51 protein-coding genes and 3 pseudogenes (1 of these 54 running past the window's edge) are annotated in these 57,671 nt (G+C 52.3%); 48 read left to right on the top strand and 6 right to left on the bottom strand.

Annotated features, from left to right (window positions below):
* The 4 genes and pseudogenes from DEP07_RS02720 to DEP07_RS02705 form a co-directional block, all read left to right on the top strand.
* Positions 1-272, top strand: the 3' portion of a protein-coding gene (locus tag DEP07_RS02720) for a hypothetical protein (RefSeq protein WP_280649233.1). 358 nt of this gene lie to the left of the window's left edge; the window shows 272 of its 630 coding nt (coding positions 359-630); its start codon lies off the left edge, out of view; the stop codon is at positions 270-272.
* Positions 273-339: 67 nt separating this feature from the next.
* The gene (locus DEP07_RS02715) at positions 340-945 is read left to right on the top strand and encodes a stalk domain-containing protein (protein WP_063227873.1); all 606 of its coding nucleotides are present in this window, start codon (positions 340-342) and stop codon (positions 943-945) included.
* 29 nt (positions 946-974) lie between these two features.
* Positions 975-1,088 (top strand): annotated as a pseudogene (locus DEP07_RS02710) (YvbH-like oligomerization domain-containing protein); the annotation flags it as partial.
* Between the two features lie 258 nt (positions 1,089-1,346).
* Positions 1,347-1,592: pseudogene (locus DEP07_RS02705) on the top strand (alpha/beta hydrolase fold domain-containing protein); the annotation flags it as partial.
* Between the two features lie 103 nt (positions 1,593-1,695).
* On the opposite strand, the gene DEP07_RS02700 reads toward DEP07_RS02705, so the two are convergent.
* Positions 1,696-3,390, bottom strand: a complete 1,695-nt coding sequence (locus tag DEP07_RS02700) for a PucR family transcriptional regulator (protein WP_287102070.1) — start codon at positions 3,388-3,390, stop codon at positions 1,696-1,698.
* Positions 3,391-3,582: 192 nt separating this feature from the next.
* Here DEP07_RS02700 and DEP07_RS02695 point away from each other — a divergent pair, with 192 nt between their 5' ends.
* The 8 genes and pseudogenes from DEP07_RS02695 to DEP07_RS02665 all read left to right on the top strand — a co-directional run bounded on the left by DEP07_RS02695 (position 3,583) and on the right by DEP07_RS02665 (position 9,703).
* Complete coding sequence (locus tag DEP07_RS02695) at positions 3,583-4,191, top strand: ankyrin repeat domain-containing protein (RefSeq protein WP_122965952.1); 609 nt, start codon at positions 3,583-3,585, stop codon at positions 4,189-4,191.
* Between the two features lie 8 nt (positions 4,192-4,199).
* Complete coding sequence (locus DEP07_RS02690) at positions 4,200-5,102, top strand: DUF2877 domain-containing protein (protein WP_287102069.1); 903 nt, start codon at positions 4,200-4,202, stop codon at positions 5,100-5,102.
* Complete coding sequence (fdrA, locus tag DEP07_RS02685; RefSeq protein ID WP_173599577.1) at positions 5,084-6,631, top strand: acyl-CoA synthetase FdrA; 1,548 nt, start codon at positions 5,084-5,086, stop codon at positions 6,629-6,631. The genes DEP07_RS02690 and fdrA overlap by 19 nt, the downstream gene beginning before the upstream one ends.
* 2 nt (positions 6,632-6,633) lie before the next feature.
* On the top strand, positions 6,634-8,058 hold the full coding sequence (locus DEP07_RS02680; RefSeq protein ID WP_122965949.1) for a DUF1116 domain-containing protein: 1,425 nt from the start codon (positions 6,634-6,636) through the stop codon (positions 8,056-8,058).
* 112 nt (positions 8,059-8,170) lie between these two features.
* Positions 8,171-8,392, top strand: coding sequence for a hypothetical protein (locus tag DEP07_RS02675; protein WP_063227880.1), 222 nt, complete (start codon positions 8,171-8,173; stop codon positions 8,390-8,392).
* A gap of 65 nt (positions 8,393-8,457) precedes the next feature.
* Complete coding sequence (gene arcC / locus DEP07_RS02670) at positions 8,458-9,411, top strand: carbamate kinase (protein ID WP_063227881.1); 954 nt, start codon at positions 8,458-8,460, stop codon at positions 9,409-9,411.
* A gap of 24 nt (positions 9,412-9,435) precedes the next feature.
* Positions 9,436-9,528: pseudogene (locus tag DEP07_RS27720) on the top strand (nucleoside deaminase); the annotation flags it as partial.
* Positions 9,491-9,703, top strand: coding sequence for a hypothetical protein (locus DEP07_RS02665; protein ID WP_063227882.1), 213 nt, complete (start codon positions 9,491-9,493; stop codon positions 9,701-9,703). The pseudogene DEP07_RS27720 and the gene DEP07_RS02665, both read left to right, overlap by 38 nt.
* A 625-nt stretch (positions 9,704-10,328) precedes the next feature.
* On the opposite strand, the gene DEP07_RS02660 is transcribed toward DEP07_RS02665, so the two are convergent.
* Both DEP07_RS02660 and DEP07_RS02655 read right to left on the bottom strand, forming a co-directional pair.
* On the bottom strand, positions 10,329-10,544 hold the full coding sequence (locus tag DEP07_RS02660; RefSeq protein ID WP_287102067.1) for a helix-turn-helix domain-containing protein: 216 nt from the start codon (positions 10,542-10,544) through the stop codon (positions 10,329-10,331).
* Positions 10,545-10,601: 57 nt separating this feature from the next.
* Complete coding sequence (locus tag DEP07_RS02655) at positions 10,602-10,931, bottom strand: sigma factor-like helix-turn-helix DNA-binding protein (protein WP_287102066.1); 330 nt, start codon at positions 10,929-10,931, stop codon at positions 10,602-10,604.
* Positions 10,932-11,823: 892 nt separating this feature from the next.
* Between DEP07_RS02655 and DEP07_RS02650 the strand changes: the two genes are divergently transcribed.
* Complete coding sequence (locus DEP07_RS02650; RefSeq protein ID WP_198159923.1) at positions 11,824-12,327, top strand: hypothetical protein; 504 nt, start codon at positions 11,824-11,826, stop codon at positions 12,325-12,327.
* Positions 12,328-12,363: 36 nt separating this feature from the next.
* On the opposite strand, the gene DEP07_RS02645 is transcribed toward DEP07_RS02650, so the two are convergent.
* Positions 12,364-12,672 (bottom strand): hypothetical protein, encoded by a 309-nt coding sequence (locus tag DEP07_RS02645; RefSeq protein WP_063227887.1) that lies wholly within the window; start codon positions 12,670-12,672, stop codon positions 12,364-12,366.
* A gap of 584 nt (positions 12,673-13,256) precedes the next feature.
* Between DEP07_RS02645 and DEP07_RS02640 the strand changes: the two genes are divergently transcribed.
* The 16 genes from DEP07_RS02640 (at position 13,257) to nagA (ending at position 32,455) form a co-directional block, all read left to right on the top strand.
* Complete coding sequence (locus DEP07_RS02640) at positions 13,257-13,961, top strand: aspartate/glutamate racemase family protein (RefSeq protein WP_173598209.1); 705 nt, start codon at positions 13,257-13,259, stop codon at positions 13,959-13,961.
* Between the two features lie 2 nt (positions 13,962-13,963).
* Complete coding sequence (locus DEP07_RS02635) at positions 13,964-14,287, top strand: antibiotic biosynthesis monooxygenase family protein (protein WP_173598208.1); 324 nt, start codon at positions 13,964-13,966, stop codon at positions 14,285-14,287.
* A gap of 401 nt (positions 14,288-14,688) precedes the next feature.
* The gene (locus DEP07_RS02630) at positions 14,689-15,777 is read left to right on the top strand and encodes a putative 2-aminoethylphosphonate ABC transporter substrate-binding protein (protein WP_122965942.1); all 1,089 of its coding nucleotides are present in this window, start codon (positions 14,689-14,691) and stop codon (positions 15,775-15,777) included.
* A gap of 17 nt (positions 15,778-15,794) precedes the next feature.
* On the top strand, positions 15,795-16,844 hold the full coding sequence (locus DEP07_RS02625; RefSeq protein ID WP_280649237.1) for an ABC transporter ATP-binding protein: 1,050 nt from the start codon (positions 15,795-15,797) through the stop codon (positions 16,842-16,844).
* Positions 16,845-16,849: 5 nt separating this feature from the next.
* Positions 16,850-18,559 (top strand): putative 2-aminoethylphosphonate ABC transporter permease subunit, encoded by a 1,710-nt coding sequence (locus tag DEP07_RS02620; protein WP_287102065.1) that lies wholly within the window; start codon positions 16,850-16,852, stop codon positions 18,557-18,559.
* The gene (gene phnX, locus DEP07_RS02615) at positions 18,560-19,354 is read left to right on the top strand and encodes a phosphonoacetaldehyde hydrolase (protein WP_287102063.1); all 795 of its coding nucleotides are present in this window, start codon (positions 18,560-18,562) and stop codon (positions 19,352-19,354) included.
* A 46-nt stretch (positions 19,355-19,400) separates the two neighbouring features.
* Positions 19,401-20,516 carry a 2-aminoethylphosphonate--pyruvate transaminase gene (phnW, locus tag DEP07_RS02610; protein ID WP_173599570.1) on the top strand — a complete coding sequence of 372 codons (1,116 nt, stop codon included), beginning with the start codon at positions 19,401-19,403 and terminating at the stop codon, positions 20,514-20,516.
* A gap of 238 nt (positions 20,517-20,754) precedes the next feature.
* Positions 20,755-21,546, top strand: coding sequence for a DeoR/GlpR family DNA-binding transcription regulator (locus DEP07_RS02605; protein WP_122965937.1), 792 nt, complete (start codon positions 20,755-20,757; stop codon positions 21,544-21,546).
* Positions 21,547-21,818: 272 nt separating this feature from the next.
* Complete coding sequence (locus tag DEP07_RS02600; protein ID WP_229049736.1) at positions 21,819-22,796, top strand: ABC transporter substrate-binding protein; 978 nt, start codon at positions 21,819-21,821, stop codon at positions 22,794-22,796.
* A gap of 312 nt (positions 22,797-23,108) precedes the next feature.
* The gene (locus DEP07_RS02595; RefSeq protein WP_229049735.1) at positions 23,109-24,575 is read left to right on the top strand and encodes an AraC family transcriptional regulator; all 1,467 of its coding nucleotides are present in this window, start codon (positions 23,109-23,111) and stop codon (positions 24,573-24,575) included.
* A 179-nt stretch (positions 24,576-24,754) separates the two neighbouring features.
* A complete protein-coding gene (locus tag DEP07_RS02590) occupies positions 24,755-25,810 on the top strand; it encodes a FecCD family ABC transporter permease (RefSeq protein ID WP_122965934.1) in 1,056 nt (351 codons plus the stop codon).
* A 3-nt stretch (positions 25,811-25,813) separates the two neighbouring features.
* Positions 25,814-26,845, top strand: a complete 1,032-nt coding sequence (locus DEP07_RS02585) for a FecCD family ABC transporter permease (RefSeq protein ID WP_122965933.1) — start codon at positions 25,814-25,816, stop codon at positions 26,843-26,845.
* A 48-nt stretch (positions 26,846-26,893) separates the two neighbouring features.
* Positions 26,894-28,609 carry an ABC transporter ATP-binding protein gene (locus DEP07_RS02580; protein ID WP_122965932.1) on the top strand — a complete coding sequence of 572 codons (1,716 nt, stop codon included), beginning with the start codon at positions 26,894-26,896 and terminating at the stop codon, positions 28,607-28,609.
* A 319-nt stretch (positions 28,610-28,928) separates the two neighbouring features.
* A complete protein-coding gene (locus DEP07_RS02575) occupies positions 28,929-30,092 on the top strand; it encodes an NUDIX domain-containing protein (RefSeq protein ID WP_229049734.1) in 1,164 nt (387 codons plus the stop codon).
* A gap of 53 nt (positions 30,093-30,145) precedes the next feature.
* Positions 30,146-31,222, top strand: a complete 1,077-nt coding sequence (locus tag DEP07_RS02570; RefSeq protein ID WP_173599569.1) for an NAD(P)H-dependent flavin oxidoreductase — start codon at positions 30,146-30,148, stop codon at positions 31,220-31,222.
* 63 nt (positions 31,223-31,285) lie between these two features.
* The gene (gene nagA / locus DEP07_RS02565) at positions 31,286-32,455 is read left to right on the top strand and encodes an N-acetylglucosamine-6-phosphate deacetylase (RefSeq protein WP_274874200.1); all 1,170 of its coding nucleotides are present in this window, start codon (positions 31,286-31,288) and stop codon (positions 32,453-32,455) included.
* Positions 32,456-32,580: 125 nt separating this feature from the next.
* Here nagA and DEP07_RS02560 read toward each other — a convergent pair whose 3' ends face one another.
* Positions 32,581-34,437: an SgrR family transcriptional regulator gene (locus DEP07_RS02560; protein WP_281869440.1), complete on the bottom strand. Its 1,857-nt coding sequence runs from the start codon at positions 34,435-34,437 to the stop codon at positions 32,581-32,583.
* Between the two features lie 130 nt (positions 34,438-34,567).
* Between DEP07_RS02560 and DEP07_RS02555 the strand changes: the two genes are divergently transcribed.
* The 3 genes from DEP07_RS02555 to DEP07_RS02545 all read left to right on the top strand — a co-directional run bounded on the left by DEP07_RS02555 (position 34,568) and on the right by DEP07_RS02545 (position 37,606).
* Positions 34,568-35,806 carry an MDR family MFS transporter gene (locus DEP07_RS02555; RefSeq protein WP_122965927.1) on the top strand — a complete coding sequence of 413 codons (1,239 nt, stop codon included), beginning with the start codon at positions 34,568-34,570 and terminating at the stop codon, positions 35,804-35,806.
* Between the two features lie 14 nt (positions 35,807-35,820).
* Positions 35,821-36,603: an isocitrate lyase/PEP mutase family protein gene (locus DEP07_RS02550; RefSeq protein ID WP_217022375.1), complete on the top strand. Its 783-nt coding sequence runs from the start codon at positions 35,821-35,823 to the stop codon at positions 36,601-36,603.
* Positions 36,604-36,691: 88 nt separating this feature from the next.
* Positions 36,692-37,606: a serine/threonine protein kinase gene (locus DEP07_RS02545; protein WP_173599565.1), complete on the top strand. Its 915-nt coding sequence runs from the start codon at positions 36,692-36,694 to the stop codon at positions 37,604-37,606.
* A 4-nt stretch (positions 37,607-37,610) separates the two neighbouring features.
* Here DEP07_RS02545 and DEP07_RS02540 read toward each other — a convergent pair whose 3' ends face one another.
* On the bottom strand, positions 37,611-39,671 hold the full coding sequence (locus DEP07_RS02540; RefSeq protein ID WP_122965924.1) for a VWA domain-containing protein: 2,061 nt from the start codon (positions 39,669-39,671) through the stop codon (positions 37,611-37,613).
* A 550-nt stretch (positions 39,672-40,221) separates the two neighbouring features.
* On the opposite strand from DEP07_RS02540, the gene DEP07_RS02535 reads away from it, so the two are divergent.
* The 16 genes from DEP07_RS02535 to DEP07_RS02460 all read left to right on the top strand — a co-directional run bounded on the left by DEP07_RS02535 (position 40,222) and on the right by DEP07_RS02460 (position 57,612).
* Positions 40,222-42,390 carry a transcriptional regulator gene (locus DEP07_RS02535; protein ID WP_122965923.1) on the top strand — a complete coding sequence of 723 codons (2,169 nt, stop codon included), beginning with the start codon at positions 40,222-40,224 and terminating at the stop codon, positions 42,388-42,390.
* A 154-nt stretch (positions 42,391-42,544) separates the two neighbouring features.
* On the top strand, positions 42,545-42,970 hold the full coding sequence (locus DEP07_RS02530; RefSeq protein WP_122965922.1) for a membrane-associated protease 1: 426 nt from the start codon (positions 42,545-42,547) through the stop codon (positions 42,968-42,970).
* A 153-nt stretch (positions 42,971-43,123) separates the two neighbouring features.
* Positions 43,124-43,588 (top strand): DnaJ domain-containing protein, encoded by a 465-nt coding sequence (locus DEP07_RS02525; RefSeq protein ID WP_122965921.1) that lies wholly within the window; start codon positions 43,124-43,126, stop codon positions 43,586-43,588.
* Between the two features lie 228 nt (positions 43,589-43,816).
* Positions 43,817-44,374, top strand: coding sequence for an FHA domain-containing protein (locus DEP07_RS02520; RefSeq protein ID WP_122965920.1), 558 nt, complete (start codon positions 43,817-43,819; stop codon positions 44,372-44,374).
* 39 nt (positions 44,375-44,413) lie between these two features.
* Positions 44,414-44,950: an FHA domain-containing protein gene (locus DEP07_RS02515; RefSeq protein ID WP_287102061.1), complete on the top strand. Its 537-nt coding sequence runs from the start codon at positions 44,414-44,416 to the stop codon at positions 44,948-44,950.
* A gap of 2 nt (positions 44,951-44,952) precedes the next feature.
* On the top strand, positions 44,953-45,792 hold the full coding sequence (locus DEP07_RS02510) for a PP2C family protein-serine/threonine phosphatase (protein ID WP_217022400.1): 840 nt from the start codon (positions 44,953-44,955) through the stop codon (positions 45,790-45,792).
* A gap of 49 nt (positions 45,793-45,841) precedes the next feature.
* On the top strand, positions 45,842-47,911 hold the full coding sequence (locus DEP07_RS02505; protein WP_242774750.1) for a serine/threonine protein phosphatase: 2,070 nt from the start codon (positions 45,842-45,844) through the stop codon (positions 47,909-47,911).
* Positions 47,911-49,188 (top strand): normocyte-binding protein, encoded by a 1,278-nt coding sequence (locus DEP07_RS02500; RefSeq protein ID WP_280649248.1) that lies wholly within the window; start codon positions 47,911-47,913, stop codon positions 49,186-49,188. Before DEP07_RS02505 ends, DEP07_RS02500 begins: the two co-directional genes overlap by 1 nt.
* Positions 49,179-49,874: an iron-dependent peroxidase gene (locus DEP07_RS02495; protein WP_280649242.1), complete on the top strand. Its 696-nt coding sequence runs from the start codon at positions 49,179-49,181 to the stop codon at positions 49,872-49,874. The genes DEP07_RS02500 and DEP07_RS02495 overlap by 10 nt, the downstream gene beginning before the upstream one ends.
* A 51-nt stretch (positions 49,875-49,925) precedes the next feature.
* Positions 49,926-52,580: a molecular chaperone gene (locus DEP07_RS02490; RefSeq protein ID WP_274874198.1), complete on the top strand. Its 2,655-nt coding sequence runs from the start codon at positions 49,926-49,928 to the stop codon at positions 52,578-52,580.
* A 42-nt stretch (positions 52,581-52,622) separates the two neighbouring features.
* A complete protein-coding gene (locus tag DEP07_RS02485; protein WP_122965914.1) occupies positions 52,623-53,399 on the top strand; it encodes a DNA and RNA helicase in 777 nt (258 codons plus the stop codon).
* 49 nt (positions 53,400-53,448) lie between these two features.
* A complete protein-coding gene (locus DEP07_RS02480) occupies positions 53,449-54,930 on the top strand; it encodes a contractile injection system protein, VgrG/Pvc8 family (protein WP_173598228.1) in 1,482 nt (493 codons plus the stop codon).
* Between the two features lie 15 nt (positions 54,931-54,945).
* Positions 54,946-56,046 carry a pentapeptide repeat-containing protein gene (locus tag DEP07_RS02475; protein WP_242774753.1) on the top strand — a complete coding sequence of 367 codons (1,101 nt, stop codon included), beginning with the start codon at positions 54,946-54,948 and terminating at the stop codon, positions 56,044-56,046.
* Positions 56,047-56,060: 14 nt separating this feature from the next.
* Positions 56,061-56,576: a hypothetical protein gene (locus DEP07_RS02470; protein ID WP_281869444.1), complete on the top strand. Its 516-nt coding sequence runs from the start codon at positions 56,061-56,063 to the stop codon at positions 56,574-56,576.
* Positions 56,573-57,205 carry a hypothetical protein gene (locus DEP07_RS02465; RefSeq protein ID WP_287102060.1) on the top strand — a complete coding sequence of 211 codons (633 nt, stop codon included), beginning with the start codon at positions 56,573-56,575 and terminating at the stop codon, positions 57,203-57,205. The genes DEP07_RS02470 and DEP07_RS02465 overlap by 4 nt, the downstream gene beginning before the upstream one ends.
* A 35-nt stretch (positions 57,206-57,240) precedes the next feature.
* The gene (locus DEP07_RS02460; RefSeq protein ID WP_122965909.1) at positions 57,241-57,612 is read left to right on the top strand and encodes a DUF4280 domain-containing protein; all 372 of its coding nucleotides are present in this window, start codon (positions 57,241-57,243) and stop codon (positions 57,610-57,612) included.
* Positions 57,613-57,671 lie beyond the last annotated feature (59 nt).

Genomic DNA, 57,671 nt, shown 5'->3' with positions numbered 1-57,671 from the left:
TTACGGTTGAAGGGTATAATTTAATGAGTGAAGAAGGAGAGTACACGTTGTTCTTACGAGATACTCCAAAAGAAAACTCCTACCAAATTGTCGGAATGTACCAAGGAAAGTACGATCACTCAATTAACGATAATGTTAAAAATCGTACGTTTATAACAGATTTTGAAGATGCAATATATGATGATGTAGCAAATGAAGAAATTATTGGGGATAATTTGAATCATTTTCAAAAATTAAAAGATAAAGTAGTTCAGAAGTATAATTGGGAATAAATAAAAAATAATCCGTTGGCTATGTACTCCAACGGATTTTGATTATCGTGAAGAGGTGAAATATTACATGAAAAAATTTTTATCAGGCTTTATTGTCGGAGGTGTGCTATTTACTTCCATAAGTGTTTTTGCTGAACCTCTGCATCAAATTGCTGTTAGTTTTAATATTAAGGATGTAATAGTTGACGGTCAAAAGCTTCCTCTTGCAAAGCAAGCATTAAATTATAATGGGACAACTTATGTTCCATTGAGGCCACTCGCTGAAAGTTTAGGCTACACAACGAAATGGAATCCCGAAAAGCAAAATGTAGAAGTAATGAAAGCAAAGATTACAAAATTGCTCAGTTCAGAGGAAATTAAACAGGCACTTAAAGACAACGGGTTACCGTTAAATCCTGCAAAACTATCGTACTTTCCATTGAATAAAAAAACACCGGAAAGTTATCAAATTGGTGAGATGGAGCATCTTCATATATACGTTTATGAATCTTATGAAGAGCGAGTAAGAGGGCGGTTGGAATTTGAAGTAATAAGAGAGAGAACAGATATGATCGTTCCGTTTATTTATGAGGTTGATAATGCCTTGATTTTTTATGTGCCTTTTAACACAGAATTAAATTTGCATAAAAAAGTAGACGCAGCAATAGCAAAGCTAAAAGATAAGAAAAGTTAACTACTTCGTTATATGAAACAACTGCGTCCCAGCTCAGGCCGCTCAATCATTACGCTTTCGACTGGCTGGTGGGTGCCAGGGAAAAGTACGTCGTCAAAGACTTCGAGAAAGTGCTTGAAACATATATTCAAAACTGGAAATGACAGAGGGAGTGTCCCGTGCAGAGCTTTCAAGAGCGGCGTTTTGCCAACGCAACGCTCACCCTGCATGGATGGCGCTCTTTTTTCCTTTCGTTAACCAAGTGTTTGAAGAATGACTTGTATCGTATTTTCCGCGAAAGAGCGTTGTGGACGAGCGTTCAAAAGGACGGTCAACCCGATCAACGAGACGATCAGCGATTGGGACACAGCGTTGGCGTCTATTGGCGGGGCGATTTCGCCTGATTTGATTCCGCGCTCGATCTGCCAGCGCGTGCGGAAAGCTTGGCCGGGCTGCCGCCTGCCTATACATGCGTCGGTCAGCTCGACGTATTCCGTGATGAGACGATTGACTACGTGACGCGTCTCGCGCAAGCGGGCGTAGACGTCGAATTTCAGTTGTATCCCGGCTGCTTCCACGTTTTTGAAGGGTTCGTCCCGCAGGCAGAAGTAAGCCAGCGCGCTGTTGAAAACTATGTGAATGCGATGGCAAGGGCGCTTAATCCGTAAGCGATAATCGACAGGATAGGGCTATCTGCTCCAGGTAATCTGACTTGGGGAGATGGCCTTTTCCCGTTGCTTTTCCGGCTACTACGTCCGAACAGCGCCTTTTTCAGTCTTTATGCAGCAGCTTCCCGATTTTCAAAGCAAGCTGAATTTGCAACAGCTCCTCCGAATTTTTTAAATCCATGTTCAGCAGTTCCTTAATCTTTTCAATCCGGTAAATAAACGTGTTGCGATGGATAAACATCGCTTTTGCCGCTTCGCTGACATTTTGGTTATGCAAAAAGTATTGGTCCAGCGTCACCATGAAGCTCGTGCCGAACTGTTGATCGTGCTCGTACAACTTGCCGAGCCGCTTGAGGAAAAAGTCTTCCAGCTCGCTGTCCTTGATGTTGGAATCGAGAAAATGATAGACCGAGTAGTCTTCAAAATGCGAGACATCGCCTTTGCTGTTGAAGCGCTGCATGAGCCGGATCGCTTCGTGCGCTTCGGAAAAGCTTTTGTGCAGCGAAGCAATCGTCTTGTAGGATCGGCCGATGCCGATGAAAAACAAAGTCTTCTTGATTTTCTCCGCAAGAGCGCTGTACAGCTCGCCAGCAAACTGCTTGGCTTCGCTGACGGAAATCAGCGGGCGATGCTCATGCTGCCCGAGCAAAATGATGATCCGGTTGTTGCGGTAAAAGCAAGTGACCTCTCCAGGCGCTTTGCCTGAGTAGTCGTAGACCAGATCTACGCATTTTTTGGCGATCCGGTCCAGCTCGTATTTGCGATCGACCATATCGGCCATCTCTTCCAGCTCGACAGGCTCGATGTTGATGACCATGCAGAAGTACGTGTAAGCCGAATTGAGTCCGTGCAGATCGCACAATGTCTGGATCGATTCAGCCGAGGTGATTTTGCCCGTCAAAAGATCGTCGAAAAAGTCCTGCCTAATCTTCAGCTTCACTTCCTCGATTTCCCGCGCCTTGATCCGCTCCAGCGCTACGATGGTAGAAGCTTGCTCCAGCACGATGTAGTCAAATTCGTTCAGCTCGCGAACCGTTTGCCAGACAACGATGTAGCCATAAATGTAGTTGGCGACGGCGACAGGCAAGATTCGGCATTTGACGTCCTGGTTTTTCGCGTGGTAAATCCGCTTGATCGATTTTTTGATCTGGCTGATATTTTTCGGGACAGAATCGGTAAACTCGCGGGTAAAAACAGGCCTGTTCTTGTTCAGCGTCAGGCAGGAGGCGAGCGGTATCGGATTCTCGGCGACTTCTGTCGCTTGCAGCAGATGCCAGTCCCGATCCAGGAACAGAACCGGATTGTTGATCGTCTCGGACAGCTCGGAGGAGATGCGGTCCAGGCCGCCGCCTTCCAGCGCGATCCGAAACAGCGCGTTGTGCATGTCCAGCGTCTTGCGGTTCAGCAAATCGTAACGTCCCGATGCTTTCTCGTTGATGATGGCGATTACTTTGGACAGCGTGTATTCAAAAGGCAGCGCCAAAAGCGGCAGGCCGTATTGGTTGGCGAGGTCGATCATGTTTTGCGGGATTTGATCAAAGTAACGCTGCATTTTGATGCACAGCCCCGAGCAGTTGATTTCTGCCAGTTCCTTGATGATTTTGTTTTGCAGTTCGGGATTGTCCTTGAAAATGTACCCGGTAGACAGCAAAAGCTCGTTGGAAGACAGCCAGTCGAAGGCATCCGGGTTCTCTATGATGTTGACGATGGATATGACATTGTCGATGCCTTGTTCTCCGGCAATGATCTTGATGCCTTCGATGGATTTGATCTGGAGCAAATCTTTTATGGTCAACATCCGGGATCACTCCTTCGTGTCGGGACAGAAGCTATTTATGCAATGTGCACAATGACCTTCGCGTTTTTTTAGTTTCGATACACAATGACGTTTTCATGCCCCCTGTCTAAAATAATGCTGTAAGACAGAAGGCTTGTCCAATTTTTTTGCGAGAAAAAACGGTGAACACCACGAGAAAATGGGAGGGCGACCATGACAGACCAAAGCGTAGTGCAGGCTTTTCTCGAAGCTGCCGCAGAGGGAAATATCGAGGCGCTGAAACAGCACCTGGAGCAAGGCGTCGACATCAATGCGCGAAACAGACAGAAGCGTACCGCTATTTTGACGGCTGCGATGCACGATCATTTGGATGCGGTTTCATTTTTGATCGAAGCTGGTGCGGATATCGATTTGCAGGATGAAACATGCTTCAACCCGTTTTTGTACGCTTGCATTCACAACAAACTGGAGCTTGTGCAAATGATGGTAAAAGCGGGCACAAACCTGGAACTTTTGACGCGTTTTGGCGGTGTCGGCCTGACGCCAGCTTGCGAAAAAGGCCATGTAGACATCGTGCGCGAGCTGCTTACCACGACAGATATCAATGTAAACCATACGAACTTCGTCGGCTGGACACCGCTTATCGAAGCGATCATTTTGGGCGATGGCGGCGAAAAACAGCAGACGATCATCAAGCTCTTGATCGAGCATGGCGTCAACGTGCAAATGGTGGATAAATACGGGGTCACACCGCTTGAGCTTGCCAGAAGAAAAGGCTACACCGAAATCGAACAAATTTTGCTCGCAGCAGGAGCGAAGTAACACAAGCTATGCGCATTCAGGCATTGTCTGGCGATGCGGATTTTTGCAAGAAGCTGGCAAGCTCCTCGTTTCACGGGTTCGTGCACAGTGTTTTTGAGCGAACGATCAATCTGAAATGTCTCGACGACAATGAGCTGTACACGATTGCCTGCAACAAGCTGGACAATGGTCCTAACACACTGGTGATCGATCTGCCTTCCCTCTCTGGCATGGAGGTGGCGGAAGGCGATCCTGTTTACGGGAAAGGCGACGAGCTGATTGTCGGATCGGGCGTCTTCATCTGCATACGGCAAGCAACAAGGTGGGAAGCGCACTTGCCTTCCTATCCTTGTGACATAGACGTTTTGCGCGAAAATGTAGCGTTCATGAAGCAGTATGTGGACGCGAAGGGAAAAACGGGAGGCATGAAAATGTCTTCCCGCCCTGCCAGTTTGTTCGAAAGGGAGACGTCCCGCATGCTGAATGAGCGTGCCGAGGCGCTGTCAATCGAGCTGGCGAAGGGCAACAGCGAGTCAGCCAGCGAGCAGGCTGTCCGGCTTGTCGGACTGGGGCCGGGGCTGACGCCATCGGGAGACGATTTTTTGGTGGGATTGTGCATTGTATACAAGATGCAGAACATTCCCTGCTGTTTGTCATGCCGTTTTTTTGAAAAAGTGGTCGAGTCGTCCAGAGAGCTGACGAATGAAATCAGTTCCATCACGCTAAAAAAGGCAGCGAGCGGAAAAGTGAGGGAGTCGCTGGTCGACTTGCTTCGCTGCTTGACGCAAGGTTCGCGCGAAGAGCTGCTGCCAGCCCTAGAAAAAGTCGTGGGCATCGGTTCTTCTTCAGGCACCGATATGGCCCTGGGACTGATTTGCGGTTTGGAACGAAATCTAGAAGCCGGAGGGAATGTATGTCTACCAAAGTTGTAATCAAGCAAAGCACGTATTTTGATTCCGTGTCGCTGATGTCTTTGTCCACCAAAGCGAATCAGATTGAGGGCGTGGAACAGGCAGTGATTGCCATGGGTACGGAGATGAACAAGGAAGTGCTGAAAAACGTCGGCTTACTCACGCCGGAGCTGGAAGCGGCGAAAAGCAGCGACCTGATGATCGTCGTCAAGGCGGCGACAGAAGAGCTGGCCGAGAGCGCGTATGTGCAAATCGAAGAGCTGTTCACCAAGAAAAAAGGCGGCAGCAAAGGCGCGAGCGAGATCAAGTACCCGACTATCGATTCTGCTGCGGCGAGCATCCCCGAAGCGAATCTCGCCATCATTTCCGTCAATGGCGCTTTCGCGGCGAGAGAAGCGAGAAAAGCGTTGGAAAACGATCTGCACGTCATGCTGTTCAGCGACAACGTGAGCATCGAGGACGAGATTGCCCTGAAGCAATACGCGCATGAAAAAGGCTTGCTGATGATGGGGCCAGACTGCGGTACGGCGATCATCAACGGAGTTGCCCTGTGCTTTGGAAACGCGGTGCGCAAAGGCAGCATCGGCATCGTGGGCGCGTCGGGAACAGGCAGCCAGGAAGTGAGCGTGCGCATCCACGACTTCGGCGGCGGGATCACACAGCTGATCGGCACGGGCGGCCGCGATCTGAGCGAGCAAGTCGGCGGCATCATGATGATCGACGGCATCAAGGCGCTGGAAGCGGACGCGGCGACGAAAGTGATTGTGCTCATCTCCAAGCCGCCAGCCGCATCGGTTCAGGAAAAAGTGCTGGCGCAGGTGAAAAACTGCACGAAGCCAGTAGTCGTCTACTTCATCGGCGGAGACGAAGAAGCCGTGGTGGCGGCAGGCGGCCATTTTGCCAAAACAACCAAAGAAGCGGCGCTCAAAGCAGTCGTGCTCGCAGGGGCCAATGAAGACGAGATCAACAAACGCGCCCTCAACTGGCCGCTGATCGAAGAAGTGCGCGCGAAGCTTGCGCCTGAGCAAAAATACGTTCGCGGCCTGTTCTGCGGCGGCACTCTTTGCGATGAAGCGATGTATCTCGCCATGGAAACGTTCGCGGACGTCTACAGCAACATCCAGAAAAATCCCGACTACAAGCTGAAAAACATTCATGAAAGCAAAGCGCACACGTACCTCGACATGGGCGATGACGACTTCACAAACGGCAAGCCGCACCCGATGATCGACCCGTCCTTGCGCATCGCCAGATTTTTGCAGGAAGCGAAAGATCCGTCTGTCGGCGTCATCCTGATGGACTTCATTCTCGGCTTCGGCTCGCACGAAGACCCTGTCGGCGTAATGCTGCCAGCGATTGTGGAGGCAAAAACGCAAGCGGCAAAAGCAGGCAGACATCTGGAGATTCTCGGCTACGTAATGGGAACCGACCTGGATACGCCGAACTTCGACGAGCAAGTGAAAAAGCTGATGGACGCAGGCGTGACGATTGCCAGCAGCAGCACAAACGCTGGACTTCTGGCCAGAGAATTTGTAGTGAAAGGGGCATAAACATGAGCAAAATCAACGAGCTGTTCGCCGGGAACATCCATGCGATCAACGTAGGGATCGAATTTTTCAAAGACGATATCATCAAGCAAAATGCGAATGCCACGCACCTGGAGTGGAAACCGCCAGGCGGCGGCAAGCCTGAACTGATCCGTGCGCTCGACAGACTGGAGAACGCGGCGCTGGCAGACAAAATCGCGGCGGCCAACAAGCTGGCAGTGGAGCGCATTATCAACTCGCAGCCGATGCTCGTCGGGTTTGACCAGGCCATCAACGTCGTGCCGGGCATGACCAAAACGACGATTTTGCACGCAGGACCTCCGATCACTTGGGACAAAATGTGCGGTGCGATGAAAGGTGCCGTAACCGGGGCGATCGTTTTCGAAGGTTTGGCAAAAGACATCGAGGAAGCAGAGCAAGTAGCCGCTTCCGGCGCAATTACTTTCTCTCCTTGCCACGAGCACAATTGCGTAGGCTCCATGGCTGGTGTCACTTCTGCTTCGATGTTCATGCACGTAGTGAAAAACAAAACGTACGGCAATGTCGCTTACACAAACATGAGCGAGCAAATGGCAAAAATTTTGCGCATGGGTGCCAATGACGAGAGCGTCATCACGCGCCTGAACTGGATGCGCGACGTACTCGGGCCGATGCTGCGCGACGCGATGAAGATCGCAGGCGAAATCGATTTGCGCCTCATGCTGGCACAGGCTCTCCATATGGGCGACGAGTGCCACAACCGCAACAACGCCGGGACAAGCCTGCTGATTCAAGCGCTGACCCCGCATATTTTGCAGACTGACTTCACGACCGAGCAAAAACGCGAAGTATTTGAATTTGTGGCAAGCAGCGACTATTTCTCCGGCCCGACGTGGATGGCTTTGTGCAAATGCGCGCTGGATGCGGCGCACGGAATCGAAAACAGCACGATTGTCACGACAATGGCGCGCAATGGTGTCGAGTTTGGCATTCGCGTGAGCGGCATGGCAGGCAACACCTGGTTTACTGGTCCTGCCCAAAAAGTGATCGGTCCGATGTTCGCAGGCTACAAGCCGGAAGACTCCGGTCTCGATATTGGAGACAGCGCGATTACGGAGACATACGGAATCGGCGGCTTCGCCATGGCTGCTGCTCCCGCAATCGTAGCGCTCGTAGGGGGAACGGTTGAGGAAGCGATCGGTTTTTCTACCACGATGAAAGAAATCACGACAGCGGAAAATCCGAATGTGACGATCCCGCTCCTGGACTTCCAAGGGGTAGCTACCGGAATCGACATTCGCCAAGTCATCCAAACAGGCATCCTGCCAGTCATCAATACGGCGATTGCCCACAAAGACGCCGGCATCGGCATGATCGGCGCGGGTATCACGTATCCGCCGATGGAAGCTTTTGAAAAAGCTCTCCTGGCTTTGACGGAGAGCATCAGTTAAGAATGTTTTTGGCCACTGGGCGCAGGAAAGCGGTTTGCGTTCGCGGCGCGGCAGCAAGGGAGTTAGCGCCGTGAACGGCTTTCCCGCGTGAAGCTTCCTCTCGACTGGCTATGTGCTGAACGGTCATTCGGCCGCGAAGTACGGCGTGCCTTTTGCCAAGCTGCTCCGCGACTCATTTGGTGTAGACGCAATAGGCAAAATGGACAATCCGTTTGCTGTCATTGTGCTGATCTTGGCTTTGCATGTCGGGGCGATCGGCTTTGTTGTTTTTGGAAATTTGTTGCCGGCAGGCCTGCAAATGACAGCGCTTTTCCCTAAATGGTTTACCGTCTAAGGAAAGCTGACGACCTTGGCAATCGAACATCATGACGTTTTGCAAAAAGAAAAGGAGGTTTACCAATGGGAGAACTTGTTATTGTTGCTATCGGTGGCAACTCATTGGTGAGAGATAACGGTCGCGATTCGATCGCGGATCAATACGAAGCGGTGTGCGAAACCGCGATCAACATTGCCGACATGGTCCAGCAAGGCTTTCAGGTTGTCGTTACACACGGGAACGGCCCGCAGGTCGGCTTTGCGATGCGACGCTGCGAGATTGCCCATGAAGTGTCGGGAATGCCGACGATTCCGCTCGTCAACTGCGTGGCAGACACGCAAGGCGGCATCGGCTATCAAATCCAGCAGGCGCTCACCAACGAGTTCGCCAAACGCGGGATTGCCAAAAAAGTGGCGAGTATCATCACGCAGGTAGAAGTCAGCAAAGAAGACCCGAACTTCCGAAATCCGACGAAGCCAGTCGGCTCCTTTTTTACGCTGGAGCAGGCGGAAGCGATGAAAGCGGAGCATCCGGACTGGGTGTTCATCGAGGATTCCGGTCGCGGCTACAGAAGAGTGGTTCCATCGCCGAAGCCCATCGATATCTTGGAAAAAGCAGCGATCCGCTCGCTGATCGAAGCCGGATACGTGGTAATCGCGGCAGGCGGTGGCGGCATTCCGGTCATCAAGACGGGGGAAAATACGTACGACGGCATCGACGCCGTGATCGACAAAGATTTTGCCACAAGCCTGTTGGCTGAACAAATCGACGCGCAAACGCTGATTATTACGACGGGCGTTCCGCAAGTGTGCATCCATTTTGGCAAGCCGGAGCAAAAGGCGCTTGAGCAAATCACGATAGAAGAAACGAAGCAGTATGTGCAGGAAGAGCATTTTGCCAAAGGCAGCATGCTGCCGAAAATCGAGGCGAGCCTGAGCTTTTTGGGGCATCGCGGGTCGAGGGTCATCATCACCAGCCCGGAGAGCTTAAAAGACGCGATCGTCGGCAAAGCAGGCACGCACATCGTCAAACAATAGCCCGATGAAGAAGGACGCATGACCGTGGATTACATGAAACTGGCCGTAGAGAAAACCATCGAAGGGATGGAAAACAAAAGTGGCGGGCCGTTCGGAGCGGCTGTCGTGCGCGGCGACGGCCGTTCTGTCCTTGTTTGGCATCATCCACTCGCCAACGGTCAGCTTCGCCCTTGATTCGTCCATGCAGTTCGTCTACTCGTACTTGATGGTTGCAGCGATTTTTGTCGGCAAATACATGATGGACAAAAACGCGCCGCTGGCTAAGCTGCAAGAAAAAGACGCGAAGGCATAAGCTGGTTGCGTTGCGAAAAAGAAAAGCTGTGATCCGAAACGGGGTCACAGCTTTTTGTTGTTTGCCTGCAAGCGACTGATTTCTTGTTTCCGGCAACCATGTTTCTATCGGGGCAAGGGCGAGAGCGTGGCTTTTGGGGGAGAAGATGACTTGTCCTCTTGGCATGGAAATTTTGTAGAAATCGGAGAAGTAATTAATCACTGAAAACGGCGAAAAACGCACGAAAATGAAAATTCGGACGTTAGTCACATAATGTTTATATCGAGGCGATTTTCGACTGCACGTTGGTGACACTCTTTATGCGAACAATGCTGCTGCTTACAAGACTATCAAGCTAGTCGAAACTTCCTTGAAGTAATTTGGCCAGAAGCTGTTTATTTGTGGGCCTTATTTCAATCATCGCTTCTCTTCTGTTATTTTTGTTATAATTAACGAGAGAGAAGCTAACCTCTTCTCTCTCAAGCTGTTTTATACTTTTTCGCGATGGGAATCCGACTATATATCGGGTTCTTCTTTTTGTTTCTCATCGTCGTTGTTTGCAAGGCTACATTTACAAAGTCTCTGATTTTGATACTTGGCACAAGCAGTGTCACTATAAGAGATATCGCCCTATTCAACATGGACATTACTGAAATATGTTCCCTTGAATCATTTGCAAAAGTCCAAGACGCATGCATTGCTTGCTATCTTCTTGAGGCATGCGGATGAACCAAGAAAGCTTTTCTATTGTTGGCTCAAACAGTTTCAACAAGGTTACAATGGCTTGATCGTTTCCTTTTTGCGCCTCGTGCACTAATGCGCAAAATTCTTGTTCGGATATTTCTGCTAGAGGTGTTAGCATGAACTCTCTCCTTTTTCTATAAATTTCCTTTTGCCATACCCTAGGACAAGATTCACTTTAGGCAGATATTTTTTGACGGAGTGCTTGTAGATACTTTGTTTTACACACGTTTACTCGTTTCTGTGAAATCTGCAGATGTTTCGCAACTTCTTTTTCCGGAATTCCTTCGATCACCACTTTTTGAATGATGTACCGTCCACGCTCGGGAAGTGATTGAAGCAATTCTTCCACAAATAAATTGGAGTCGACGGTGTTCATTTCGTCCTTTGACCATACATCTTCCAGGGCACTTTCACGACGATAAACCTTTTTTGCTTGGTACTGCAACCGCCATGCAATGCGTTGCAATTGTTTTGAAAAAGTTTCCTTTAACGACAGATTTTCCATTAAATCCCAACCTTTCAAATTTTATTGATTTTTGAATAGGAACGTATGTTTCTATTTTACCAAATATATACCTTCTTGGATCAGTTTTTTACAAAATAACCATAAAATTGTTTGTAGATTTTATTGCTTTATATAAAGTAATAATTTTAGGCTGTTACCATTTGAAGATAATATGGCAGAACACCTCTTCCGAAGCAAAGGCTGTCACAAGCCCGGAGAGTTGTGTGAGTTGGAAACGGAGAATGGCAAACGGAAGAGATTGCTTGGGGAAAAAGATTTGTGATCGCAATTCTTTGTGAGTTTGTAAAAAAAGTATAACGGACACTTCTTTCTCCTCGTGAATCTCATTGACGCCTGTGATCGAGTAATCGTGGACTAACCATATTAGTCTGACGCGCGAAGGAGAATATGCTACTCTGATTCTTCAATGCGCTTTGTGGAAATGGCAGCAATACGCCCATGGGGATCGCCTTTGTTACGGTCCAAGGTTTATTAGCCATGCCTTCGAAGAACTCTGTCTGCGCTTTCGAACACCAAAGCACACAAAGCCTTTCTTCAACTTAGTGGTCAGGTAGAGCGGGAAAAGTCTACGTTCAAGAATGCTCCTTGACGATAGACTTTTCCCGCTCTACACTCACAAGTTGTTGAAGAAAAAAGGAATCAAACGATAATGCGAAAATAAGGGAGAACGATTTTAACTTTAATGGGTCGGACCACTTTCTAATAATTATTAAATTTCCCGATATGGTACCTGCAGTTGCCATCAGGACGAAAATCACAACATTCAGCGTGTTATACACAATTATTTCTCCTTTATTTGCAACTTTTTCACGCTTGAAAACGTAATATATTTGTATATAAAGAAAAAAAAGGAAATGCGAGGTGCTTTTACTTGAGAAACTTATTCATGGTTAGTTTAATGACGATTTTACTGCTTATGGGATGTAGTTCAAATCCTGTGCCAACGAAAGATCAAGTTTTAGAAATCATATCCGCATATAATAAAGCAAAATATGAATTGAATGACAAAGATCTATCTATTCAAGACAAGCAAGAATTATACCCGGTAATCAACGATAGAGCCAAACCATATTTAACAGAAGATAATTACAAAACCTTCACTGCTAATAGAGAGGGATGGGTTACAGTTGAAGAAGCTAAGCTTAATCAGATAGTAAAAGTCAAAGATATTACAATTGATAAGATCGTAGAAACAGATGATAAAAAAGCAATTAACGTAGATTACAAATTAACAATTTCGATATCTGCAAAGGAAGATACAACTCAAACAAAAGACCATTCGTTTGCAGCACAAGTGACTATAACAAAGGAAAACGATTCATTGAAAATAAGTCGACACTGGGAGTCGCTTAATGCGGGAGACTTAGGATTATAAAACTAGGGAGGGGTTTCCCCCTCCCTAGTTTTCATTTTAGGATTTATAGAATCTGTATCCTTCCAGAGTTGAGGCATTTGTTGTTCGGATACGTTTTGGATTGATATAAAAGACAGCAAAAGTATCATCTACACCAATGCCGTTGATATACTCACTTGGAATGTATTCCCCGATTCGTCCACCAATTTCTGGACGTCCTACACAAGTAAAGTAATCACCACATTTACATTTGTAATATTGCCAACTGTGTGCAACCAATTCTTCCGTCTTTTCATCTTTAAGATGTGCAAAGCCTTTTGTATACATCTTGTGATTTCCATACTGTACGCATGGTCCTGTTCCCATGTTAAAATTCTCCTTTTTGTTTAAATAGTGATAAACGACTTTCTGACCGGTCTTATCTTGTCGCTTTCACTAACTAGGAAAAATAAAGAGGAGGATAATACCCCCTTTTTCAAAAAATTTTTCCATCACCAACTGATTTTCTTGCTTGTGTAAATTGGATAAAATTGAAATTTGTTTAGTGTCCAAAATCGATTCAGATGTTTAATTACATAGAATAAATTATCGGGACTTATTTTGAGGTTGTATCTGCTTTAAACTTTTTAAGACTTTTGTACTGTACTTTTTTGGCTTTTTTCCTCTTTTGACTTTCTTCTTTTGTTGATCTTTAAGGCGCCTGGCATTTATGTGTAGAGCATATTAACAAAAGATGACTCGAAAATTGGTAATGATTCTTTAACTTCACTGCCACAATTTATCGAATTATAGTAAAATTAGGACATGATTTCGATGACCACGTCCTAAGTGCAAAAGGTCTGGACATCTTGCAGGCACAACTAAAAAAGAAACGCATAAAGGGCGTATACTTGGAATGAATTTTTCTGCAAAAACGATCAAAACCGATGGCAGACAAAGGAGCGAAAAACATGAAAAAGATCGGATTAATCGGCGGCATGAGCTGGGAGTCTTCTCACGTGTACTATCGACTGATCAACGAAGCTGTAAAAGAACGACTGGGTGGGCTGCATTCCGCCAAAAGCATCATGTATTCCGTTGATTTTGCCGAAATCGCAGACATGCAGAGCGATGGTCGCTGGGACGAGGCGGGAGAGCAGATGGCAGAAGCAGCGCGGAGTTTGGAGGCGGCAGGTGCCGATCTGATCGTTCTGTGCACCAATACGATGCACAAGCTGGCGTCTTATATCGAGGACGCGACGAAGCTGCCCTTTTTGCACATTGCCGATGCGGCGGGAAAAGCGATAACCGCGCAAGGAATCAAGCGGGTCGCCCTGCTTGCTACCCGCTTTACGATGGAAGAATCTTTTTACACGGATCGTCTGCGCGAGCTTCACGGCATTGAAGTGCTCATACCTGATGAGCAGGAACGAAAAATCGTGCATGACGTCATTTACCAAGAGCTGTGCCGGGGAATCATTCGTGAGGAATCAAAGAGCGAGTATATGAAAATCATCAACCGTCTCATCAGCGAAGGAGCAGAAGGTGTCATTCTCGGCTGTACAGAGGTCGGCTTGCTGATTTCGGCCAACGATTGCGAGGTTCCCGTTTTTGATACATCGCTCATTCATGCGCAGGCAGCGGTAGAAGCGGCTTTGCTGAAAGCGGGCGAGTAAGCATGAATCCTTTTGCACAGACCCCGAAACCGCCTTACTACGCCGTCATCTTTTCCTCCCAGCGAACAGAGGGAGATCAAGGGTACGGGGAGATGGCGGACCGGATGGTGGAGCTGGCTGCGGAGCAACCCGGGTACCTGGGGGTAGAGAGCGTCCGCGACGAATCCGGCTTCGGGATTACTGTTTCCTACTGGGCCTCGCTGGAAGCGATTCGCGAATGGAAGCGGAACGAGGAACACCGGGTGGCGCAGGAAAAAGGAAGACAGATGTGGTACGGCCATTACATCACGCGCATTTGCAAGGTAGAGCGCGACTACAGCTTGTAAGTGCAAACAAAACGGTCATGACCGTTTGATTGACCGCAAGCGCAAGCGGCCACAGCCCATGTCATGAAAAACATCGAGACATTTTTCACAGAAAAAAGAAGGCTCCGTTTCTCTTTGCCTGGTGGCATGGAGGAGCGGGGCTATTTATTTTGCAGCCAGCGTTTTTAGGGGGACCTCTCTTTTGAGCGACCGGAAGACGTGTTGAAAATCCAGCTCGCCTGCCACTTGCGCGAGACATTCGTCAACCAGGCGAGAGCAGGAAAAGAATTACACAACTAAAACAAACAAAAACCACTTAAAAACAATTCCTTTACGCTGGATTCACATCCACTTAATATTAGGCCCGTAAGATGGGACGTGAGGTCAGGAAATGAATATTCCACACAGGGGAGAGATTCTCAATGAGAAAGTGGCATTATCCTTTACTTGCGTCCTTTTTGTCGATCGCCTTTTTGGCTGGATGCGGACAAGCTCCACAGTCCCAAGCAAACACACAAGGAGCGGGGGCAAGTCAGGCGGGCCAACAGCAAGCTGCTTCGGGAGCGATTACCGTTTATACCGCGCTGGAGGACGACCAGATCAAAACGTACTTGGAATCGTTCAAAGCGAAGTACCCGGATGTGAAGGTCAACATCGTGCGTGATTCGACCGGAATCATCACGGCAAAGCTGTTGGCGGAAAAAGACAATCCGCAAGCAGACGTCGTCTGGGGTACAGCGGCGACAAGCCTTTTGGTACTGGAACAGCAAGGAATGCTGGAAGGCTATTCGCCAAAAGGAATCGAGCGTGTCTCCCCTGAGTTCAAAGATACGAAAGAGCCTGCCAGCTGGGTAGGGATTGACGCCTGGGAAACGGCGATTGCCGTCAACACCAAAGAGCTGGAAAAGCGCAACTTGCCGATCCCCCGCACTTATGAAGATTTGATCAAACCGGAGTACAAAGGCTTGATCGTCATGCCGAACCCGGCTTCGTCCGGCACAGGACTGTTGACCGTCAACGGGATCATGCAGCTCAAAGGCGAGCAGGAAGGCTGGGCTTACCTCGACAAGCTGCACGAGAACATGGCGATTTACACGCATTCCGGCTCGAAGCCAGCGAAAATGGCGGCGTCGGGTGAGTATCCGATCGGCATTTCCTTCGGCTACCGTTCCATTACCGAGAAGAAAAAAGGCGCTCCCGTGGAAGTCGTTTTCCCGACAGAAGGCTCCGGCTGGGACGTGGAAGCGAACGGCTTGATCAAAAAAGCGCAAATCAAACCAGAGGCCAAACTGTTCCTCGACTGGGCAATCACGGATGAAGCGATGAAAGCCTACAACCAGAACTATGCCATCGTCAGCGTGAAGCAGGACGGCGCGCCACTGCCAGAAGGCTATTCCGTAGACCCGATCTCGCAGCTGGTCAAGCTCGACCTGAAAAAAGCGGCGGAAAACCGCGACAAAGTTTTGGCTGAGTGGGAAAAACGCTACGCGACCAAAAGCGAACCCAAGTAAGCAGCGAGGAGAACAGCATGACACCATCCTATCTATCCATTCAAGGGGTCAGTAAACGTTTCGGTTTGTTTGCCGCTCTGGAGCACATCTCCATCGATATCGACAAAAATGAATTTGTCTGTCTGCTCGGCCCCAGCGGCTGCGGCAAAACGACATTACTGAGAATGCTGGCAGGATTGGAGCAACCGACAACAGGCCGGATGATCGTGGACGGCAGGGAGATTACCTCTCTGCCTCCGGCCAAACGCAACATCGCGATGATGTTCCAGTCTTATGCGTTGTTTCCCAATTTGACTGCGGCGCAAAATATCGCCTTTGGGCTAGAGGAGAAAAAGCTGGGCAAAAAAGCGATTGCCGCCAAAGTAGAAGAGGCGCTGGACATGGTGGATTTGTCTCATGCCGCCGCCAAATATCCCGGACAGCTCTCGGGCGGCCAACAACAGCGGATTGCCTTGGCGCGGGCTATTGCGCTGTCGCCTGATGTGCTGCTGTTGGACGAGCCGTTGTCCGCGCTGGACGCAAAAGTAAGGCAAAAGCTGCGTCGGGAGATTCGCCGTTTGCATGAACAATACGGAATGACTACGGTCATGGTCACGCACGATCAGGAGGAAGCGCTGACCATGGCAGACAAGATCGTCGTGATGAATCACGGCGAGGTCGTGCAGGTGGGTACGCCGGAAGAAGTGTACAACAAGCCTGCCAACCCGTTCGTCGCCGATTTTATCGGAGCGATCAACTTTTTTGCTCCCGATCACTTTGAGCACAAGCAAGCAGACAACCAGCGATTGTTCGCCATCCGTCCCGAGCATGTGCGGCTTTTGCCGGACGAATCGGAGTGCGGCATCCCGGCAGTCATTTCCGAGATGGAGTTTCGCGGTTCCTTTTACCGGATGTTTCTCGCCTGGGAAGAGAGCGGTCAGAGCGCGACTGACGTGCTGACGCTCGATCTGTTGGCGACCCAGGCCCGCAAGCTGGGGCTTGTGCGCGGGCAAAAAGTGTGGCTGGAGTTCCCGCTGGAAAATCTGCTTTGTTTTGAGCAGGCAGACGCCAGCGCAGGACGGGGGTGAGCGCAATGAACGGAGTTGTTACCGCGCCAAAAGGCAAGGCGGGGCAAAAGTGGCTGATGGTGCTCGTCGTGGCCGGGCTGTCTGCCAGCGTGCTGCTGCCGCTCATCCAATTGTTTTCCAAAGCGTTTTACGACAAAAATGGCCTGTTCGTCGGCTTGGATAACTTCATCACCTACTTTTCCACTCCAGCGCTGTCGCAGTCGCTTCACAACACGCTGTATATTTCCTCCATGACTACGGCAATCGCCGTTTCACTCGCCTTTTTGTTCGCCTATGCCCTGACGCGCAGCGGCATCCGGGGAAAAGGCTTCTACCGGGCGGTCGCGCTGCTTCCGCTGTTCGCACCGACGATGATGCACGGGATTGCCTTGACGTATTTGTTCGGCAATCAGGGGCTGGTGACGACGGGGATTTTCGGCTTGCTGCCGTTTCGGTGGGACGTGGATCTGTACGGGCCAGTCGGGATCGTTTTGGCGGAAATCGTCTACGTGTTTCCGCAGGCGTACCTGATTTTGGCTGTCTCGCTCGCCTTTGCCGACTACCAGCTATACGAAGCGGCGGATACGCTCGGCGCCGGACATGTGCGCAAATTGATGACGGTCACGCTTCCCGGCGTCAAATACGGGATCGTCAGCGCCTGCTTCGTCTGCTTCACGCTTTCGTTTACCGACTTCGGGGCGCCAAAAGTAGTGGGCGGACAGTTTTCCGTGCTGGCCACCGATATTTACAAGCAAGTCATCGGGCAGCAAAACATGACGATGGGAGCTACCGTGGGACTGCTGCTGATCATCCCGGCGCTCGTGGCGTTTATCGTGGACAGAATCGTGGAGCGCAAGCAGCATGCAGCCGTCACAGCCAAGTCCAAAGAGTACCGGATCAAGGCAAATGGCTGGCGCGACCTGTTTTATACGGTTGTTTGCCTGGGCGTCAGCGGATTTTTGCTCTTGCTGATGGCGACAGTGGTGTTGGCTTCCTTCATTCAGGTGTGGCCGTACAATCTCGACTTCAGTATGGTTCACTACGATTTTTCCAATGTCGCAGGCGAAGGCATCGAACCGTTGTGGAACAGCATTGTCGTCGCTGTATTGACGGCGGTGATCGGTACATGCGTGACGTTTGTCGCCGCGTATGCGATTGAAAAGTCGCAGGTGTGGAAGGGGCTGCGCCAGGCAGGGTATTTCCTGTCGATTCTTCCTTTGGCGCTTCCCGGACTTGTGATTGGCCTGGCCTACATTTTCTTTTTCAACAATCCGGCCAACCCGCTGCACGGTCTGTACGGCTCGCTCTGGATTTTGATTTTGGCCAACGTCATTCACTTTTTCGCGGTAGGCTTCATCACGGCAACAACCGCGCTGAAAAAGCTCGATCCCGAGTTCGAGCAGGCAGCCGAGTCGATGGGCATCGGGCAAATGAAGCTGTTTTGGCGGGTGACCGTTCCGGTTTGCATGCCTGCGATCATCGAAATGCTCGTGTACTTTTTCATCAACGCGATGGTGACGATCTCGGCGGTCGTGTTTTTGTACGCAGCGGATTTCAAGCTGGCGTCCGTCTCCATCGTCAATATGGATGACGCGGGCGATATTGCCCCGGCGGCAGCCATGTCGGTATTGATTGTCGTCCTCAACATCATCGCCCGTGCAGGCGCGGAGTGGATCAGCGCGAGACTGCGCAAGCGCACGGCAAGAACAGAGCAGGAGAAAGGACAGGTGGCATAAATGAAAGCAGTCATTTTCGATTGGGCAGGCACGATGGTGGATTACGGGTGCTTTGCGCCGTTGGCAGTGTTTTTGCAAGTGTTTGAGAAAAGAGGGATTGAACTGACGGCAGCAGAGGCACGCGAGCCGATGGGGATGCTGAAGCGCGATCATATTGCGGCGCTGTGCCGGATGGAGAGGGTCGCTGAATTGTGGAAAGAAAAATTCGGCCGCTATCCGAACGAGGCAGATGTAGACGACTTGTACGCTGATTTCGAGCCGATGCTGATGGCGACGCTGCACGATTACGCGACTCCTGTGCCGGGAGCGCTTGCGCTGGTGGCGCGGCTGCGCGAGCGGGGAATCAAGATCGGCTCGACTACAGGCTATACGCGGGAAATGATGAACGTCGTCGCCGCAGCGGCGAAAGAGCAAGGCTACGAGCCGGATTGCCTCGTGACGCCAAGCGAAGTGCCCGCAGGCAGACCGTATCCGTGGATGTGCTATCAAAATGCGATCCAGCTCGATGTGTATCCGTTTGGCGAAATGGTCAAAGTAGGCGACACGACGAGCGATATGCAGGAAGGCAGAAATGCGGGCATGTGGACCGTAGGCGTCCTCAAGGGCGGAAGCGAGCTTGGCTTGTTGCAGCAGGAAGTAGCGAACATGCCAGCGGACGAGCTGGAAGAGCGGCTTGCAAGCGCTGCCGCCAGATTGCAGGCAGCAGGAGCGCACTATGTAATCGAAGAAATCGGACGGCTGGATGACGTGTTAGCGAAAATCGAGCTGCGCCTGAAGGCGGGAGAGCGTCCGTAACGGCAAAAGGTTCCAGCAGGCACGAAAGACAGAAAGGATGAGAAGCATGACGCAAACAACGACAACCGACAACCCGTATTTGCTTTTGACGCCAGGGCCATTGTCTACCTCGCGAACCGTGCGGGAAGCGATGATGCGCGACTGGTGCACATGGGATCGCGACTACAACGAGCTTGTGCAGTCTACGCGTCAAAAGCTGGTCGGATTGGCAACCACGCAGACGGATGATTATACAAGTGTACTTATGCAAGGCAGCGGCAGCTTTTGTGTCGAGGCGGTCATCAGCAGCGTGATTCCAAAAGCGGGCAAGCTGCTGGTGCTGACAAACGGAGCGTACGGCGACCGGATCGTCCAGATGGCGCAAGTGCATGGCATTCATACAACGGTGATCGATTTTGGCGAGCTGGCCCAGGTGGAGGCTCGCGCAGTCGAACAGACGCTGGCAGCAGATGGCGCGATTACGCATGTGGCTGTCGTTCACTCGGAGACGACGACAGGCATGCTCAATCCGATTGCCGAGATTGGAGCGGCGGTTAAAAAATACGGCAAGGTGTACATCGTCGACGCCATGAGCAGCTTTGGCGGCATTCCGCTCGACGTGGCAGAGCTGTCGATCGACTTTTTGATTTCCAGCGCCAACAAGTGCATTCAAGGCGTACCGGGCTTCGGCTTCGTCATCGCGAAGACGTCCGAGCTGCACAAATGCGCTGGCGTGGCCCGCACGCTGTCCCTCGATCTGTACGACCAGTGGAAAACGATGGAGGAGCAAAACGGCAAGTGGCGCTATACTTCCCCTACGCACGTAGTCCGGGCCTTTTACCAGGCGTTGCTTGAGCTGGAGCAAGAAGGCGGAGTAGCGAAAAGATACGAGCGCTACAAGCAAAATCAGGCGATTCTCTCAGAGGGCATGGAGCGTCTCGGGCTGCGCGTTCTGTTGCCAAAAGAATCCCAGTCTCCGTTCATCACTTCCTTTTACTATCCGGAGGTGGAGTCGTTCTCTTTTGCAGAGCTGTACGAGCGATTGAAGCAGGCGGGCTTCGTCATCTATCCGGGAAAGATATCGCAAGCAAATACGTTTCGCATCGGCAATATCGGCGAAGTGTACCCGGCGGATATGGAGCGGTTGCTGACAGCAGTGGAAGCAAACCGATTTTGGCTGTAGACGATTTTTTTTGACCCGAAAACCAACGAAATCAACAATAATCCAACAGGACAATCCTTGATTGTCGCGGCAAATACCACTACAATTCAAGAGAGGGGAAAAAACGGAATAAAATGGTTGTTGTTTCCTTCTCAAGCTGACAGCAGGTGCAAACGGCAAGATTCACGTCAGGAATGGGACGGCAGCGATGGTCAGCCGCCCATCTGGCTTCAAGTACGTAAATAGGGGGACAAGACCGGTGTCGTTGTTCGGGGAAGAGCGTAAGCAGATCATATTGCAGTTGGTCAATTCGAATGGCAAGGTAAGGACAAACGAGCTGGTAGAAAAGCTGCAAGTATCTTCAGAATCGATTCGCCGCTATCTGGAAGAGCTGGAAGCGGAGAAAAAGCTGAAGCGCGTCTATGGAGGAGCAATCAAGCTGAACGTAGATCGCACAGAACCATCCCACCTCAGCCGCGAAGTCATGAAGGCAGAAGAAAAGCGGAGAATCGGGCGGGTAGCGGCCGAACTGGTGCAGGACAGCGATACGATCGTGATCGATGAAGGCACGACGCCTCTCCAGATGATCAGCTTTTTGCTCAACAAAAAGGATTTGACCGTCTTGACCAGCTCGATCACGGCGCTCAATCTGCTCATCGAGTACCAAAACAACGGCTTGCTCAACGCAGAGGTCTACTTCCTGGGCGGCCGAGTGAACGCGAAGCATTACCGTGTGGGCGGTCCGTTTGCTGAAAAAATGATGAAGTCCTTCTACGTGGATAAAGCGTTTCTGTCCATGGACGGTCTTTTGCTGCACAAGGGCTTGACCTGTTATGACCCGGAGCGTGCAGAGCTGGCGAAGCATTACATTGAAAATGCGAACGAGAACATCGTCCTCGCCGATCATTCCAAAATCGGGATCAGCACGTTGTGCAAGGTTGCCGACCTCAAGGAAATCGACATGGTCATCAGCGATACGGCGGCTCCCGAGGAATGGAGCGACGATTTGCAAGCCAAAGGCGTTACCTGGCTGGTAGCCAAAGAACTGTAAATAACGACAAGCGAGACAGGCCGGATTTCTTTGCGCGAGAAATCCGGCTTTTTGGCGTGCAGCGCCTGACTTGTCCAAACAGAAGCGGCAAAAACATTTTGATCGTGCGGATCGTGAGTTTGGACAAAAAAAACTGGAGAACGTGCATTGTTTGTCGGCATGGAACCACATATGATCATGATGAAAAAAGTTGTGAGAATGATAATCATCATAAGCTCATCAGCAGAAGAGAGAGGGTCGAAAAAATGGGGAGAAATAGTCGGAAGATCGTCATGACATGGTTGGCTATCTTGCTGATCGCGATGGCAGGACTGGCAGCGTGCGGCGAGAAAGCAGCGGAGCCGCAGGCGACAGGCACGACACAGCAGCAGCCAGCTGAGCAAAAACCAGCCGCTGACGACAAGGCAGCAGCGGCAGAAACAAGAGTTGTCCGCGATGCGTACGGGGAAGTAACCATCCCGGCCCATCCGCAAAGAGTCGCAGCCATCTACCAGGAAGACTACTTGCTCGCGCTCGGTGTGACGCCGATCGTGCAATGGTACCATCCGGCGTGGGGCAAGCAAGATTACCTCAACCTGGACGTCCCGCAGTTTGACATTACAGGCAGCATGGAAGCTTTGATCGCGGCAAACCCTGATCTGATTATTGTAGACGGGGGCGCGGATGCGCAAAAATACGAGCAATACAGCAAAGTCGCGCCTACGTATAAAATCCCGGACGAACTGCGCAATGACACCATTGGTCGGCTGAAAAACATCGCGGACGTATTGGGCATCCCGGAAAAAGCCGATGAGGCTGTGAAAAAGTACGAGGCAAAAATGTCCGATGCCCGCGCGAAGCTGGAAAAAGCAATCGGCAAGGAAAGCGTAGCCGTCATCCGTCTGAACGTGGGAGACAAGCCGACACTTGCCCTGTTCGGAGAAGGCAATGCGTACACTGGCATCATTTACAAGGAGCTTGGACTTACCCCGTATGAAGCGGCGAAAAATCAGGACACGCACGTCGTCTTGAGCGAAGAGGCGATTCCGACAATCAATGCCGATCACATCATCATCTTCCCGTCGAACGGCGGCTGGGATTCTGCGGAAAACAAAGAGGCGCTGAAAATTCTTCAAGACCCGCTGTGGCAATCCGTCCCTGCCGTGAAAAAAGGCCACGTCTATCAGATGAACCGGACGCATTGGCAGTCTGGCGCCATGCTGGCCAATATGATGAAAGCCGACGATCTGGTGAAGACATTCGTCAAATAAACCGAGCTGTACAGGCGAGCAGAACAAAGACAGGGTGTCCCGAAAGGCAGGTGAAGCTGCGCGGGGCACCTTCTTTTTTCACGGGAAGCGCACATTTGAAAAGGTTCGGACCCGCTCTTTTGCTTGGCAAACCCGGCTTATCCCCGTATAATATACAATGATAATCATTCTCATATAATAGGTGAGGATATGTATACAAACGGGACAGAGAATCAGTTGTATCCGTCGTCCATATACGTGCTGACGGGGATAGAGCGAGGGGTTCTTGCATCGCATGCTTGCCAAGACAGCCATGAACAGAATGATTATGCTATGTTCGTCACGACAGACGGTTCAGGTGTCCTGCAAATCGATCAAACCAGCTATCGGCTGGGGGGAGAGAGCTGCTGGATCACGGAGCCTGGTCAGCATGTGCGCATCTGCACAGCCGAGCGGGATTTGGAATACTATCGCTTGACCTTTCGGATGGTGCCATTGCAGCCGCAGGGAGAAGAGGAGCTTTGGTTTCGCACAGGAGAGATGGTCTGCACTCCTTTTTCCAAATTAGTCGAGGGCATTGAGGAAATATACGCCGTGCGGGAGGAGACGGATCGGCTGGTGCGTTACAGCAGTCACGTACGCTTCGAGACGGTTCTGTCTGACCTTTTCCAGCAAAATGCAACCGGAGGGCCGATGCAGGACCCGCTTCGCGCCGTGGAGCGCTCGATTGAATATGTGAAGCAGCATTACCAGGAGGCGCTGACGGTCGAGCAGCTTGCTCATGAGGCAGCGGTTCCGCGCTGGCGCTATACGCAGCTGTTCAAGGAGCTGACCGGACAAATTCCGCTCGATTATATCAACGGCTTGCGGATCAACCGGGCCAAACAGCTGTTGCTTCTGACAGCGGATCGGGTGCATGAGATCGCGCAAAATGTCGGGTTCAACAGCGAGTATTACTTCAATCGCCGCTTCAAGCAAATGGTCGGGCTGGCTCCCGGCAAGTACCGGAATGTCCACCGCGACGATCTGCGCGTCGTCTCTTTGTTTATGGAAGACTACTTGTGCTCGCTGGGCATTACGCCGATTGTGCAATGGGCGCATTCGTACTGGGGCAAGCAGGACTATCTCGGCTTGCAAGACGTCCCGACGTTTGACGTGCTGAAGGATGAAGTGCACGCTTTGTCCAACAGCAACCCGGACGTGATCATGCTGCGTTCCTGCACAGGCTGGGAGTCGGCTCACTACGAGCAATGTGCCAAGATCGCGCGGACATGCATGGTGCGCGAGCTCGGGTCAGACTGGCGATCGACGATGCGGATTTTGGGCGATTGGCTGAATCGGCGAGACACAGCCGACAAGGCGATCGAGCATTATGAAAAAAAAGCCGCCGCTGCCCGCAGTAAGCTGTCAAGCAGCATGAAAGGGCAGACCGTCGCCTTTTTGCGCGTATCGGCAGACATGATCAGCGTGGAAAAGTCGTACTCGGCCCCTGTCATGTTCGACGATTTGGGCATGCAGCCACATCCGCTGGTCAGGTCGCTCTCTGTGCAGGAGGCAAGAGCCGGGGTGTCGTGGGAATGGCTCTCTGCGCTTGACGCCGACCATATTTTTTACGCTTTTGACAAATGGCATGGAGAAGGAACCGATGCGGAAAAGCTCCAGGTGCACCATCCCGTCTGGCAATCGCTGCGGGCTGTGCGTGACAAGCGGGCGTACGAAGTCGATTTCATGACGTGGATGAATCACGGAATCATCGCCAACCAGAAAAAAATCGAGCACATTTTGCACGTGCTGGCCTAGCATGGACCACGATTGTTGCAAACATACAAAAAAGACCACTCTTTTGTCCATTGACACTCTTTTTGTCAATCGCCTAAAATCCTACTATGATAATAAGAATCAATTTCATGAATTTAGCGAAAGGGAAGGGGAAAGCAACATTTCGTGCATGTACATAATGAATGGAAAAGGTGGCTAGCATGGGTCAACAGACACACACCCTGAAGCAGGGGAGTACATCAAAACAGGAACAGTTTCGCTCGCGGCCATGGGCAGCAACGCTGATCCTCACGGGCGGAGTTTTTGCCTTGATTCTCGGAATGTTTCTGTCTGTCTCATTCGGGGCAGCAGATATTCAGTTTTCTGTCGTTTGGGACGCTATTTTTCATTTTAATCCAGATATTACGCAGCATCAGATCATCCAGGAAATACGCCTTCCCCGCTTGCTCGGTGGAGCGATGGTCGGGGCCAGCTTTGCTGTGGCAGGGGCGATCATGCAAGGGATGACTCGCAACCCGCTTGCCGATTCCGGTTTGCTCGGGCTGAATGCGGGAGCAGGCTTTGTCATTGCTCTCTGCTTTGCCTTTTTCCCGGGGCTGCCTTTCATGTACTTGATCTTGTACGGGTTTTTGGGCGCAGGTGTAGGCGCAGGACTTGTTTACGGAATTGGCTCGATGGCAAAAGGCGGGCTTACTCCGGTGCGGCTCGTGCTTGCAGGGGCAGCGCTTAGCGCCCTGTTGTCTGCTCTTAGCGAAGGGATTGCGCTTTACTTCAAAATTGGACAGGATTTGGCTTTCTGGTACGCAGGCGGGGTAGCCGGGACAAAATGGTTCCAGCTCAAAGTGATGTTCCCGTGGATTGCCGCTGCGATCCTCGGGGCGATTGTGTTGTCGCGTTCCATCACGATGCTCAGTCTCGGCGAGGACATTGCCAAAGGCTTGGGCCAGCGAACAGCGCTCGTCAAACTGGCGGGTACGGTCATCGTCCTGATTTTGGCAGGTTCGGCTGTCGCTGTCGTCGGTGCGGTTGGCTTCGTCGGACTGATTATCCCGCACTTGACGCGTTATTTGGTCGGGGTCGACTATCGGTGGATTATTCCTTGCTCTGCCATTATGGGCAGCTTGCTCGTCGTTTTTGCCGATTTGGCAGCCAGAATGGTGAATCCGCCTTACGAAACACCTTTGGGCGCCCTGATTGCGCTGATTGGCGTTCCGTTCTTCCTTTACTTGGCTCGTAAAGAAAGAAGGGAGATGTAAATCATGCAACCAGCTACTGCGCAAATCGATGCCCGCAAACGCAGCAGGGGCATCCTCGTCATGATGATTTTGTCTGTGCTCATTTTGATTGCGTTCATCATCAGCATGAACACAGGATATATTCGCTTGTCGCCAATGGATTTGCTCATGACCTTGTTCGGGTCTGGCACCGAGAAGCAAAGCTTGATTTTGTTCGACTTCCGCTTGCCGCGCATCGTCATTTCGCTTTTGATCGGCGCAGGTTTGGCGGTTTCCGGCTGCATCATTCAAGGGATTTCCCGCAATGCGCTGGCTGACCCCGGTATTTTGGGGATCAACGCAGGTGCGGGTCTGATGGTTATGCTGTTCATTTCCTTTTATCCGTCGACAGCTGCCGCTCCTGTTTTCCTGCTGCCTGTCCTGGCGCTGGTCGGAGCAAGCTTGACCGCAGCCCTGATTTTTGTGCTGTCTTACAAGAGACATAAAGGCTTGTCGCCAATTCGCATTCTGCTGACCGGGATCGCGGTCGCAGCGGGGATGAGCGCTGCGATGATCGTGCTGACGCTCAAGCTGAGTCCTGACAAGTACCAGTTTGTCGCAACCTGGCTTGCCGGAAGCATTTGGGGAACCAACTGGAAATTCGTTCTGTCGCTGCTCCCGTGGATTGTCGTCCTGCTGCCGTTTGTCTTTTACAAAGCGCGTGTGATGAACGTCCTGAATTTGGGAGAAGAGCTGTCCATCGGTCTTGGTGCTCCGGTCGCAAGAGAACAGTTGAAGCTGTTGGCCGCATCGGTCGGACTGGCGGCATCTTGCGTGGCTGTCAGCGGCGGGATCGGCTTCGTCGGTCTGATTGGCCCGCATTTGGCGCGCAGACTTGTCGGACCGAAACACGAAATGCTGCTGCCGACATCGGCCTTGGCAGGCGCGCTCCTGGTTATTGTTGCTGATACGATCGGACGCTGGATTTTGCAGCCGTCTGAAATTCCAACAGGCATTGTGGTTGCTGTCATCGGAGCCCCGTACTTCTTGTACTTGCTTGCCCGTTCGAAGTCGTAGAGAAAAAGAAAGGCTTTCATCGTGCGGTGAAGAGGAGGAGGATTCGGTATGCTGCGTCGCTTTTTTGCGTACTACAAGCCGTATATGGGGCTGTTTATAGCAGATTTTTCTTGCGCGATTTTGGCCGCGCTGCTTGAACTGGCGTTTCCGCTTGCTGTCAACCGGGTTGTGGACGATTTGCTTCCGAGCGGAAACTGGCTGCTGATCCTGTACGCGTGCCTTGGGCTTTTGGGCATTTACGTGGTCAGTGCGGCCTTGCACTACGTCGTTACCTATTACGGACACAAGCTCGGCATCAATATTGAATCGGACATGCGCAAAAAGCTGTTTGATCGGGTGCAAAAGCTCTCGTTCCGCTTTTTCGACAACAACAAGACCGGACATCTCGTATCTCGCATGACGAACGACCTGATGGATATCGGGGAGATCGCTCACCATGGCCCGGAAGATTTGTTCATCGCGGTCATGACATTGCTGGGCGCCTTCGGTATCATGCTCAGCATCAACTGGCAATTGGCGGTGCTGACTTTTATCATCGTGCCTTTAATGATTTATTTGTCGATGTATTTCAGCCGCAAAATGTCCCGCGCTTTTGACCGGATGTTTGCCGATGTCGCAGACTACAATGCGCGCGTGGAAAACAACATCAGCGGCATTCGCGTCGTACAGGCGTTTGCTAACGAAAAGCATGAAATCGCACGCTTTGCAGAGAACAACGGGCGCTTCCGCCTGACCAAGCTGCTCACGTACCGCATCATGGCGTGGAACTCGTCGTTGAGCTTTATTTTGATGAAGCTGGTATCGCTGTTTGTCCTCGTGTGCGGAACGTATTACGTCATCCAAGGAAAGATGACGTACGGGGAGTTTATCGCTTTCGTGATGCTGTCGAACGTCTTTTTGAACCCGATTCAGCAGATCAACAACGTCATCGAGACGTTTCCAAAAGGTGTTGCCGGATTCAAGCGTTACCTGGAGTTGCTGGAGACAGAGCCTGACGTCGACGATGCGCCAGACGCGAAGCCTGTCAGCAATCTTCGCGGCGACATCCGCTTCGAGAACGTAACGTTTGGCTATGAAAACAAGGAAAAAGTGCTCCAGGGATTGTCGCTGTCCATTCGCGCTGGCGAGACGGTCGCGCTCGTGGGACCTTCCGGCGCGGGAAAAACGACACTGTGCAGCTTGCTTCCCCGTTTTTACGATGTGGACAGCGGCTCGATCATGATTGACGGCATCGACATTCGTTCCATGACGCTGGAATCGCTTCGTTCGCATATCGGAATCGTGCAGCAGGACGTCTTCCTGTTTGACGGATCGATCCGGGAAAACATTGCCTACGGGAAGCTTGGCGCGACCGATGAAGAGTTGTGGGACGCAGCCAGACGGGCACAACTGGAAGACGTGATCCGCGCCTTGCCAGAAGGACTGGATACGCTGATCGGGGAGCGGGGCGTCAAGCTTTCCGGCGGTCAAAAGCAGCGGTTGTCGATCGCCCGGATGTTCCTGAAAAACCCGCCGATCCTCATTTTGGATGAAGCGACTTCTGCTCTCGACACCGAGACGGAAGCGGCGATTCAGCAGGCGCTTGCAGAGCTGTCCCACGGACGCACGACGCTCGTGATCGCCCACCGCCTGGCGACGATCAAGAACGCAGACCGAATCATTGTCGTCGCCGAACAAGGCATCGCCGAGCAAGGACATCACGACGAGCTTTTACAAACGCAAGGCGTATACAGCAGACTGCATCAAGCGCAGTTCAGTTCATAGACGATGAAACGGCTGTGATTGTCCGTGGCGTTTCTTCCACAAAAAAGCGAGCGTTCTTCCGCATGAGGGCGGGGGACGCTCGTTTTGCTGTGCTATATGCTAAGTTATGCGCCTTGTACAAGCGGGGCAAAAAGCAGCTGTAAACAAGGAAATCATTGTATAATGTACGGGTAGACATGTTCGTGAAAAGAAAAGCGTATCCTCCAGTTGGTGAGGAACAGGCTGGAGGGTGTTTTGCAGTCGAATCAAACGATAGAAGCTCCCTGTTTGCTATAATACATAGCAAGAGCATGTAGCGGGACAGGAAGGAATGGTAAGCATGATCGACCGATTGGACCATCTGGTGTTGACCGTCCGCGACCTGGAAGCGACTTGCCAGTTTTACGAGCGCGCGCTTGGCATGCAGGTTGTCACCTTCGGCAATGGCAGAAAAGCTTTGCATTTTGGCGCACAAAAAATCAACCTGCATGTGGCGGGACACGAGTTTGAGCCGAAAGCGGGACAGCCGTTGCCAGGCTCTGCTGATTTGTGCTTGATCGCTTCTGTGCCGCTTGCGGCAGTCATCGCCAGGTTTGCAAGCTGCGGGGTGGACATCGAGGAAGGGCCAGTGCACAGGACAGGTGCAGCGGGACTGATCCGTTCGGTTTACGTGCGCGACCCCGACCGGAATTTAATCGAAGTGGCGGAATATGTGGACACACGCGAAGCTGAGCCAATTGAGCGAGGGACGGATGTGGACACACGCGAAGCTGAGTCAATTGAGCGAGGGGCGGATGTGGGCACACGCGAAGCTGAACCGATCGAGCGAGGGGCGGATGTGGACACACGCGTAGCAGCCGACCCAATTAAGCAAGAGCCGGGCGTTCACCGTATTTTGCAAGTGCTGAACGAGCGCGAGCCGGGGTTTATGGGAGCGAAGCAAACGGGTGTGTTTGGCATTTTGCTTCCTTTGGTCAAGATGGAGGACGGCAAGCTGGGGGTTTTGTTCGAAAAGCGGGCAAGCACGATGCGCAGGCAGGCCAATGAAATTTGTTTCCCCGGTGGACGGGCGGAAGAGGGCGACGAATCGCGCTGGGCGACAGCCCGCAGGGAAACGAGCGAGGAGCTGGGAGTGCCGCTCACAAGCATTCACTACGTCGGCGAGCTGGATCGGTTGATCGGTCCGGGCCATTCTGCGATTTACCCGTTTGTCGGCTACGTGGAGGACATAGCGAAGATGAAGCCGAATCCCGATGAAGTGGGAGAAGTGTTTATCATCTCGCTGGAACGACTGGCTGCCGCTGAGCCTGCGACATACACTTCAGCGCTTGTGAACGAGCCGGAGGATGACTTCCCTTATCACCTGATTCCGGGCGGCAAAAAGTATCCGTGGCGCACAGGCACAGTCGAGCATCTGTTTTACGAGCTGGACGGACGAGTCATCTGGGGGCTTACTGCGCGAGTTTTGGCCCATTTTCTTGAATTGATTCGCCACGAGCCATGACCCTGCCCTCGTGCGTGAATGGAACGAAATAGACAAAAGGGAGTGGAAGAAGCATGTGGAAAGCGAATCCGATTACGTCACGCCTGAAAATCAAATGGCCGATTATCCAGGCACCGATGGCGGGCGGTGCGACAACTCCTGCGCTGGTCGCGGCCGTCTCGGAAGCAGGGGGATTGGGAACGCTGGGAGCTGCCTATATGACTCCACAGCAAATCCGTGAAGCGATACATGCGATCCGCGATTTGACCGACAAACCTTTTGGCGTCAATTTGTTCATCCCGGAAGACTTTGACGCGACCCAGCCGATCGCAGACACGGTTGCTTCCGCGCTCAATGAGGTGCGCCTTGAGCTGGACATTCCCGAAAGCCCGCAAGTCACGCGCTTTCAGGAGTCGTTTGCGGAACAGCTGCAAGTCGTACTGGAGGAAGTGCCTGCGGTTTTCAGCTTTACGTTTGGCATGCTCGACGCGCGTTCACTGCAAGCGCTCAAGCAAAAAGGCGTGACGGTGATCGGGACTGCGACGACGGTTCGCGAGGCAGTCGTGCTGGAAGCGGGCGGCGTGGACATGATCGCAGCGCAGGGCAGTGAAGCAGGCGGGCATCGCGGTTCGTTTTTGCCGGATTCCCCGAGCAATCTGATCGGAACGATGGCATTGGTGCCACAGATCGTGGATCGCGTCAAAATTCCGGTGATCGCAGCGGGCGGGATGATGGACGGGCGAGGCATTGCAGCCGCGCTCGCACTGGGAGCGCAGGCGGCCCAGCTCGGAACGGCATTTTTAACGTGTGCGGAAAGCGGCGCGCATGCTTTGCACAAGCAAGCCATCCGGGAGTCGAGCGAAGAGGGCATCGTCATGACACGGGCTTTTTCCGGCAAATGGGCGAGAGGCATCGAGAACGAGTTCATGCGAAAGCTGGCGCCACTGGATCAGGAATTGCCCGCCTACCCGGTGCAAAATGCCCTCACCAAAGACATTCGCGCCGCTGCGGGCAAGCAGCAGAAATCCGCGTATATGTCGATGTGGGCGGGACAGGCGGCACCGCTTGGCAGGGAGCTTGGCGCAGGCGAACTGGTCTTGCAGCTCGTAGAGGAAACGAAGCGTGCATGCGCAGGACTTGTGCAGGAATAGCAAGGAAACAGGTGCGGCATCATTACGGACAGACTACGGCAGTGCGTTGACGGAGGAATGGAGATGGAACAGGAATACGCTCTTCGAGGAACAATCATTGCAGACGGACAGGAAATCAGGGACGGGCTTGTCGTAGTGGCGGCAGCGAAGATCGTGTACGCAGGGGAAGCCGAAGCTTATGCGGGCGAATGCCCTGCACAGCTGCTGACGGTGGAAACCGGGCGGATTTGCCCAGGCCTGGTAGACATGCACATGCACGGGATCGACGGCCACGACACGATGGACGGGACGCCGGAATCTTTGCAGGCCATTTCCGGCGCGCTTGCCCGATATGGCGTCACTTCTTTTTTGGCGACGACGATGACGGCTCCTTACGCCGAGCTTGAGCCTGTGCTGGAAAACATTGCGCGCGCAAGCCAGGCTGGCTTGCCGGGGGCAGAGGCGATCGGGATTCACCTGGAAGGGCCGTGGATCAATCCGCGTTACAAAGGGGCGCAAAAGGAAGAAAACATTTCTTTGCCCAAGCTGGATGCGGTGAAGCGAATGTACGAGCTGGCCCAAGGGCTGATCAAGGTCGTGACGATTGCTCCCGAGCAGCCGGAAGCGCTCGAAGCGATTGCCTGGCTCAAGGAGCGCGGCGTGATCGTCTCGGCAGGCCATACAGGGGCGACGTTTGTCCAGGCGGCTGAAGCTGTGGATGCGGGCGTGCGCCACTTCACGCATTGCTTTAACGCCATGACCGGATTGCATCACAGAGAGCCGGGAGTGGTCGGTGCTGCGATGTACCACGAGCATTTGAGCACCGAGTTGATTGCCGATGGCATCCACGTCCATCCTGCGGTCATGCGAATTTTGTATCGGGTGAAAACGCCGGAGCGGCTCGCGCTGGTCAGCGACTCGATGCGCGCTGCTGCGCTCGGCGAAGGCACTTACGACTTGGGCGGGCAAGAGGTTCGCGTCCGCGACAATCAGGCGCAGTTGGCGGACGGGACATTGGCTGGCAGCATTTTGACCTTGAACAAAGCCGTAGCAAACATGGTGACGCTGAGCGGTGTACCACTGGCGGAAGCGGTAGAGATGGCATCGCATACGCCAGCCGCTATCCTCGGATACGGGGAGCGAAAAGGTCGGCTGGCAGCCGGATACGATGCCGACATGATCGTGTTGGATGACGATTTTGAAGTGGCGATGACCTTCGTTGCCGGAAAACGCGTATACGAACGCGCTCAGTAATCCAATCCATAGGCGTAAAAAAGCAGCCCAGATGCGCTGGGGCTGCTTTTTTTTGTCGTATACTGCTGCACGGGCAGGGCGGCGCGTGGATGAAACAATGCGCCGGGGCTGTTTTTTTGTACCCCCTACTGCTGCACGGGCTGCGAAGCATGCGGGTGAAACCAGACTTTTTGAAAGTCCAGCCAGCCGGACGGATTGATCGTGACGCCGCGAACCGACTTGTGAAAAGAAGCTTGCGATTTCTTTTGCACAAGGTACAAAACGGCATGGTTTTCTTGGATCAGCGTTTCTATGTGCGCGAGCTTTTGTTGCCGGACGGATTCATCTGCTTCCCGGAAAAGGGCAGCGGTCTCTCGATGAACCGCTTCGGCTAACGGTGCGTCAAAGCTGGGCAGGAAGTAGTTCTTTTGCAAGTACATTTCCAGTTCACTGATTTCATCATGGCTAAAAACGTTTCCGAACAGTTGGCAGTCGTGCTCCGGCAGCAAGTCGTGATTCGCAAACTCAAACGGCTCGCGAACGTCGATTTCCAGGTGAATGCCGTAGTCTTTGCAGCGGGCTTGAATCCACAAGGCGTCCGGCTCGTGATAGGACGTCATGACCATGCGCAGCGTCTCTCCCCGATAGCCGCTTTCCGCAAGCAGGGCGGCAATTTGCGCAGCGCTTGGGCGGGGCGTTCGTTCCGCTGACCAAGTCGCAAGCTGCGGAGAGAAGGGGCGGAAGCCTTTTGCCGGAAAGACGCGATCTCCTCCAAGCTCGGCAATCATCTGCTCGCGATCGATGAGCAAGTCGAGCGCCTGGCGGAATTGCGGATGGTTTTGCGGCCCGGTTTTCCATTGGTTAAAGACGAGCAGGTTGCAGCAGGAAAACAGCGTCTCCAGATCGCACCAATCGCGGCTGTCGCGGATGATTGCTTCCCTTAATGCTTCGGCTTTTGTGGCCACACCGTGGGACATCATGACAGACGTCCAGTCCGGTTCATGGAGAATGCCTGTTTCCAGATCGGGGAACAGGAGGATTTCCACGCGGTCAAGCTGCGGCCTCCCCTGAAAATGTCCCGAAAAAGCCTCCAAAATGCAAATGCCTTCATCCAGACGGACGAGCTGGAACGGGCCAGTCCCGATCGGATTTTTCCCAAACTCGCCTGCCGTCTCCAGAACGATCTCTGCCGGGACGATGCTGGTGGGCGTAGTGGAAAGCATCCGCAGAAACAAGTAGTTCGGCTCCTGCAACAAAATCCGCACCGTTCTGGCATCAACTGCTTCCAACTGCGCGATATCGCCAAGCATCCAGCTTGCTTCATACTTTTCCGGATGCGAGCGCAGCCGGTCCAGCGAAAAGACAACATCGTGCGCGGTCAGCTCCCGACCGTGGTGAAACACGACATTTTTCTTCAAATAAAACGTCCACTCCTTGTGATCCGCGCTCATTTCCCACGAGTGGGCAATGCTTGGATGGATCGTCCGGCTGTCCGTGTCGAAGTGAACGAGTGTATTGAAAAGCTGGCGGACCAAATGCGCATCGAAGTGATAGTACACCTGCGCGGGGTCCAGTGTGACAATGCTGCGGTAGACCGGGAAGCGCAGCGTGTCCTGATAATGGTTCGACTCGCTCGGTGTGCAATAGCCAAGTTCTGCCGAAAGCCACTCCATGAACTGCTCTTTGACAGCGGGCTTGCCGAAGCGATTCAAAAGCTCCATAGCTTCTGTGACATCGCCTTGCTCCATGCGCTGCTTTCCTTCCGCAAGCAAGATGGCATCGGCATCCGCCAGAAACGTCAGGACGGAGGCATTGCCCCGACCAAGCCCAGGCTGCCAGTCGATCCAGCCCATTTCCGCCAGCTTGCGGACGATCAGCTTCGCGTTTCGGGGGGTACAGTGCCAAAGTCCGCTCAATTTTTCAATCGTGACGGGGAACGGTTTGGCCGTTTCTTCCTGCTGAAAGAACAGGCGCAGCTCCAAAAAGTAGAGAACGGTAACCATGAAGGCCCCCCTTTGTTTTTGGGAAAAGGTGACAGAGTTTGCTTACACCTTACCCTTTTTCGCTTTTCTCAGATCAATATACTGAAGATAACACGACAGACGAAAAACAGGAATGGGGAGAGCAAACAAGATGAGCAAAAGGTTTCCGTTACCTCGCTTTCATCCCGTGGCATGGGGCGTCATCATCGGCACCTTTTTATCGCGGACAGGATTTTTCATGACGCTGCCTTTTCTCGGGATTTACTTGGGCAAAGGAAAGGGAATCGACCCGGCCGTAGTTGGCGCGATTTTGGCGATGAGCCTTTTGGTGGGCACGGTCAGCAGCTTCGCTGGGGGAGCGTTGTCAGATCGGTTGGGACGCTATCCGGTCATGATCGCCTCTATGGGGCTTTGGAGCTTTGTCCTGGTCGGCTTCACGCTGGCGAGCGAGACGTGGATGTTCTTCCTTTTGAGTGCGCTGAACGGTTTGTGCCGCAATGTATTTGAACCGACGGCGCGTGCCCTGCTCGCTGATTTTACCCCGGACAGCCAGCGCAGGGGTGCTTTCAACGCCAGGTATTTTGCCATCAACCTGGGGGGAGCGATCGGGCCGCTGATTGGGTTGAAGCTCGGCGCAGGCAGTTCGTCCTCCATGCTGCCGTTTCTGATCAGTGCGGTGATTATGGCGCTGTATGCGGTCATCCTGGTCGTGTTCATGATCTTGTTCAAGCAACAACTGCGGGAGCATTCCGATTCGATTCCGATGGGGCAGATGGCGCGGATCGTGTTCACAGACAAAGTGTTTTTGTATCTGTTGCTCGGCAATTTGTTTGTGGCTGGAGCCTATACGCACCTGGATACGACGCTTGCCCAGTACATCGGTCACGACCGGGTCGAGGCTTACTCCTTCCTGTTCGTGATGAACACGTTGTCTGTCCTCGTCTTTCAATATCCGCTTGCCAGGCTGATGAAACGCTATTCTGCCATGACGGCCCTGAAAGTCGGCTGCCTCCTTTTCGGACTCGGCTTGTTCGGGTTCGGACTCTTCACCAATTTGTTCTGGCTGTCAGTGTCGATGGTGGTCTTTACCATCGGGGAAATTTTATGCTTTGTCATCGGTGATGTACTGATCGGAGAAATCGCTCCCGAGCATATGCGAGGCGCCTATTACGGCGCGAGCGGCTTCGCTTTTCTGGGGCAGAGCGCCACTGCGTGGATCGGCGGTTTGCTGCTTCAGCAATTGGGCTTTGACCAAGGGCCAGTTATTTTCGCGATCTTGATGCTGCTGACCTTTTTGGCCTTGCCGTTTTTCCAGCGCGGTCAAAGACTGTGGGAACAGCGTCAGCAGAAGACGCAAGATTGTGAACAACCTATACAAATCACGATTTGAAAAGAGGGATTAGAATGAATCAGATTCAGCAATTTCAAGCGCTTCATCATGCAGACGAGATGTTGTTTTTGGGAAATGCCTGGGATGTCCTTTCGGCACGCACGTTGGAGCAGAGCGGCTTTCGGGCCATCGGGACGACGAGTTGGGGCGTTGCGGCTTCTCTCGGATACAAAGATGGGGAAAACATTGACTTTGCCTTGCATTTGTCCATCATCAAGCTGATCGTGGATCACGTGAACATTCCGGTTTCCGCCGACATTGAGGCGGGCTATGCAGAGACTCACGGGCAAATTGTCGAGAACGTGCTGCGAACGGCTGACCTGGGGGTTGCCGGGATCAACATCGAGGACTCTTTCAAACGAGGGCCGGGGTTAAAAGAGATCGCCGATCAGGCGAAACTTTTGCAGACGATGAGGGCTGCTCTCGACAACCGTGGCTTCGCTGATTTTTACATCAATACGCGAATCGACACGTATTTCCGGCGAGAGGACCCGTTCGCGGAAACGATTGAGCGCGGACTGGCTTACGTCGAGAGCGGGGCGAGCGGCATTTTCGTTCCGGGGATCGTCGAGGAGGAGCAAATTAGAGCGATTGCCCAAGAGGTGCGTGCGCCGCTGAATGTCCTGTCGCGCCCCACCCTGACGAATGCCGAGCGCTTGGCAGAGTGGGGAGTCAAGCGGCTGAGCATCGGGAATGACTTTTACGACCATGTTGCTGATTTTGCAAAAGCGAGTGCCTCCAAGCTGGCGGCTGACCGTGACACGGCCCTGCTGTATGCAGCGAATCGCCAAGGATAAATCTCCACATATTGCCACCTGCCCCTGGTATTTGGTATCGTTTCCTGAGAACGAGAAAGATGCCAGGGAGGAGTGAACCGAAAGACGGATGGAGCTGAAAAAAGGCACGATTTTGCGGGGAGCCTACCGGATCAAAAAGACTGTCTCCACGAGCGAGCTGTCCCATGTGTATCTCGTTTACCACATGGAGGCCAAAAAGACGAGAATTGTGAAGGAGTTTTTCCCGAGAGCACTGGCGATGCGCGACTTGGATAACCGCAGCGTCATCTGCCGGAAGCCATCGTCAAAAGCGCGATTTCAGACGCTGCTGGAGAGCTTTTGGCAGGAAGCGGCGATTTTGCAGGAGCTGCGCCATGAGCATATCGCTCCTTATGTCGATCACTTTGCAGAAAATGGGACAGGCTATCTGGTCGTGGAGTATTGCAAAGGCAAGACGCTTGACCAGTTTGTGCAAGAGCAAGGGGAGCTGGATGTCGCTGCTTTCGTGCAGACAACCGTGCTCCCGCTCCTGGCAAGCTTGGACTACATCCACAAGCAAGGGATCATCCATCGGGATATCAAGCCGCAAAACATCGTGATGACCGATGAGGGAAAGCCGATGCTGATTGATTTCGGCTCGGCTATTCGCTTTGCAACCGACGCCCCCCGCCAGATCGTGACGACGGAAGGATACTCTCCGCTCGAATTTTATTCCAGCCAGTCCCGACAAGGTGTTTTTTCCGATGTGTACAGCTTGTCGGCTACTCTCTATTTTTGCCTGACCAGGCACCGTCCGGCCGATGTGGCGACGCGAGTGATCGAGGATCGGCTGCCGTCCGTTCGCGAGCTGAATCCGACTGTGCCGCGGCTGATCGCGAATGTCATTGCGTGGGGCATGGCAGTCGAGGCGAAAAAAAGATGCCCCTCACTTCGGGTGCTGGCAGCAGCCGTCCGTGCGGAGCATCTGTTGAGAGCGGGCAAGTCTCGCTTGCAGACCCCCTTTCTCGCAAGCAAAAGCAAATAGTCCGTTATGCCGTTTCCCAGTTCCCAGCTTGGTGGGGGCTGGGTTTGCTTTCTTTGTAGCGCAGTTCAATCTCGGTGACATGATCCTCAAACGTCACGTAAATTTTGTCGTTGTAGTGGAGCACCACTTTTTTATGGCGAGGCAAAATGTCCTTGCCTTTTTGCAGTGTGCACTGGCTGTGGCTGATCATGACCAAAGTCTGGTTTTTCCCTGGCTGGAAGTAAATTTTGTGTGCTTCCGGCAGGTGCTCGTTGACGTCGAGGCTTGAAAACAGCTCGTGGAGCGTGATGCGTTGCTTTTTGCCAAACGCGGCGAGCGGCCAAAACTTCACGGGAATGTCGTTGCCGCTGGCGGTGTGAAGAAAATACCCTTCCAAACGGCCGCTAAAATTCGGTTTCGGGCGCATGAACCAGTAGGCGCCTGCGCCAATTGCGGCAAGAGCGAGAACAATCAGTCCGATTGTGATGTAGCGATCCCAGACAGAATGAACCGTGATGACAAGCGAGCCAGTCACGCTTGCCCCTTCGGAATCGGTAGCCGTGATAGTGATCGCGGAAGTGCCGCTTTTGCTCGGCACGAGCTTCAACCCGGATTCGTGGATGCTTGCCCCAAAATGATCGGCGGGAGTAGGAGAGACGATCGCATAGGTGAGCTTGTCCTGATTGGCATCGGTGAAATAAGCAGCGAGGTCAATTGTCTGCTCGCCGTTTTCCTTTTCGATGGTCAGCTTGTTTTTGGCTACTGCCACGGGCGCGATGTTGGCGATTTCGAATGTTTTGCTTGCCGTCTCGCGGTAAAAGTCCGGGCCGCTCATGAAAATTTTCCACTGGTACTGCCCGGAGTGCGGGAACACATAGTCGGTTGTGAAGACCGTTCCCCCGTTTTTCAGCGGAATTTTTTCGGTTTGCTTTTTCGCGATGTCGGTGACGATCAATTCGGCCTGCATCAAACCGTAGACGTCCCGATCTTCCAGGCGCTGATTGCCCTCCAGCTGGGTCAAATAAGTCGTGAAGGTCGCCGGATTGCCTTTGGAGACAGGATCAGGTGCAACCTGTACATCGGCTTTCAGACTGTAGTTGCCCAGCAAATTGACTTTGACCAGGTCGCCCGGCCGTCCGCGGAATTTGACCAGATAGCTCCCCTTTGTCGGCTGCTCGATTTTCATCAGCGAGTATTTTTTCGATTGGATAAAATGCACATTTTTCGACTGGTAGTAGACTTGTGACTCCAGCAGCGGATGGTTCGACAACAGCACGATGTTCGCTTCCTGCATGCTGGCGTTCGGGATGTTTACCGTGACCTCTTGCAAGCTTCCCGTCGCCGTCATGGCTGCTACCGACACAAGCTGCGACTGGATGTGCTTCGCAAAAATTTGATTGAAAATCTCCGGCAAATCATCTGTGCTTTGCGTGACAAAAGAAGTCCCGCCTGTCGTCTCCGCGATTTTTTTCAGCTGCTCTTTTTGCACAGAGCCATCGCTGTTCAGCCCGATTGTGTAGATCGGGTAGCCCTCCGCTTTCGCTTTTGCCATAACCGACTCCACATCTTTGTTCGATGCCGCGACGCTTCTGCCATTGGCGTTTTGGCGCAGATCGGTTCCCCCATCCGAGAGCAGGATCAAAAACGGCTTTCGCGATTGATCCTTCGCTCTGGCAATCAGCTCTTCCCCTTTTCGCAAGCCAAGCCCCATATCGGAATATCCCGAATAACGCAACCCTTGAATCTTGCTTTTCAACTGCTCGCGCTGTCTGCTCTCCGCCATGCTGGTGAGCGGCTGCGTCTGGACGATTCGATCATTATAGGCGACAAAGCCGATCCGGGTACGACTAGCTTCGCTCATGTCGATAAACATGCCCATGACCTCGGCAGCTGTTTTCCCAGGGTCTGTCTGGTTCATCGAATTGCTCGTATCAATGACAAAAACCGCATCGATTCCTGCTTCACCCGTCCCGGTTGCCCCGCTTGGAAGGGGAGAGAAAAGGAGGAGGAAAGGCAGGAGGATACCGCTAACCACCCATTTGAACGCCAGGGAGAACGGAGGAGGATGTCCAGTTTTTTTGTACATGTTTTCACTCTTTTCCTTAAAAGTTTGCAAATTGTTCACATTTTGTTGCAACAGGACTATTTGCCCATAAATCAACTTCCAGCTAAACGGCGGGCACCATTTTGCCGAGGTATATAAAGTGAAATAATAGCCTTTTTTGTAAAAATAAGGTTCATCCTGTCCTTTCTTGTCAGTATTTCGAGTTATGGGCGCATCCGGCGCTGTGCGGGCAGGGCGGCAGAAGTAGGGACAAAGTAAGGCGTGATGCTGGTTTTGTCGGGAAAAGTAGGCGGGAAGACTCCCTGGATTCAGCATAAAGTGCTCAACCAGAAAAAGGAAGATAAGTGGAATAAAATGGGTCTAAATACCAGAAACGGTAATGGTGCACATAGGAAAATTGTCATAATAGAGGGTTTGTTGACAAAATATGGCGAGCGAGTTTAATTTAGAGGCAAGATTTTTGGTTTTATTGGGATTTATGTAATCAACTGTAATTGATTGTGGAAGTAGGACTCATACACTCCTGAGTTAGGACCACGCATTTACGAGAGACAAAAGGAAGGGGTCATTTATGGACATTATTAACCAGACCAACAGAACCATGCTGTTCGAAGAGATCAACCCGGAGAAACTCGACCTCATCACGATTGTAGGCGACGTCAAGGGCATCGACAGTTTGAGCGACGACAAGATCAAGGAAATCAACGAGCATTTGCTTGTGAAAAGCTTCGATGAGTTTTTGGACAAGTTCTCCCCGACTGTCTATTCGTTCTACAACGCCGTAAACCAAAAGGTTATGTACACCTTGAAAAAGCCTGATGGCATTGCGGAAGATGCGATTTCCGAGATCAAGATCGACCAGAGCAATGACTTTTTGAAAATGCTGTTCACACTGATCGATACAAAGCGCAGCCAGGGAATCACGAACGTCGACTTTAAATTCGAGAATCTGCTGGACATGATCTCCCCGAAAAAAGTGATGGACGATATCCGTCAGGTGCGTAAAGAGATTCACTACTTGTACAGCCACTACGAAAAGCTGGACGATGGCGATCCGAAGAAGCTCGATCTCGGCGACAAGCTGAACATCATGTTTGAAGATGCGAGCAAAAACTACAACAACGTCATGGCCATGCTCCCGCTCGCGATTGAAGATATCAAGACCCGTCTGCTTCTCGGCGGGGCGCAAGAGGAGAACCAGTCGGAAGCGATTCAGATCGGGATGCTGACGATCGGGGAAAACGGTGAGCTGAAAATCATCGAAGCGCCGAAAAGCGACAGCCGCGAGCTGATGGTTCTCGACGAGGGCAACGGCAACGGATTGATGAACGTGTTCGAGGATGATTACGAGTCGATTACCGAAACGCCGTCCTCCTATGTCAAAGATTTGGTAGTGCGCACGTTCTGCCCGCTGCCTGCCGTTCATAGCGAGATCGACATTGAGACAGAGGTGCAAAACTACAACACGTACCTCGAATTTTATAAAAACGCGAAGGATGACTTCGTGAAAACAGTCAAGCCGCTGGTCGAGAAAATTCTCGGCGTGAAAATGTTCTTCGATCAGTACGTGACCAAGAACAAAGGCATGCAGCCTGCGATGCTCATCACCAACACCAAGCTGGACATGCTGGTGAAAAGCAGCAACATCCCGCGCCTGGAGACGTATCTCAACACCGTCAACGCGAAAAACGACTTCACCGATACGATCTGGTTCGGAATCGTGCCTTCCATCGACATGGAAGCTGGCGCCAAAGCGAAAGTCACACGCGAGCGCTTCCGCGGCAACGAAAAGGTCGTCAAACAGGACGGCAATACGATGGAGTCGCTGACGATGCTGCTGCAAGTAGTCAAAGACTTCAAGGTCCAAATTTTCTTCAGCTTCAGCACGGGCGAAGAGACGACCTTCAACAGCATGGCGACTGCCGGCATCGACAAGTACATCGACAAGTGCGGCGTGCTTGTGCGCAAGGAGTACAGCGAGTTTGCGATCCCGTGCGTTCCGAACTTTACGATTATTCCGAAGGACAAATCGGGAGTGGTCATCGACAGCCGCATGCTGCAAACCGAAGACGGCGTGAAGCTGTCGCAGGAAAAAGAAGACATCCTGAAGCTGTGGATCGAAGGCGTTTACGTCGGAGCGAGCTATGTAGCGGCAGGGATTGTGGCGGCGTATCAGTGTCCGGAGTATTTGCGCGAAGCATTCAAGGTGGTCAGCCGCGAGTATCCAGGCGTGCGCTTTGACATCGAAGCGGGCGAAAACGGTCTGCGGGCGATTACGACCATGGCCAAGGAAATCTCCGGCTTTACGAACAACATCAAAGATTCGATCAACCGCAAAAACTTTGGCTTTGTCTTCTCTTCGGAAAATGCGCAAATCCAGGGCAAGGACATCAAGCGAATCACGGTGTACAAGGCGCGCAGCCTGGCGATGGCCGAGGATGGCTTCGATTCCATCTACAAAACGCTGGTCAGCACCTACATCGAGCGGATTCTCCGCTTCCAGACGGGCGATTTCAAGCACGACAACATCGTCAAATTTTTCAGCAACAACCCGAGCAGCCAAAAGAGCAAATGGCTCGGCACACGCGGCTTTGTCAACTCCATCATTCAGGATGGCGACGACATGAGCTATATCATCGACGACAAGAGCAATCTGTGCCACATCGATCTGATCTTCAATGGCAATGTGAAAAATCTGGAAGTCACGATCACGAAGGGTACGACTCCTGTCAAAGCTTAGTACCTGATTTCAGTCGGGAGAGCTTTTTATGAAATGGATTCACACATTACGCAGGTGGCTAGAGGTGTGCTTTCCAAAGCGCACCCTTACACATAAGCCTCGAAGCCCATCCGGTCATTCGAGAGCACACATATACGCCAAGGAGGTTTTTTTCATGGGTTTTCGACTCAAAGTAGAAGGTTCCGAAACAATCGAGCTGGGAATGGACAACATCCAGACAGTCAAGTACGACACGGATACTCCAGATGATTCCAACGCTCGTTCCACTGACGTAGGGGCAACACTGCGTCTGACAGGCAAAATCATTACAGCAACGGACGGCGACAGCGCCGATGACACGATGAAGCTGGCTCTGTGGTCTTTGGTTCCAGCGGAAAAAGCAGACTGCTACCGCAAAGTGACACTGGAAGTGATCGCTGCTGACCAGGTCATTCGCAAAATCTACTTCCCGAACGCTTTCGTCGTCGATTACAACGAGACATTCGGCGATACAGAAGGTGTTGGTACATTCAGCATCTTCATCAAACAAAAGAAAGACAAAACCGAGTTCGCGAAAATCGAAGGCGGCTACGCTGTCTAGTCTTTTGCCGCGAAGGACTGGCCAAACGGTCGCGTCCAGCGGATCGACCGCAAGCGGTCACAGCTTCTTTTCTTTCAAAAGAGTAAACGAGCCGTACCTTGAAAGCCGTGTTCAAGGTACGGTTTTCCAAAAAGCCAGACAGAGGGTGCTGTGGTGAAAAATTATTACGAGATTTTGGGGCTTGCGAAGACGGCCTCCCAAAACGACATCAAAAAAGCGTACCGACAGTTGGCGAAGCAGCACCATCCCGATGTGAATGCGGGGAGCAAGGAGTCCGAACAGCTTTTCAAAGATATAACAGAGGCGTACCAGACTTTGCAGGACGAGTCTGCGCGGGAAGCCTACGACGCGCGTTACGAAGCGTTTGTCCAGGGAAGAGGACAAGCCCGTGAAAGAAACGGCGCTGAGCAAGCAAGGGCGCAGGGCCAGGCGAAAGCGAACCAGCAGCGAGCGAATCCGGGCGCTTCGATGGAAGATTTGCACAAGACGTTTGAGCAGTTTTTCGGCTTTCATCCGAAAACAGGAGAGGTCAACGAGAAGAGCATGAACCGCGGCAAAAAAAATCCGCTGGATACCACAGATACGTTCGAGCAGTTTTTTCGCATGAAGAAAAAATAAGACGCTGTCAGCCAAGACAGAGCAGCTAACCAAACAGACGGCATACCTAAAAAGGAAAAATCGGGCGACATCCTGACAGCAGGCGAAGAGACCGAAACGATGACAAGGCGGATGGCCGCTCTTTTATGGACATAGAAGCACCGAACCTGCTCCTTTCTTTGGATGGATGTCAGCAAAAAACCATTCTCCCAAAGCTTGGGGCACTTTTTCGTAAGGGGGGTACTCAAGATGGCAAAGAAAAGCAAGGCTTATCAAAAATCTGTCAGGGTAAAGCTGATCGAGCTGTTGATTGCAATTCTTTTGTTTGGCGAACTCATTTATGTTTTCGGCTACACGGACAGCAACGCTCTGAAGATTTTTACGGGAATTGCCTTTGGGCTTTTTTTATTCGGCATGTTTATTGTCACGGTCGGAAGCCCGGACGAGAAGGAGGACAGGAAGGAAACAGGCATTTCCAAGCTCGTGCTGCTGGACGAGGACGGCGAGAGCGTGAAGGAGTGGTTTATCCAGGGAGCGACCTCGCTTTTGATCGGCAAAAACACGAACCAGAACGAAGTCGACATCGACTTGTCTGACGCCGAGTACGCTGCTCTGATCAGCAAACAGCATGCAGTGCTCAACCATGCTTCGGGCAACTGGTTTATCGAGGATGTTCACTCCCGCAACGGCACTGGAATCAAACAGCCGAACAGCCGCGACAAGAACAAGCTGGAAATCGAGCAGCCGCACAAAGTGAAGGCGGGCGACATCATTTACATAGCCAATACACGCTTGCTGCTGAAGTAGACGAGCAGGTGGAGAGACACGAAACGGGGGAAGACTTGAATGAGTTTGACGAGATGCGCAAATGGACACATGTTTAGCACGAGAAAACACGGCAGCACTTGCCCGTATTGCAGCCTGGTGGTAGAGCCTGCGGCAAAGGCGGAGAACCGAATGCCTGCCAGGGGCGGCGACGAAGATGACAAGACCATGCCTTACTTGGGGGAGACAGAAGGCATCGAGCCTGTCACAGGCTGGCTGGTCTGCATCGATGGGCCACAGCAGGGACAAGACTATCGCATCATGGCAGAAAAAAACTTCATCGGACGCTCCGAGGATATGCATATCCGCATCATCGGGGATAACAAAATTTCTCGCAGAAACCATGCCGTCATCGTCTACGATCCGAAAAAGCGCAATTTCTACCTGCTCCCCGGCGATGCCTCCGGTCTGGCTTACCACAATAACGAAGCGGTGTACACGCCAGTCGAGCTGACTGCCTATGACGTCATCCAGCTTGGCGGCAGTACGTTTATTTTCATCCCGCTGTGCGGGGTTCACTTTGAATGGGACAACGCAAGCAAAGGCAAGGAAGGATGAGCATGTTTGCACAGGAGATCATTCCTTATCTGGTTGTGTTTGCCGTCATAGCCGTCATCATTTGGTTGTTTCGCGTTCGTGCCGCTTGGATCAGAGAGGAAAAGCATCCGGTCATTCAGATTGGCAATGGACAGACGATTGGCAGAAGAGCAGAGCAGGATGACTATTTTGCCACGACAACGACCTCGCACGGAACGATTGCTGTGCTGGCAGACGGCATCAGCGGCCTTGCCAACGGCAGACTGGCATCGACTTTGGCCGTCCAGACGTTTATTCGCGAGTTCGCCAAGCTGGACCATCCGCGCCACCTCTCTCTTTTCTTTTCCCGAGCCGCTACGCTTGCCAACGGGGAGATTTTGCAGGCGCTAAAAGGCAGCCGGGGAGGCACTACGCTGGTTGCGGCAGTCATTCACGACGGCATGCTGCATTGGGGCGCGGTCGGGGATAGTGTCCTGACTGTTTTTCGCGGGGGAGAATTTATTCCGATCAATCAAAAGGACATTTACGAATCGGTGTTGGAAGAGCGTTTTCTCGCCGGGGAAATCAGCAAAGACGAAGCGATCAGCCATCCAAAGAAAAAGCAGCTGATCAATTACCTCGGCTACGAAGGCTTTCATAATATCGAGATTGGCCGCGAACCTTTTCCGCTGGAGAAGGGCGACAAGGTGATTCTGATCAGCGACGGCGTCTACGATACGTTGACAGAAGTGGAGCTGGAGAAAATCTTGTTTCAGAACATTTCCTCCCACGATGCTGCCGAGCAAATCATCGATGCCGTCGAGAGCAAGCAAAAAGCCAACCAGGACAACGCGACCATTCTGATTTTGGAAAAAGGTTGGTGAGATCGAGGGCAGCAGCATCCGGAAGAGAAGGAGGAGCGGGTAGTTAAGGATGAGAAGGGACAACAGTGAATTTGTAACCGGATTTTTGTCCGAGTCAGGCACGCATGTGCGCAACAAGGATTACTTTGCCTACACCGAACTGGATGATATTGCTTGCTGGGTGATCGCCCGCGGCTTGGATGCGGATCAGGAAGTGCAGAGCGCCGAGCTTGCGGTCAAAAGCGTCCTGGGACACTTTATGCAAAAGCCGTCTCTCTCCCGCTATCGCATCAGCCGCTACTTGCAGGAAGCGCATCGCGTGCTCCGGCAGGAGAGCCATCGGGTGCGGCTGAAGGCCAGTCTGACGCTGATCGTCACCGACTATGCCCGCGTCGTTTACGGTGTGGCCGGGAACACGAGACTGTATATGTTTCGCAACGGACGGCTGCATTTGCGGAGCAAAGACCAGAGTCTGTCGCAACAGATGGCGGATGGAGAAGAAATCGCAGAGGACGTGCTTGACTGCCACGAGGAGCGCCACAATCTGTTGAATTACTTGGGAACGCCGGATGAATTTCGCCCGTACATTTCCAAAAAGCTGCCGCTGTACGACGGAGACGTCTTGCTTTTGACCACTCCGGGGGTGTGGGAGAGAGTCGGTCCAGCCGAGATGCAGGACGCGCTTGAGGAAGCAAAAGATCCCGAAGCGCTGATCGATACGGTGGAGGATGTCTTGTTGAGCAAACAGCAGCGTGTGGTGAACAACTATACGGCTGCGGCGATTTTTGCCAACAAGATTTTCAAGACCGATCCGCAGAAAAAGTGGCGGATTATCAAGCGGGTCGCGATTATCGTCCTGTTGCTTGCCTTGACAGGAGGCGGCGCCCTTTTGTTCAAGATGAAGGAAGCCGAGAGAATCGCCGATGCTGCGACAGGCATGTTCGAGCACGAGCAGAACGGGGATGCGTTTATCGAAGAAAGCGACTATCCGAAAGCGCTCAAGGAATACAGCGAAGCGCGCAATGCCGCCAACATCGTCAAGGACAAAATCCACGCGGCGCTTTTGAACAAAAAGCAGCGAATCACCCAGCTCATCGTGGACGGGGATACGGCGATGAAGGACGAGCAGTATCAGAAAGCGCTGGAAAAATACGACAAGGCGCTCAAGGAAATGAAAGGCCGGGACGATTTCAACGAGCCGGAGATTGCTGCCAAAAAGGAAAAGACCGAATCGTATTTGCTCGTGATGCAGTGGAAGAAGGAAGGCGACATGCTGTTCGAGGCGCAAGACTACGAAGGGGCTGCCGCCTTTTATCAAAAGGCGAGAAAGCTGGCGCTGGAATCGTCCTACCTCACGGGGGAAAAAGAGATTCGGGCGAAGCTGGACGAGGTGGAAGCGAAGAAAACGGGCATCAGCAAAGAGCAGAAAATGCTGTCCGCAGACAAGCTGGAGAAAAAAGGCGACGACAGCTACGCCGCTGGCGATTTTGCAGCGGCCGTCGAATCGTACACGATGGCGCAGGAGATGTATCAGGAAATCGGCGTGCTGGAAAAGGTTTTGGCGATGGAGCGCAAAGTGACCAAGGTGGAGGAAAAGCTGAATCCGCCAGCTGCAGTGCCTGTTGTTGCTGCTGAGCAAAGCACGCCGCAGGTTGTGCCATCGGCTGCACAGCAGCCAGCGGGTCACTCGGGGAATGCCGCAAGTTCTGTTCCGGCAGCAACTTCAACCCCGGCGGCGCAGCAGCAAGCGGGCAATGCGGGTCAAGCCAGCCCACCGACTTCGGCAACAACTCCACCCCCGGCGGTACAGCAGCAAGCGCCCAAACCGGGTCAAGCGGCCATCTCGACTTCGGCAGCAACTCCCGCCCCGGTGGTACAGCAGCAAGGGGGTAATGCGGGGCATGCGTCCACCCCGAGTCCGGTCGCAACTCCCGCCCCAGCGGTACAGCAGCAAGGGGGCAATGCAGGGCATGTCACCACCCCGAGTCCGGCAGCAACTCCACCCCCGGCAGCGCAGCAACAAGCACCCAAACCGGGTCAATCCGCCAGTCCGGCTCCTTCCGCTCGGCCAGTCGAGGGCAAGTCCGCTGCCGAATCACCAGCCAATCCGGCGCAAAAGGAGGCTGTCAAAGCACCATGATGAAAGAGATCGTACTGGACCGTTTGAACAAAATGGAAGATTTGGAACAGCGCAGGATGCTGAAGCAGATGATGAACAGCGTGTTTTTGCATCTGGTCGAATATCAGGAGGACATGCAAAAGAAGCTGGAGCAGCGGGTCTTCTCCGAATTTGAGGACAAGGAAGAGAAGCACGACATTTACGTCACGCTATGTCAGCGGGATGACTTCGATCCGATTCACGACTATTTGTACCCGATGATTCCGGGCGACGAACAAAAAACATGGTTCGATCGCAAGGAGTTGTTTGAGCAACTCGCCCGACAGGAAGAAGCGGTGCTCATGACGATTTTTCTGGAGTGCGAGTACAGCCGTCTCCAATCGCTTGCGCATGGCAAGCGGCATTTTCAGGGGCGTTTGACGACAGCGGAGCATTCGTACCCGATCGAAGTGCGCTTGCAGCCAAACCCGCTGTACGTAAACGAGCTGGAAAAGCTGTACAACATGTTTCAAAAAAACGGCATGCCGTGGAAAACCGTAAACCATCCGTACGCGAACAAGTTTTTCGACGTCATCCTCGTCTCCTGCGAGGGCGAGCTTGGCGAGGACGAGGAGATCGTGGAAGTGTCCGTCCACCTGGAAGAGTGGGAGCCTTACAAAAAGCTGGACGTCATCCCGCTCTGGAACATCGAACGGCTGGCCTTGAAAAATATCGGCTTCCCCGTGCCTGCTACCGATCGGGTGAACTTCGAGCACGTGCTGTCGCTGCGCAAGACAGGGAGCCAGCACGGGTATTTGGTAGACGGCGACGAAGCGCTGATCCGCTATATCAAGCGCACGCCCGAAGAATTGACCATCGTGTCTCCCCAGGAAAAGTCGGGAATTTGGCACGTCTGCAAAATTACCCAGCCTGTCGAGACGCCTACGTCCCGCCTGCACTATGAACTGGTGTCCAACCGCCGCAAGAGCAGCTTTGTCACCAGCTTCGCGCGCAAGCAAGGAATGCCGGTCCGGGCCAAGGGAGAGATCATTCGCATCGTCCACTCCTTCGAAGCAGCGGAGCAGCTGGAGCTTTTGCATGTGGAAATTCGCGAAAAAAGCAAAGGGACGGCCGCTACGTATGAGATGAATCCGTTTATCAGCGACAATGTCCGCGTGGAGCACGATAAAAAAATCATGCATCTCGGCTTTCGCAAGCGCGGAACCGACAGCTTTATTTTAGAGGATATGATGAGCTTTCTCGTGTCCGAGATTCAGATGTATTTCCCGGAATACAAGTGCGAAGGAGAATGGGCGTGAACTACATCTGGGATCTGGTCATCAAGGCCAGGCGCGCCGGAGTTGCCAAAAGAGACATTACGTTCCAAGCGGCGAAGGTGTACTCGCCTTACATGGAGCTGAGCCAGGAAGCGATCAACGCCAAAACCGTGGACAAGACGGTAGAAGTGAACCCGTTCTATCGCTTTGACGATATTTTCCGCGAGCTGTTTGATGTCAATTACACGGATGAGCCTGAACTGCGTCACGTCTTGTTTGACATCGTGATTCACCTGTTGGCCGATATCGATCTGGTGCAAGGAATGAACAAGCGAGAATACTACATCCGCTTTGTGTTGCGCGATCTCGAAGCGGGACTGTTCGGCAAAAGGACGGCGGATCACATTCGGTTGTTCACCCAGGAAGAACGTGAAATCATTGCGGGCAATTTGTTGCGACTGTATGAGACGGGAGAAGCAGTTTATTTGCTGCGGGACACGATGCGAAAAATTTTTCCCCGCTCGACCATCTACGCAAACTGCGAGGAGAAGGATGAACTGCTTCTGTATGTCGGGCAGGAGGAGACGGCAGCAGCGCGGGCAAGGCTGGAGCTGATCAAGGACATTTTCCTGCCTGTTCGCTTCCAGACAGAAGTGTATTGGCGCAACCACTTTGGCATTCTCGATGTGGAGGAAACCATGCAAATCGACAGCATGGCAATGTACTAGAAGGCACGTGATTTTGCTAGAAAGTCATGTGGGTGTGGGAGGAGCGTTCTCATGAGTAAAATGTCGTACAAGCTTCATATTCAAAAAGGCAGCATGGACGTCCCGCGAAACGAAACCACGTATACGCGAGATGAGCTGATGGAGATGACGACCTTTCAGCTGCGCAATATTTGTTACAAGGAAAAGCTGGTTGGCTCGGTTGTGAACAATCTCGATCGGGAAGGATTGCTGAACACGATCTTGCGGTTTCGCAGCGCGGAGGAGAGCTTGTTTATCGAATCGGATACAACAGGCGGCTTTGAACGGATCGAAGCGGCTTTGCATGCCTACTTGAATACGCCGCTGCCTGGGGCGGACTCCATCAAAATCCCGGCAAAGATGAGTTTGTATGCCGGGCTGGCTGTAGACAGGCTGGATGGCTATCGGGTGGAGTCGGCCCAAGGCTTGTCCGAGTCGAATGTCCTGCTCGTCAATGACTACATGGAGCTGTGCGGCATTTTTCAGCTGCGCAAAGAGGCAGACAAGCAGGGACGGTACATGCTGTTTTCCCACAAGGACGTCCCGTGGCGCAAAACCGTGAATCAGAGCTACAGCCTGCTCTTTTTTCGCAAGCAAGACTCGGATTATTTGTACAAAGCATACACCGAGGATAAGCCGCTCCCCCCTGTCAACTTGCACTATTACAAAGTGCCTGTAACGGATCTGGAAATCAGGGAGCTGGAAGAGACGGATGCTGTGCTGGCGATTGATTTCGGCACTTCTTCCACGACCGCTGGCGCTTTTTTGGACCACCAGTATGTCAGCGCCCCTTCCAGCAACGATTTGCTGAATGGCCGAATCAAGCTGAATGCGATCAATTACGTCGCGTTTCCAGACACGACCCAGAAAACAGAAGAGTGGATCGAGGTATTGCCGACCGTTGTCCAGGTAGCAGACTGCTCCGTCGCGCAAGACGTGCGCTACCACATCGGCTACGAAGCGCTGCGCCAGATGAAAAAGAACGGATACAGCTCGCATGCGACCGTATTTTTCGGATTGAAGCGCTGGGTGAACAGCTATCACAAGCTGGAAGAAGTGATGGACAGCCAAGGGAATACGGCCATGGTCAAACGTAGCGACATTTTGCGGCAGTACCTGCTGCATGTCATCCAGACGGCGGAGCATCAGTTCAAGTGTCGGTTTCGGCACTTGCATATCACCAGTCCTGTGAAGCTGAAAACGCAGTTCATCGAGATGTTTACGGACATTTTGCCGGAATACCGCATCGAATCGCAGGATGCGCTGGATGAAGGGATGGCGGTGCTGTTCAACACGATCGCGGACCAGATTGACAAAGACAGCTTCCTCGACGGCGAGACGTACCAAGCGCTGGTCATTGACTGCGGCGGAGGAACGACCGACTTGTCATCGTGCCGCTTTCGCATCGAGGATGGCCACATCTCCTATCGCATCGACATTAGCACGACCTACGAAAACGGCGATACGAACTTTGGCGGCAACAACATCACATACCGGATCATGCAGTTCATGAAAATCGTGTTTGCCGACTACTACAGCAAAGGCCGCCACGTAACCGACATCGACCAACTGATCGACATCCCCGGCTCGGAAATATTCCGGCATGTAGATGAGTTTGGCGTCGATGCTGTCTACGAGCAATTCGAACGGCGCTACCGGGAGGCAGAGGCGCTTTTGCCCACCTGCTACAAAGCTTACGAGAACAAAAGCCGCGACGACTATCAGCGCGTCCGCAACAACTTTCACTTTTTATGGGACCTGGCAGACCATATGAAAAAGGAGTTTTTCCGTCAGACGGGCATTTTGCGCAACCGGTTTACAGCCGAAGGAGAGCAGCGTCAGGAGCAGGATTTGAAGCTGACAGCAGTCGAGCGCTGGGTGCTGTCGATACGCGAGGATGGTCGCTTCCGGGATGTGTACGACTTGCCTGACGTCGTCTTCAACAGCAAAGAGATCAACCATTTGATCAAGGCGGACATTTACGAGATTTTGCGGGTGTTCCTCGACGATTTTTATCAGGAAGGAAAGCTCGCGGACTTTTCCATCATCAAGCTGACCGGACAGTCGTGCCGGATTGACGTGTTTCGCGAAGCGTTGAAGGAGTTCGTGCCGGGACGCAGCATCGAATTTCGCCAAAGGTCCGAGGACGCAGGAAAAGTACCCGACCTGAAGCTGTCCTGCCTGCGCGGCGCACTTCGTTATCAGAGCGCGAAAAAAGCGGGATTCATCGAAGCGCAAATCACCAATCACGCGCCTGTCGTTCCTTACTCGGTGACGGCGTTCACGCACAACAGACAGGAGCGGATACTGATTCGCAGTCAGGAAAAGCTGAGCCAGGTGCATGGGGCCATCTCCCGTCCGTACGGAGTGAGCGAGGTGGAGTTTTTCCTCAAGGAAAGCGACGGACTTTTGCGCAAGCGCTATTTGTACACGGACGACAGAAGCGCGTACAAGCCTGTGCTCTACGAAGAAATCCAGGCCAAGTACGCAAGCCACATTCCCCAGGAAGAAACCGACTCGATTCAAAACGGAGAGGTCAAGTTTTTCGTGTTTTCAGGCGGCAGCGAATGGGGATTCCACGTGGTGCCAGTCGCTCGGCAAAACGAGCAGCTACTTCTGGGGAAAAAAGTGTTCTTCGCCTTTGAAAGCGATTTGTCCGAGCTGGACTTTTTCGACGGGATGAAATAGCGAGTCAACCTAATCCATATGAACAAGAAGGGGGGAACAGCCTTGTTTTCCCATCTCTCTCCCCAATTTCACAAGGGGCGGATTCTCAAGCGGGAAATGCTCGAAAACTTGCGGGATTATCCGAGACATCTCGCGGAGCTGCATTTTCTCGCCTACACGGACGGAATTATTTCCGGCATGGACGTTGCGGTCGAGGACGGACAGCTCGTCGTCGGCCGTGGCATCATCAAGCATCAAGGCCGGATTTATTTGCTGGATCGCGAGGAACGGCTCCCGTACGAAGCGACAGGCAAGGAGACGATGCTGAAAATACGTTTCGACGAGCAGACGACGTTGACCGATTTTTTGGCGTACGAGACGCACTATGTGCTCGATACGAACATGGACATCGGGACGGATGAGCGCGAGCTGGGCCGTTTCAAGCTCAAGGAAGGCGCGAAGCTGCGCTCGGATTACCCGTATTTTCTCGATTTGACAACAGAGTACAACACGTGGAATTTCACGAATGTGGAATATGCAGGCCAGCAATACCCGACACTCGCTCCGGCGATCTTGCGTTATTTTTCGCACGAGCTGTTGAAGACCAAAACGACAAACGCCTTCGACCTCGCTTTTGCCACGCAAGGAATCAACGCCGAGCGAGTGGAGCGCGACCTGATTCTTCATTATATAGGCACCCGGTTGGGCTTCGGCTATCGCGCCAGCTCCAACCCGCAGATCGTCAGCTATTTGGGGCGTATTTTGGAAGAGGCGAAGAGCGGCGACAAGCCCAAACAAGAGTGGCGGGCGTCCGGGCGGCAGCGGGTGATTGTGGATTAGCGGAAGCGGGATGGCAACAATCAGGCAGTAGCCAGACGGGAGGGATTCGATGAGCAGCCAGTTTTTCACCTACAAGAACATCCAAGTGATGCCGTATGAACTGACTCATTTGCAAACGTTGAAAGTCGTGAAAAAAATGAACGAGCACGCGCGGCTTTGGTTTACCGGAATCATTTCCGAGGAGCAGAAGGATAGTTATGTGAATCAAACCAATTCGCAAACACCTGTCAAAATCGTTTTGACGGACGGAAAGGGAAAGCCGACAGCCTGGTTTGAGGGCATCGTGCTGCGGGTCAATGTCAAAGCGAGTCGGGGCGTGTATTACTTGTCGGTAGAGGCGGTTTCGTACACGTATTTGCTTGATGTCAAAACGAAGAAGCGCTCCTTCCAAAACCCGGCGATGACGTATGCCAATCTGGTGAAGACGGTACTGTCAGCGTATGGTAAAGCCGATTTTATCGACTCGGTTACCAAAGGTAAAACGCTTGGCACCTTTATCATGCAATACGAGGAGACTGACTGGCAGTTTCTGAAAAGAATGGCTTCGCGCTTCTATACCGGTCTTGTTCCCGCCACGACTTTTCCGCTGCCTAAATTTTTCTTTGGACTGCCAAGCGGCCAGGACAAGGGCAAATTGACGGCTGGCCACTACACCGTCCACAAGCGGGTGGGCGAGTTCCAAAGCGATTCGGAAAATAAGATTCCCGGAATCAACGAGCAAGACTATACGGTGTACGAGGTAGAGAGTGAGCAAGTTCTTGAGGTAGGCAACGAAGTCCAGTTCAAAAACAGGCCGCTTGTGGTCGGGGAAGCTGTCTCAGAAATCAAGGACGGCATTTTGACGCATACGTACAAGCTGTTTCCGCGCAAAGGCATGTACCGCAAGAAGCTGTACAATCATGCGATCATCGGGGCTTCCATCCAGGGACGCGTGCTCCAGATCCAAAATGACAATGTGCGGGCCAAGCTGGACATGGATGACCAGCAAGACCAGAGCACAGCTTACTGGTTTCCGTACTCGACGATTTACACATCCGAAAACCAGACGGGCTGGTACGTCATGCCGGAGGTCAACGATCAAATCCGGATTTATTTTCCCAGCAAGAAGGAAGAGGACGGGATAGCTATCAGCTCGGTTCTGAAGGATATTCCAGACGCCAAACCGGATGCCAAGAAAAAGTCAGGCGGCTCGGGAGGCGGAGCTGCTGCCGCAGGAGGAAGCGGCGGCGGAAACGATCGGATGAAAGATCCGGCGGTCAAGACGTTTCGTACGAAATACGGAAAAGAAATTGTGCTGGCTCCCGATAAAATCGTCATTTCCGCGGGGGAGATGTCGATTACGATCAGCGACAAGCACGGAATATCGATTGTGAGCAACCAAAACGTGAACATTACAGCCGGACAAGACATCAACATGTCTGGAAACACGATACACATTAATGCGCAAAAGATCGAGCTGACAGGCAAAGGGAACACGATTACGTTGGAAGACAAAATTGAAATGAAGGGCTCGGAAATCAAGATGAACTAGGAGGCTCGTTCAGCCATGAAAAAAGCGGAAGCGCTCCAGCATCTGTACGAGCAGGTCGCTTTGCCTGCGCTGGAAGAATGTGTTGCGGCTTTGGAATCTTTTTTTCTGGAAAACAGGGAGCGGCTCGTAGCGGATTTTGTGGAAGCGATGCGGCAGTTTGCCATCCAGATTAAAGAAAGGCAGGCACGAGGTGTTATGCCAGCTGTCGGATTTATTCACCTTTCGCTGTTGCGCACGTCCGTGTTGGACGGATCAAACCAATATTTGCTCGAAGCTTATACAGACAAATGGTATTGGGATGAGGCGGCTTGCTTTTCCCGCTATGACGCAGGCTGGGCTTTTCAAGAAATCTCCGGACTTCTGCGACTTTTGGAAGAGCGGCGCAAAAGGTACATGGGCGTGCTGGATGCACCGGATGTAGAACGGATGGTGCTCAAGGAGTTGGACTTTTTTGCCCAATTCGTGACAGCTCTTGCCCGTCTCTCCCTATCAGAAGTGGTCAAGCTGCCAGAGTACAAGCAATTGGAAAAAGCGCAGCGATTTCAAATCCGGGTGGGCGAGTTTAAAGATTTGAGCGAGCCGGTCTATGTGGAAGATATCCAGGCGAGAGAAGAAGAGGAAGCGAGAAAGCTGCTGGAGCAAACAAAAGGGGCGCAGTGTACGCACGAAACATTTGCCAACATGCAGTTGCGCGAGATCAAGGCGGACGGGCTGGATTTGCGATTCAACGACTTTAGCAGCAGTGATCTGGCTAACAGCGAGTTTCGTCAATGCGTGCTGATGGGTACGCGCTGGATCGGCAGCAAGCTGACAAACGCTGACTTTCGCCATTCGTTGCTTTGCGATGCCGATTTTCGCCAAAGCGACCTTCGTGGGGCCAATTTCACTTACACAGACGGACAGACAAGCAATGACAAACGGTATAGGCAACCAGGCTTGCTTGGCATCCGGTTTGATCAGGCGAATCTGGAGGGGGCGGATTTTCGCCATTCTCGTCTATACAGGGCAAGCTTCTGCGGAGCAAATTTACGACAGGCGATCTTTTTGGAACGGGATCAGGATCGGTTTGCGTTGACGGACGAACAACGGGAAGAGATTTGCTGGGCAACGGAATGAAGGAGGTGATCACGGTGCGGGATTACTATTTGCTCACGGAGGACAGGCGTATCTCGCGGAAGGTGCAGCCCACTGGCTTGCCACTGGAAGAGGGGATCGAGGCGCTTTTGCCCGTGACTGTTTTGGAAGTCCGGTCGGAGGGGAGCCTCACGTATCCGGATTGGTTGGACAGGCCGTTGTACATGCTGTCCGACCGGATGAAATCCATTACCGCCAAGTACAATCTGGGCATTCGTTGGAAACGCGTCGATTTGATCGACCGACAACAAAACGATCGGAATGTGTATTGGATCATGCAGGTTCCCCCGGTGGATGCGCTATCCGTGGGCAGCGAGTTTCACCAGAATGGAGCGTTGAAAAGAATGGTGCTGGACTACGAAAAGGTAAAGCGACACCATTTCTTCTCGGTGCAAGGCATTTTGGAGCCGTACATCGTGGTGAGTCTGGATGCGGCGGAAAGTTTTCTGCGTAGAGGCTTGACTGGTTTCGTATTGCAAAAAGTGGAGATCGAGTCGGGGAGACAGACATGACAGAACATTGGGATGAAAAAATTTTGGATGTGTGGAATGAGCTGCAAATGAAGCGGCAGCTGGAGGAGATGAGTCGGCAGCGACCACAGTTGACCTGGGAAGAATGTCTGGCGGCTGCGGAGCTTGGAAGCATGGAGCATGACGGGCGCACGTTCGCGTTTGAGGAGAAAGTGATCTTCGACGGACAGGTAAGCATGATTTTGCCGCGCACGCTCCAGCTTATGCCGAGAGGACTGGTAGGCAAAAGCAGCACGGCACAGCAGCATGAGCAGCTGGCTTTTCAGGACGAAGCAGGCACGATTTTGCTTGGTCTCAACCATATGATCCATGCGCTTTCGGTGAATGAGAGCGAAATTTTTTTGCGTGAGATGACGGCACAGATCAAAAGCAAGACGCCAGGTTTGCAGATCGTAAAAAACGATGTGTGGGAGCAAGCTGGTCGGTTAATGGCGAGTTACGAATATGTCGTTCCGAAGCCAGACGGTAACTTTTATCAGATCATGTTCGCGACGTCGCTAAACGGGAGAGCTTTTTTTGGCAGCTTGGTGTTTTCGGCGAGTGAAGCGTGGGTGTGGCAGCCGATTGCGACCGCATTGATCCGGACTCTAAAGATAAGCGAGGGCGTATAAGCTTTTGGTGAATGAGTGGGAAAGGAGAGAGGGATATGCTGGAAAACTTGCTCAGGGCGCTGAGTGCAGGAATATTTGGCGAAGAGTATTCGTATGTCGTACGCGGTGCGACAGCAAAATGCTCGCAAGGAACAGACCCCGGGGTGCTAAACTTGCCTACGTGCCACGGAGTGTACAGTCGCGGAAAGCCTGTCATGAACGTCGCAGATCACGCTTCGGGTGCGAATATTGGCTGCTTCGGATTTTGCAAGCTGACGGGAAGCCAGTGCGTGCCGCAGACGCCGGAAAAGTGGACGGACGGAAAAGAGGATGTGCTGGTGGATAACGAACCCGCTTTGCTGAGCAAATCGCGGCTAGTTTGCACTGCCTCAGGCATCATCACCATTGACAAGGACGGACAAGATTGACGTCAACCTGCGACCTGAAAAAGGGAGGGAAATGACATGCAGGCAACAGATGGCGTCAT

The organism is Brevibacillus sp., from assembly GCF_003521185.1.
Taxonomy (GTDB): Bacteria; Bacillota; Bacilli; order Brevibacillales; family Brevibacillaceae; genus Brevibacillus; species Brevibacillus parabrevis.
This window is presented reverse-complemented; position numbering and strand designations above follow the sequence as displayed.

Bases quoted from the DNA above. Each gene is read 5' to 3' on its own strand.
- DEP07_RS02550 (WP_217022375.1), top strand. From the start codon at position 35,821: ATGAATCAGATTCAGCAATTTCAAGCGCTTCATCATGCAGACGAGATG.
- nagA (WP_274874200.1), top strand. From the start codon at position 31,286: ATGGAACAGGAATACGCTCTTCGAGGAACAATCATTGCAGACGGACAG.
- DEP07_RS02595 (WP_229049735.1), top strand. From the start codon at position 23,109: ATGTTCGTCACGACAGACGGTTCAGGTGTCCTGCAAATCGATCAAACC.
- DEP07_RS02570 (WP_173599569.1), top strand. From the start codon at position 30,146: ATGTGGAAAGCGAATCCGATTACGTCACGCCTGAAAATCAAATGGCCG.
- fdrA (WP_173599577.1), top strand. From the start codon at position 5,084: ATGTCTACCAAAGTTGTAATCAAGCAAAGCACGTATTTTGATTCCGTG.
- phnX (WP_287102063.1), top strand. From the start codon at position 18,560: ATGAAAGCAGTCATTTTCGATTGGGCAGGCACGATGGTGGATTACGGG.
- DEP07_RS02630 (WP_122965942.1), top strand. From the start codon at position 14,689: ATGAGAAAGTGGCATTATCCTTTACTTGCGTCCTTTTTGTCGATCGCC.
- DEP07_RS02680 (WP_122965949.1), top strand. From the start codon at position 6,634: ATGAGCAAAATCAACGAGCTGTTCGCCGGGAACATCCATGCGATCAAC.
- DEP07_RS02530 (WP_122965922.1), top strand. From the start codon at position 42,545: ATGGGTTTTCGACTCAAAGTAGAAGGTTCCGAAACAATCGAGCTGGGA.
- DEP07_RS02645 (WP_063227887.1), bottom strand. From the start codon at position 12,672: ATGGGAACAGGACCATGCGTACAGTATGGAAATCACAAGATGTATACA.
- DEP07_RS02700 (WP_287102070.1), bottom strand. From the start codon at position 3,390: ATGTTGACCATAAAAGATTTGCTCCAGATCAAATCCATCGAAGGCATC.
- DEP07_RS02620 (WP_287102065.1), top strand. From the start codon at position 16,850: ATGAACGGAGTTGTTACCGCGCCAAAAGGCAAGGCGGGGCAAAAGTGG.
- DEP07_RS02655 (WP_287102066.1), bottom strand. From the start codon at position 10,931: ATGGAAAATCTGTCGTTAAAGGAAACTTTTTCAAAACAATTGCAACGC.
- DEP07_RS02520 (WP_122965920.1), top strand. From the start codon at position 43,817: ATGGCAAAGAAAAGCAAGGCTTATCAAAAATCTGTCAGGGTAAAGCTG.
- DEP07_RS02475 (WP_242774753.1), top strand. From the start codon at position 54,946: ATGAAAAAAGCGGAAGCGCTCCAGCATCTGTACGAGCAGGTCGCTTTG.
- DEP07_RS02465 (WP_287102060.1), top strand. From the start codon at position 56,573: ATGACAGAACATTGGGATGAAAAAATTTTGGATGTGTGGAATGAGCTG.
- DEP07_RS02580 (WP_122965932.1), top strand. From the start codon at position 26,894: ATGCTGCGTCGCTTTTTTGCGTACTACAAGCCGTATATGGGGCTGTTT.
- DEP07_RS02585 (WP_122965933.1), top strand. From the start codon at position 25,814: ATGCAACCAGCTACTGCGCAAATCGATGCCCGCAAACGCAGCAGGGGC.
- DEP07_RS02555 (WP_122965927.1), top strand. From the start codon at position 34,568: ATGAGCAAAAGGTTTCCGTTACCTCGCTTTCATCCCGTGGCATGGGGC.
- DEP07_RS02590 (WP_122965934.1), top strand. From the start codon at position 24,755: ATGGGTCAACAGACACACACCCTGAAGCAGGGGAGTACATCAAAACAG.
- DEP07_RS02480 (WP_173598228.1), top strand. From the start codon at position 53,449: ATGAGCAGCCAGTTTTTCACCTACAAGAACATCCAAGTGATGCCGTAT.
- DEP07_RS02460 (WP_122965909.1), top strand. From the start codon at position 57,241: ATGCTGGAAAACTTGCTCAGGGCGCTGAGTGCAGGAATATTTGGCGAA.
- DEP07_RS02660 (WP_287102067.1), bottom strand. From the start codon at position 10,544: ATGCTAACACCTCTAGCAGAAATATCCGAACAAGAATTTTGCGCATTA.
- DEP07_RS02575 (WP_229049734.1), top strand. From the start codon at position 28,929: ATGATCGACCGATTGGACCATCTGGTGTTGACCGTCCGCGACCTGGAA.
- DEP07_RS02715 (WP_063227873.1), top strand. From the start codon at position 340: ATGAAAAAATTTTTATCAGGCTTTATTGTCGGAGGTGTGCTATTTACT.
- DEP07_RS02500 (WP_280649248.1), top strand. From the start codon at position 47,911: ATGAAAGAGATCGTACTGGACCGTTTGAACAAAATGGAAGATTTGGAA.
- DEP07_RS02510 (WP_217022400.1), top strand. From the start codon at position 44,953: ATGTTTGCACAGGAGATCATTCCTTATCTGGTTGTGTTTGCCGTCATA.
- DEP07_RS02560 (WP_281869440.1), bottom strand. From the start codon at position 34,437: ATGGTTACCGTTCTCTACTTTTTGGAGCTGCGCCTGTTCTTTCAGCAG.
- arcC (WP_063227881.1), top strand. From the start codon at position 8,458: ATGGGAGAACTTGTTATTGTTGCTATCGGTGGCAACTCATTGGTGAGA.
- DEP07_RS02695 (WP_122965952.1), top strand. From the start codon at position 3,583: ATGACAGACCAAAGCGTAGTGCAGGCTTTTCTCGAAGCTGCCGCAGAG.
- DEP07_RS02515 (WP_287102061.1), top strand. From the start codon at position 44,414: ATGAGTTTGACGAGATGCGCAAATGGACACATGTTTAGCACGAGAAAA.
- DEP07_RS02545 (WP_173599565.1), top strand. From the start codon at position 36,692: ATGGAGCTGAAAAAAGGCACGATTTTGCGGGGAGCCTACCGGATCAAA.
- DEP07_RS02635 (WP_173598208.1), top strand. From the start codon at position 13,964: ATGAATCCTTTTGCACAGACCCCGAAACCGCCTTACTACGCCGTCATC.
- DEP07_RS02690 (WP_287102069.1), top strand. From the start codon at position 4,200: ATGCGCATTCAGGCATTGTCTGGCGATGCGGATTTTTGCAAGAAGCTG.
- DEP07_RS02540 (WP_122965924.1), bottom strand. From the start codon at position 39,671: ATGTACAAAAAAACTGGACATCCTCCTCCGTTCTCCCTGGCGTTCAAA.
- DEP07_RS02625 (WP_280649237.1), top strand. From the start codon at position 15,795: ATGACACCATCCTATCTATCCATTCAAGGGGTCAGTAAACGTTTCGGT.
- DEP07_RS02640 (WP_173598209.1), top strand. From the start codon at position 13,257: ATGAAAAAGATCGGATTAATCGGCGGCATGAGCTGGGAGTCTTCTCAC.
- DEP07_RS02600 (WP_229049736.1), top strand. From the start codon at position 21,819: ATGACATGGTTGGCTATCTTGCTGATCGCGATGGCAGGACTGGCAGCG.
- DEP07_RS02535 (WP_122965923.1), top strand. From the start codon at position 40,222: ATGGACATTATTAACCAGACCAACAGAACCATGCTGTTCGAAGAGATC.
- DEP07_RS02490 (WP_274874198.1), top strand. From the start codon at position 49,926: ATGAGTAAAATGTCGTACAAGCTTCATATTCAAAAAGGCAGCATGGAC.
- phnW (WP_173599570.1), top strand. From the start codon at position 19,401: ATGACGCAAACAACGACAACCGACAACCCGTATTTGCTTTTGACGCCA.
- DEP07_RS02495 (WP_280649242.1), top strand. From the start codon at position 49,179: ATGGGCGTGAACTACATCTGGGATCTGGTCATCAAGGCCAGGCGCGCC.
- DEP07_RS02505 (WP_242774750.1), top strand. From the start codon at position 45,842: ATGAGAAGGGACAACAGTGAATTTGTAACCGGATTTTTGTCCGAGTCA.